This is a genomic window from Rhodonellum psychrophilum GCM71 = DSM 17998 (assembly GCF_000381545.1).
In the GTDB taxonomy this organism is placed as follows: domain Bacteria; phylum Bacteroidota; class Bacteroidia; order Cytophagales; family Cyclobacteriaceae; genus Rhodonellum; species Rhodonellum psychrophilum.
The window spans coordinates 1-57,671 of sequence record NZ_KB906674.1 but is presented as its reverse complement, the minus strand read 5'-3'; the positions used below and the strand labels follow the sequence as shown (position 1 = coordinate 57,671).

Genomic DNA, 57,671 nt, shown 5'->3' with positions numbered 1-57,671 from the left:
GAACTCCTTGTCGCAAGGGATCCATCAGGACAAAAACCTCTCTATAGTTACCATTCAGGGAGTTTTTGGGCTTTTTCCTCAGAAAGCAAGGGGATTTTGGCGGCTTTGGACAAAACCTCTTCCATAGACGAAAATCAATTTCTTCCGTATTTTCATGCACGCCATTCCTTTCCCGACAAAACTTTTTATCGGGGAATCCACCAGGTCTTGCCCGGCCATGGCATGGTGTGGAACTGGAAAACCTCCACATCCAGCCCTTTTCAATGGGACTACCCGATTGAAAAACAAACGGATTTTCATCAAGCCAAATTCGAAACACTATTAAAGAACGCTGTCCGGACTCATTTTCATACCGATCGACCGGTTGGCATGGTACTCAGTGGCGGTACTGACAGTAGTTTGTTGTATGCGCTTTGGCATGAGCAATCGGGGATTGCACTGCCCACTTACACGGCCACATTTGATCAGGCGCTCCAACACAAATACGAGGACCCCATTTTTGCCAACAAGCTTGTCCAGAAATATCCGGCAGACCACCATGAAGTAAAAATCGACGTGGCGACCGTGATGGAAAATTGGCCGGCATACATCGAAAGTCTCGACCAACCCATCGGAGACAGTGCAGGTTTTCTGACTTGGATGATTGCAAATAAAGCGAAAGAAAAGGTCAACATTTTGATATCCGGAGCGGGTGCCGACGAATTGTTTGGGGGCTACAACCGCCACAAAGCTTTTAAAAATTACCTCAAAAACCCAAAGGCATTTCTTTGGTTGAAGAAATTTTACCAATGGATTCCAATGCCATTGGCTTTGGAAAAAATGCTCAAGTCCATCGCAGAAACACCTGAACAGACTTTTGTCAATTTTTCCACGCTTTTCCCGCTTCCCAAAGATTCACTAAGCCTTTTCAAGCCTTGGTATCCCCAGTTCAATGCTCCTTTCAAAAACGCATTGGAATTTGACCGGACCTTCTACCTCGTCAATGATGTAATCAAAGTCCATGACAATTCCTGCATGGCCCATGGGATTGAGGGTAGATCGCCCTATTTGGACCATGATCTGGTCGTCTTCAGCAAAAGTATGCCCGAAAATCTCCATCTTGAATTGGAGGGAAAAGCTTGGATAAAAGGAGCTTTGGAAGATCGGGGATTGGGTTTTATTGCCAACAGGAAAAAACTCGGTTTCGGTTTGCCGCTGCAGGAATGGTTTCAAAAAGAGCCGGATTTCCGAGAATGGGTTTTCGGGCCGATTCGGGAGATGGTCGTAACATGGGGGGAAATTCTTCCACCTGAAATGCTTAAATTGGCACGTTGTCCAGAAAAAGCAAAAACAGCGCATTTCCTGTTGATATGGAATCTTTTCCTTTTGGCATCCTGGTTAAATCCAAAAGATGCAATAGATTTCCCAATTGGTGTTGAAACTGAAAGAAAATCAGACTATTGGGAGGATCAGGTCTAGCACCGATTTGGCAAAATCAAAAACAGCAAGCAATTGACTGATTATCAAACAATTTCAGGTTGGAGTAGAATCGGTAAAGCACAACACGGGCTAAAGCAGCAAAACGAATGAGAATCATCTATGTCCACCAGTATTTTTTGACCCCGCAACAAGGAGGAGCCATCCGCTCCTATCACTTGGCCAAGGGGATGGTGGATGCCGGTATAGAGGTGGAAATGATCACTTCACACAACCAAGACTACTATGATTTCAAAATGATCCAGGGCATCAAGGTGCATTACCTTCCAGTGGCATATACCCAAGGATTTGGGACAATCAGAAGGATCTGGTCATTTCTCAAGTTCGTAAGCTTGGCCAAACAATGGATCAAAAAACTCCCCAGAGCAGATTTGCTTTACATCAGCTCCACTCCCCTCACTACGGGATGGATCGGAATGTGGGCAAAAAAGAAATTTGCCCTGCCGTATATTTTTGAGGTGCGGGATCTTTGGCCCGAGGCGCCGATACAAGTCGGTGTGATCCGGAATCCCTTGCTCCAAAAATGGCTCTATCGCTTGGAGTCCAACATCTACAAACATGCCCTGAAAATCGTAGCCCTTTCCCCGGGTATCGCCAATCATATTCGCGAAAAATCACCCGAAGCCCACATTTCCATTATTCCAAATTTCTCAGATTTGGAGTTTTTTCAAGCCACCTCAAAAGACCCAAAAATTCTGAGAGAATACGGGTTAAAAGCGGTATTCACCATTTGTTACACAGGCGCGATCGGCAAGGTCAATGCGGTGGATACTTTGTTGGATATTGCCAAAATAGCCCAGGAAAGAAAGAAAACCTATCAGTTTGTGGTGATGGGCGAAGGCTCCCACCTGAAAGCATTGGCCCAAAAAGCAGCTGATTTGGGCTTGTCAAATTTTTATCCTATCCCCTTCGGCAACAAAGAAAAAGTCAGGGATTTGCTATCGATCTCGGACATGGCTTTTATTTCCTTTGGCCAGCAGCCTGTGTTGAGGACCAACAGCCCCAATAAGTTTTTTGATGCTTTGGCTGCCGGAAAATCAATTCTGGTCAACCATAAAGGTTGGGTCCATGATTTGGTAAAAGCCAATGCGCTCGGATTATATGCATCGCCATCCAAACCTTTGGAAGCATTCCAAAAACTCGATGAACTGGCCCAAAACCCTGAACGACTATTGAGTTTCCAAGCCAATGCACGAAAATTGGCCGTCAATCATTTTTCAAAGGAATTGGCTGTGAGAAAAATGCTGGTGGTTCTGGATCCGGAAAAATTCGGGGGAGAATTTAGGGACGGGGCTTATATCCTGATTGCCTGAAAATCCGGTCCGTATCCGTATCCGACATCAACTCATCCAGAGACACAGAATTGTTGAATCGATAATCATCCACAATATTCCAACCCAACCAGCGTCCGATTCTTCCGGGCGCATCCGGACTGATTTCGTCTGTGGCAGGTGCTTCTCCGGTGTATTTTCTGATGACAAAGGGATTGGTTTCGAAGAGCAATTCATTCTCGACAAAGTGTGCCCAAATCAACTCTTCATTGTCAAAACAAGCACTCACTTCCTTTTGGCTGTAGCCAATGATATAATCGTCGGCAGTACAAGGCAGCATCATCTTGGTGAAATGAAAGGCTTTTCCGTAGTAAATCATTTCCGATAAGAGCGTGTTTTGCTTTAAATCGGTTTTGTTGAAACGGGAAGAAATTGCTGTGACAATCATGGGGATTAAATAGTCCCTTTCATACCGCTTGGTGATATAATTGGGCAAATCCGGCGGTTGAAAACGATGCGCGGCCGGTAAAAAGTAATCCAATCCAATGACAATGATGTCCTCGTGAACCAATAAGTCCAAGCTGAATCCGCTGACGAAAGTGTACACCTTCGGCACCTTGAACTCGGGGAAATAATACCGAATGTACTTGAAGGCATTGAGCAACTCAGTTTCCAAATCGGAGATGTCTTCATAATTCTTTTTGACCTCTGTGTAAAGTTCTATCATCAAGGTGTCTTGATGTATTGCAAAGAGTTCGGTGGCCAAAACCTCCTTAGATTCATAAAGTTTTGCCTGCAAATAAAGATCGGTGAATTCCGGATATTCCTCCAACAGAAAAAGCAAATCCTCCGGTTTTTCGGCTAGGAAAAATTGATCTTCCAATCTTTCGATTTTCAGTTCAATATTTTCCTTCAATATTTCAGGGTCCAAACTACATGCTTCCTCCTGTTTCTTACAGGAAAAAAGGAGTATTCCCACAATAAGACAAATAACCGCTGAACGTAATTTCTGCATCTTCACTATTTTATTACCTCGTTTCCAAAACCAAATCTACAAGAAAACAGCCAAATTGATGTTGTTTTTTCCCTTTCGAGATGCTGTCAAATTTTCCATTACGCCAAACAATCAAATTTATTTGATAAATCGATCCATTTTAACCCCATTCCATCACACTTGAACTGCCCCCCAAGCTGTGTTGATCCCAGAATTCCTGGGACAGCTTCCAAGTCGATCCTCTTTGGACTTTTCAAAACTGAAACTTTCCCTTACCCTGATTTTTTGGGTATAAACTGAGCAACAAAATGTAAATCAAAAGGGTAAATCCGACCACAAAATGCCATAAATAAAGGCCTAAAAATTATAAACCATTGATGGTCAGGTGTTATCCCCCAAAAAACAAACGATTTTTTTATTTCCAAAAGGGCGTTTTTCAGTTACATTTAAAGGCAGTTCATTTACATTTTTTGCTTTTTTCAACACAAGCAATAACCAATCACCCTCGGATCTGGTTTAGCTAATGTTCCACAATTAAACTAAACCAATATATACTATGAAAAAATTCATGATTTCAAACTTCAGTAGAATAATTCCGATGACGGCGTTGGCCGCCACCTTTGGTTTCTATTCCTGTGGAGATGATGATCCGACACCTCCGATCCCCGAGCCAAATATTGTGGAAGTAGCCGCAGCAAATGCCAGCTTTACAACATTGGTTACTGCAGTACAAACTGCAGGATTGGTCCCAACATTATCCGGAACAGGTCCTTTTACTGTCTTTGCCCCAACCAACGAAGCCTTCGGTAGATTTTTGACTGACAATAATCTCACTGCAAATCAGCTGTTGGCCGCAGACAATTTAGATGACATCCTAACTTACCACGTAGTGGCAGGTGAGGTACCCGCTTCAGCTGTAACCGCTGGAAAAGTAACCACTGTAGCAACAACTCCATTTTACGTGAGCGTGGCGCCAAACAATGATATTTGGATCAATGGAAATTCCAAAATCATCCAAACGGATGTCAATGCTTCCAATGGAGTGATACACGTTTTGGATTATGTCATCACTGCACCCACTCAAAATATTGCTGAGATCGCAGTTGCTGCTTCTACTGCTGCCGCGCCACAATTTACGCAACTGGTGGCTGCATTGACTCGTGCCAATTTGGTGAGTGCTTTCACTGGTGGATTTGACGATAACTTTACTGTTTTCGCACCCACTGATGCTGCTTTTGCAGATTTATACGTTGCCTTGGGTGTTTCTGGGATCAATGAAGTTGATTTGGAAACCTTAACAGCGGTATTGCAATATCACGTGGTTCCTGCAAGGGCTTTTTCTCAGGACCTAAGAGAGGGCGCTTCCTTGCCGACATTGCTTACTGGATCTAACCTAACCGTAAACCTTGCCAATCTTAAAATCAATGATTCAGGTCTTGTACCGACTGCATTGAACATTCATGGCACAAATGGTGTCATCCATGCCATAGATAAAGTTTTGTTGCCAGGTTGATTTTTAAAAAATCAATGATTTCCAAAAGGGGTAGACGGTTAAGTTTACCCCTTTTTTTATGCTTTTTTCCAAAGAATTTTTTAGTGAGGCATTGATTCCCAGCCTTAATTTTCTCTAATCTCTTCGAAGCACTAAGTCCTTGCTAGGACCACAAAGGGGCAACGCACTGATATCTTCGTTTCAGAAGATTTTACAATAAGGGCGAAGAGTTTTTCGCAAAGGGATGATTGTAGATTGACCAGGATTGCAAATATCGAACAACAACACAGCAGCCCCATAGCTTATTTAGGCCTTTTCAATACTATTTCCTTTAGATTATTGTTGTGTCATTGGTGGTTAAATGGATAATCAACTCGGTCATCAAAGGATAAACTGCGTAGAAAACCAGTTCGGAAAGACAAGCATTACTAAAAAAACATTATTTTGTATCAAAATAAATATGGACAAGCGATTTACCCACATTATTCAACTTATTAAGCAATCTCGGACGATTGCTCTTAAAGCCGTAAATTCTGAATTGATTAACCTTTATTGGAACATCGGAGAATATTTAACCAATAAGATTGAACTAGCCGAATGGGGCGACGCTGTGGTGACTGAATTAGCAAAACACATTCAACAAAACGAACCCGAAATAAAAGGCTTTTCCGACAAGAATATTTGGAGAATGAAGCAGTTTTACGAGACATACAAGGACTTTCCAAAACTCTCAACACTGTTGAGAGAAATAAGTTGGTCTCATAATTTGGCGATATTTTCAAGATGCAAAACCGTTGAAGAACGAGAGTTTTATTTGAAACTAGCTAAACAAGAAAGTTACAGTTTCCGAGAACTCGAACGACAAATATCTGCTAGCCTTTTCGAGCGCACTTTGATAGGAAACTCAAAACTCTCAGCAGTGCTGAAAGAAAGTAACTTCGACATCACAAACACATTCAAAGACGGCTATGTGTTAGAATTTCTAAACCTGACGGAGCCACATAGTGAAAGTGAGTTACAAAGTGGACTTGTAGGACAAATGAAAAACTTCATACTTGAACTTGGCAAGGACTTTTTGTTCATAGATAAAGAATACAAGCTACAAGTTGGTAATAGCGACTTTTTTATTGACTTGCTTTTTTATCATCGTGGACTGCAATGCTTGGTGGCATTTGAACTCAAAGCCGACAAGTTTAAGCCTGACCACTTAGGACAACTGAATTTTTATTTAGAAGCATTAGACCGAGATGTTAAGAAAACGAATGAAAATCCAAGTATTGGAATTTTGTTGTGTAAGGACAAAGACAGTGAAGTTGTTGAATATGCTTTAAGCAGAAGCCTATCCCCCACTATGGTTTCAGAGTACAAAACCCAACTACCTGACAAGAAACTTTTACAACAAAAACTACACGAACTGTTTGACAATGAAACAAACGAGAATTAGAATTACTGTTGCTTATCAAGGCGCTGTAAAATAATTTAAAGATGTTTCTTTAATTTTCATTAGCGAAAAGAGGGGTCGAAGGGTCCTCAGAGAAAAGACAGGAAAAGTAACTGGAGTTTCCTGGTTGGTTGGGTTGAATTTTTTCTTTGACCAGGATTACAAATCCTGATTATCTGAAGTACGGGATTGCAAATCTCGAACAGCGGGATAATTTCCGAAGATTAAAATACACGCTTAAGATTTTCACCTTCGTTACGCGATTGAAAAAACCACCTCTCAACAAAAGCTATAGGCTTGGTTCAAATCTTAACACCGCAATTCATTGTTAAGCGGCAGGACGAAAATCGACCCCTATCACAAAGCTTCTCAATTATCCCTCCCCAAAACTGGGATTGGGAAATAAATCATACTTTTGCCTTAAGCCAACAGGGAACGAGCAAAAACCATCAGTGATTTGAAATCTTATGGGCTCCAATCACGTTCCATTTTGGAAGACCAAATTTCGAAAAATGAAAAACAGACGACGCTTCTTCCTTCAATCTCTCCTTTGGGCTTCCCTCGCAGTAATGGTAGTCGGTTCCTGCAATGGCGGATTTGACCTTCCCCCCACGACTGAGCAAAACATGATCGCCACGGCGGCAGAAAATCCGGAACTCAGCACCTTCCTCTTCGCCATCAACAAAGCCGGATTGACCAATGCATTGTCCACCCAAGGGCCATTCACCGTTTTTGCACCATCTAACCAGGCTTTTTTAGAGTCCCAATTGAACCTCAATTTGATGACCGCTGATTCCCTCCAGGACATTCTGGTCTATCATGTATTATCCGGAAGATATTTGACATCCCTGTTAGAAAGAGACTCCATTCCAACATTTTCACCGGACAACTACCTGTTTTTTCGGGGGCAAAATAACAGGATAAGCATCAATGAAAACACAAAGATCACCACCGCCAACATCGAAGCGACTAATGGAGTAATCCACATTGTGGATCGGGTATTGATTGCTGAACAAAATTGATTAAGACCAGACCTTTGGTTTCTTTTTTATCCAAAATTTTATTTCTTTCTTGAACGAGTGAAAAACAAATTGATCAACGGTTGGGCATTTTTCAGGTACCTGAACAAAAAAAAACTATCCAATTACATTCTTTTATTCGCCTCTTTTCACCTTAGCCGATGGACCAAAAAACCCATCATTTGGGGGTATCCAAGCACACTTTCGATAGAGCCGACTACGAGCTGCAATCTTCGCTGTCCAGAATGTCCAAGTGGACTGCGCAGTTTTACCAGACCGACCGGCATGCTGAGCAACACCTTATTCAGGTCCATCATTGACCAATCGGGAGATTACCTCAGCTACCTCCACCTCTACTTTCAGGGAGAACCGTACCTGCATCCGGAATTTTTGGATATGGTCAAATACGCAGACCAGAAAGGGATTTTTACCGCCACCTCCACCAATGCCCATTACCTCAATGCCGAAAATGTCCACAAAACCCTTGATTCTGGACTTCGACAGTTGATCGTCTCCATGGATGGCATCACTCAGGAAGTGTATCAGGATTATCGAATCGGAGGAAAACTCCAAAAAGTCAAAGATGGACTGGCGCTTTTGGTCCAAACCCGGAAGGAAAGGGACTTGAAATTTCCAAGAATCATCCTCCAGTTTTTGGTCACGGGAAAAAATGAACACCAAATCCCGGAACTACATGGTTTTGCAGCGGCACTTGGGGTAGATGAGGTCCAATTGAAAACCACCCAAATCTATGGTTTCGAAATGGGATCTGAATTGATTCCCAAAAACCCGGAATATTCCCGTTATCTCCCTTCCGGAAACGGGAACTGGAAACTCAAGAAAGAAATCGAAAACAAATGTTGGCGGATGTGGCAAGGTGCCGTGGTCACTTGGGATGGCAAGATCGTCCCCTGCTGCTTTGACAAAGATGGCAGCCATGTCATGGGCAAAATCGGGGAGGCAACACTTCAGGAAGTCTGGAAATCTCCCCAATACAATGCCTTCCGGCGGCAACTTCTGGAAGATCGTCAGCAAATCGAAATGTGCAAAAACTGCTCGGAGTAGTCTCGAAATGCCCAAGTTAGAAATTCATGCTATTTCATTACAGCTTGGAATAGTTATCTTTACGCTAGTTTACTGATATTTTACAGCGAATACTCCCCTTTTGAGCCCTTCTTTTTTTTCGGCTATACCGAAAAAGAAAAGGCTGAAAACGGCAAAACACAGAGAATTACCCATGAATTTTCAAATAAAAATGACTTTAAAAACATGCTGGTCGGTGCTATTGCTGTCCCTTGTTTTGTTTTTTGCAGTTCCGCCGACGGCTCACTCCCAGTCAATGGCGGATATCGCCAATATCAAGGTGGATGAGCTCTCGGATGAACAAATCAAGGAATTGGTCCGACGGGCAAATGAAGCCGGTTTGTCCGAATCAGAGTTGCTACAAATGGCCCAGGTAAGGGGGGTTCCCGCCACGGAAGTCGAAAAACTTAGAATCCGTCTCGAAAAGTTATCCTTGACTGGATCTGGGACCAGATCCACTGCAACCGCTTCCAAAAGGGAGCCAAGAAGTCAGGCAGACCTCAACTTCATCGCCCAAGACATTCTTAAATTCCAACCTGATTTTAGTGGAGTGAAAGATGAGATCTCCGCAGTTTTCGGCTCCAATCTTTTTTACAACAAAAACAGGAGATTGTCATTTGAACCCAACCTGAACATGGCCACGCCAAAAAATTATGTGGTCGGACCGGGTGACATGCTGTACATCGATGTCTATGGACAATCCGAGCAATATTATGAAGCCACGGTAAATCCAGACGGATTTCTTTTATTGGACAATATCGGTCCGGTGAGTGTTTCAGGAAAGACCATAGAAGAATCCACGGGAATCATCAGAAACAGGCTTTCCACGTATTACTCGGGCCTTCGTGGCGCCAACCCCAATACTTTTCTTCAGGTGACTCTGGGAAATGTCCGGACGATAAAAGTGCATTTGGTGGGTGAACTGAGACTTCCAGGCACTTTTACGCTGAGCGCTTTCAGCTCGGTGTTCAATGCACTTTATGCAGCAGGCGGCCCAAATGACAATGGCACCATGCGAAACATCAAAGTCATCCGGGATGGCAAAACGGTTTCGACAATCGATATCTACACTTTCTTGGTAGAAGGAATCGCCAGCCTGGACTTCCAACTTCGGGATCAGGACGTGATTTTGGTGGAACCCTTTATTTCCAGGGTTTCCGTGATCGGGGAAGTCAAAAGGCCGAAGATTTTTGAGGTGAAGGAAAACGAAAACTTCGATCAACTGCTGAAATATGCAGGTGGATTCACGGATGAGGCCTTTCGAGACCGAATCAATGTCACGCGGATCACAGGAAAAGAGCGGGCGGTTTCAGACATTTACCAAAATCAATTTGCCATCTTCTCCGTAAAAGGCGGTGACCAATATACCGTAGGAAAAGTGCTCAACCGCTTCGCCAATCGGGTTCAGATCAAAGGCGCTGTATTTAGGGAAGGCAATTACGCCTTGACCGAAGGCCTCACCTTGGTCCAATTGATCCGAAATGCCGATGGGGTCCGTGGAGAAGCCAATCTGGAACGCGCGAGTATCCTCCGGACAAATGAAGACCTCAGCACGGAAGTACTTTCCGTCAATCTTAGAAACATCCTCAATGGCAGCCAATCAGACATTTCCCTTCAGCGGGAAGATGTGGTTCGGGTGTCAAGCATCTACGACCTCAAGGAGGAAATTTATGTGCAGGTAACGGGTGAAGTAAGGAATCCCGGAACCTATCCCTACTCCAGCGAAATGACCGTAGAGGACCTGATTGTCCTTGCCGGAGGCTTAAGGGAAGCTGCCAATATCAATGACATTGAAATCGCCAGAAGATTGGTAAATCCAGAAGTAGGCGCTTTCTCAGAACTGGTGCCTGTGCAAATCAATGCAGATCTTTCCCTACGCGCAAACCCCATTGCAATGGCGCCTTTTGACAATTTGATCATCCGGAGAAAACCGAATTTCACCTTGGAGAAATTGATTCAAGTGGAAGGACAAATCAATTCCCCGGGGGTGTTTGCCGTGAAGTCTGCCCAGGAAAGGATTTCAGATGTTATTCGAAGAGCGGGAGGTTTGACAGCTTTCGCCTATCCCAAAGGGGCAACCTTGATCCGGAGAACGGAATTTTACGAAACAGAATCCGAACAAATCCGGAGACAGAGAAACCTTTCAGACCTCCAGCAAAAAATGCTTCTGGACCCCAACAATACCGAAGCCCAGGAATTGCTGCTCGCACGTTTGTTTCAAGACCTCGGAAAAACCCCAGCGCTTGATGCCATGGAAACTGCTTCCGCCTCTCAATCCAAGAGAGACGCCATCACGGGAATATCCGAAACCAAAAGCAATCTTTCTCCCATTAAAATCAAACAAACGGAAGCCGTCGCCATCGATTTGGAGTCCATACTCAAAAATCCGGGATCTGAATACGATCTTATCTTGGAAGAAGGCGATATTATTTCCATTCCTAGACAACTCCAAACCGTGAGAATGCGGGGAGATGTCGTGTATCCAACCACCGTGCGGCATGAATCTGCCAGGGGAATGAAGTATTATATCAACCAATCGGGCGGTTTTGACAACCGTGCCAATCGCAAGCGGACTTATGTCGTCTATGCAAACGGGGAAGTTGCCCGGACAAAAAGTTTTCTTGGCTTGCGGGTTTTCCCCGGTGTCGAGCCTGGCGCTGAAGTGATCGTGCCGACCAAAGGACCCAGAATCCCGCTTCGACCGGGGGAATTGGTGGGAATTTCCACTGGATTGGCAACCCTGCTCCTGATCTCTTCCCAAATCAACTGGTAATCAGCATGGCAAATCAAGAACATATATTGGACGATAAAATCACGTTTAGGGAGGTCATCCTGCGCATTCGGAATTGGGTCAGGTTTTTTGTAGGTCAGTGGAAATTGATATTCTTGGCTGGAGTGATCGGAGTGGGATTGGGATATTTGGTTTCAAAGTTCAAAAAGCCCGTCTACATTGCCGAGACCTCTTTTGTATTGGAGGAATCAGATGCCTCAGGACTTGGGCAAATGTCAGGTTTGGCCTCTTTGGTGGGTGTCAATCTCGGCTCTTTGGGCAGTTCCAGCGGTTTGTTTCAAGGGGACAACATCATGGAGCTCTACCGCTCGGACAACATGATGGGCAAAACCCTGTTGAGCCCTTTCGATTCAAGTCAATTGCTCATCGACCGATTCATCACCTTCAACAAGCTGGATCAAAAATGGAAAAACAAGGTGGATTTCAGTGCGATCGATTTTTCAATTGATCGCGAAAAATTCAGCATCACCCAGGATTCAGTCGTCAAAGAAGTCTCTAAACTTATCCGCAAAAGCCAACTTGCCGTTGACAAACCAAACCGTAAGCTCACCATCATCCAGGTAAACATTTCTTCAAAGGATGAGGCTTTCGCAAAGGTCTTCAATGAGGCCTTGGTGGAGAATGTCAACAGTTTTTATCTGGAAACCAAAACCAAGAAAACCGCTGAGAATCTAAGGATTTTGCAGTCGCAGGCCGACAGTGTTAGGGTCATCCTGGACGGAAGCCTTACTGCTTACGCGAGCAGCACGGATCGAATCCCAAATCCAAACCCCTTGCTCCAAGCGGGCATCGTGGATGCCAAGAAAAAACAGGTGGATGTGCAGGCATCTTCTGCCATCTATTCCGAAATCGTCAAAAATCTGGAAATCGCCAAGGTCAACCATAGAAACAATTCGCCATTGATCCAGCTCATCGACTCCCCGAGATATCCATTGACCCGTTCGGAAATCCGACCACTCAAAGGGATGGTTTTGGGAGGACTATTTGCGGGGATCTTGATGGTGATTTTTCTGTATGTTACCGCGCTCTATCGCATTCACATCAAAGCATCTTGATGGGCCTGACATTTTTTAATCATGTTTGAAAAAATAACCTCATTTCCATTCAGCCACCTTATTCGGAACAAATCCATTCAGAATTTCGCTTTTTTGGTGACCATTCAAGCGTCGAATATATTGATTTCCCTGATTTCCATGCCCTTGTTGATTCAGTCAATCGGCGTGGATCAGTTTGGCTTGGTCAACCTTGCTCTATCTGTGATCATATTGGCCAATATTGTGGTAGATTATGGATATAGTCTAAGTGCTCCACGAGCGGTCGCCCTCCAAAGCAATGACAAAGAGGCGCTGTCTCATATTTTCTCCAATATTATTTCGAGTAAGATGTTGCTGGCTTCCTTGACTTCGGTGGTTATTCTGATCAGTGTTTTTGTTTTTAATCTTTTTCAAGGCTACCAGACGATTCTCATTTTATCGATGTTGATCCTGTTTTCGGAAGCAGCCCTTCCTCTCTGGTTTTTTCAGGGTCTCGAAAAAATGAAATTGGTTTCCATCACCAATATTTTCAGCAAGCTACTGTTTCTGATGGGGATAGTACTTTTTATACAGTCTCCCGAACAATCAAAATGGGTGAATTTCATTTTTGGAGGATCCGCCCTGGTCATCAATCTTTGCCTGTTGCTTTACATTCATTATGAACTGGAAATTAAACTTTTTAAACCTCGACTTAAGGCATTGGTTATTTCTTTTAAAGAAAACATTTTTCTTTTCTTGTCCAATCTAACATCCCACTTTTCAGTGAATGGGGGATTGATCATCCTGAGTTTTTTTTCCAATGCGGAGACTTTGGGAATGTTTAGTTTGGCGGAAAAAATCTCCTTTGTCCTCAGAATGTTTCCCGCATTGGTGATTCAATCCATTTATCCAAATGCTTCCAAGCTTTATCAAAATGACAGACCGGGGTTTTATCGATATCTGAGAAAGATATATTATACCGCCATTATCCTCAGCGTGATTATATCAATGATGACCTTCCTGCTTGCACCCTTTATCGTCAAGGTCATGACCAAGCAGTATTTGGAAGAATCCATCTTATACCTTAAAATTTTGTCTTTTATCCCTTTTGTAGCCTGCTTGAATATTTTGAACATCACTATTCTTTTGGTCACAGATAGAAAAAACCTCCTTTTCAGATTGTCTTGGACGATGTGTATCTTTATGTTGGTGGTTTCAATTGTTCTGGGATTAAATTTTGGCGGCACCGGGTTATGTTTTGGTTTGTTGGCCAAAGAATTATTTGTGTTTTTCGTGGGTCTAGTACTCATCTATAAAAATGAAAAAGCGATCTTCAATGGAATCACTTCAAGTCTCTTCGGTAGCCATCATCATCATTAATTGGAATGGCTTTCCTTTTACACTCCAATGTATTCGGTCATTGGAAAACACATTGTATCCTTCTTTCAAAATAATTGTCATAGACAATGGTTCCACGGATAACTCTCTCCAAAAACTCCGGGAGGCTTATCCCGCCCACCATTACATCGGTCTTGCTGAGAACATCGGCTTTACAGGTGGCAACAATGTGGGAATGGCCTATGCTTTGGAAAATGGATTTGACAATATTTTATTGCTAAATAACGACACGGAAGTTTCCCCTGATTTTCTCGATCAATTGATCTTATTCCAAAAACTTCAGCCCAATGCAGGTCTGATCCAACCTTTGATATTTTTCAATCAACAACGAAAAATCATCTGGAGTGCCGGAGGAAAATACAATTCCCTTTTGGCAATCCCCACCACTCTTCACGACCGAAAAACAATCGACCCACAGCTCATTCCTGATCGGGAACTCGACTGGGCAACCGGTTGCTGTTTGCTGATTTCCAAGGAGGTATTACAGGATGTGGGTTTTATGGTGCCGGGATATTTTGCTTATTTCGAAGACGTGGATTGGTCTTTGCGAATGAAAAAAAAGGGATATCAAATATTCTTGGCGAGTAAGGCTATAATTTTTCATGAAGCGGGTGCTTCCTCTAAAAAAACCCATAGTGAAGGCACATTGAGCGCAACCGTGTTTTACCTCCATGCCAGAAACCAAATCTTTTTGATTCGCAACCATGGCCTTTTTCCTTTTGCTCTTTTGGCCTTTGGCTATCAGTTATTGAAATATATGGTTTGGATCTCTTATTTTTGCCTGAGAAAAAGATTCAAGAAAGCAAAAGCTGTTTTGCGCGGAATCAAAGATGGCTTTCAATTGAACCCTGAATCTAATACACCATTATGTCCATAATTTTTTTCTTAATTCTAGGAGGAAGTTTTGTTGTCTTGACGCTTATCGTCTTGCAGCAAATCTTCCTAAAGGCAAAATGGGAATACAGCATTTATTTCCTTTTGCTTTATCTGCCTATTTATATCACGATTTTAAGCCTTACCCTTCAAGCGACAAATTCAATTTTATTAGTCAAATTTTTTCAGATTTTAAAGGAGTTGGTGGTGGTTTGTAGTGTCCTTGGCTTTTTGGTCTACCAAAAGAATGTCTTGGAATACCCTTTTAGACTCCATCTCGTGGACAAATTATTTTTAGCCTTTGTCGGGCTTGCAATGCTTTATCTTTTTTTGCCCATCGGGGCTCCCTTCTTGAATAAGGCACTGTATATGAAAAGTATTCTGATTCCTGGGTTCGTCTACTTTATTGGGCGCAACACAAATTTTTCGGATTTGGAAGTAAATAGAGTTTTTCAATTGATTTTCTTTGTCACCATCGCGGCCTTTGTGGTCAATATTTTTGAAAAATCCATCGATACCCATCTTCAATCTTTGACGGGTTATGCAAATTACAATGCGGTAATCAGCGACATTGAACCTGCGGGACATTTCGGCTTAACATGGACCTTTGAAACTCAGGCGGTAACCAAACGCTTGGCTTCTTTCTATGCGGATCCATTGGAATTGGCCAGCTCCGTGTTGATGGGCTTTTCGGCAGGACTGATCTGGTTTTTGACTTCCAAACGAGAAAAATGGTTTCTTTACACCGTTGTGATGTTTTGTGCAATGATGGGCTTGTTTTTTTCAGCTTCCAGAGCAGCTTTTGCGGCCTTCTTTCTGATGGTTTTCTTCATTGCCTTGATTTTCAAACTAAATAAGCTCATCGTTTCTGGAGTGTTACTGGCTGTATGTTTTTCGGCCTATATCCTCTTCTTTGCCACAGATGATCTTTACTATTATGTATTGGATACTTTGACGTTTGAAAACACTTCCAGCATGGGCCATGTCATCGAATGGCTTCTGGCCCTGGACTCTATGGTCGCCAATCCTTTGGGAATAGGTTTGGCCATGAGCGGAAATTTCGGCAGCGTGGAGGATGAACTTCGCATAGGTGGCGAAAACCAATTTCTAATCTTTGGCGTGCAATTGGGTTGGATAGGCATGCTTCTTTACATCTTGCTATTGGCTTACAGCATCCGATACTCACTTAAGGTATTCAATCAAACGCCCAATACAATGACTGCGCGAATCGCATTTGTGGCGGCAACTGTCAAATTCGGATTATTATTGCCGCTTTTCACTGCAAATGTAGAAATCTACACGTATGTTTCCTGGGTGACATGGTGGATGGTCGGCTACAGTATTCGGGAATACCAAGCCCTCAACACTCATCAACCGACCTTGGCAATATGAAAAGAAAAGTATTGGTCGACTTATTTTACCTCAATACCGCACTTACGGGAATCAAAACCTATATGGTGGAGTTTTGTCAGGCGGTCCTTGAAAATGAAGAGAAAGAAATCCAATATATCTTCACCCATGATTTTCAAAAACAAGCCAACAAATCTACTTTTAGGGGAAATGTTGCCTATTGGAAAAAGTTATATTATCACCTCTATTATTTTTTTTGGAAGCAGGTTTTGCTCCCGTTCAGGGTCTGGAAAGAAAAACCGGATGTACTCATTTGTTTTGATTTTCTTGCACCCGTCATTCCACTCCCCACCAAAAAATTGGTTGTGGTTCATGATGCTTTTTTCTGGCAAATGCCACAGAATTACAATGCTATCTGGAGGAAGTATTTCCTGAAAATGTTTTTTTGGGGAATCAAGGGAAATACCACACTGATCACCACCTCCAATTATTCCAAGAATTCCCTTCAACGAATAGCAGGGATCACAAATCCCATAAATGTAATTTACCAATGTCCCAAATTATTGCCAGAAACACCAGAAACAGACGTTATCGCTTTGCATGACCTGCATCGTCAATCATTTTTTCTCCATGTCGGCAGTTTTGACAGAAGAAAATTGCTTCCAGTTTTGGTTCAGGCATTCGGTATTTTTGACCAAAAATATCCTGAAAAATTGAAATTGGTGTTGGCTGGGGAAAAAGGACTTAGCACCAATTTGGATGATTATCAAAAAGTGGTGGATAAAATAAAAGAATTAAATTTGGAGGGAAAAGTAATAATGACCGGATTCCTTTCGGATGAGAGTGTCAAAACACTCTATAAAAATGCTTTGGCTTACGTATTCCCTTCTTCAAATGAAGGGTTTGGAATTCCCATCATTGAAGCCATGTGCAATGGATTGCCGGTCATCCTCTCTGACCAAGAAGCCTTGGTGGAAGTAGCCGGAGGAGCGGGATTGATTACGGGAATGGGTGATTTTCAGGATTTGGCCATGGCAATGGAAACCGTATATATTCGGCCTGAATTCTGCATCCAAATGATCGAAAAAGGATACTTGAGGAAAAATGAATTTACCCGAAAAGCTTTTTATAAGGAGTTTCGCAAACACTTATGAAAACCAGCACTTTTCTTAAAAAAAATTAGTCCAAAAACTTTATGATTTTATATCGGGAATGCCCCATTTGTAATTCTTCAGACCTGAAAGGTTATGCAATCGACTGCCACAGACCGGGACCGCATATTTCCAGAGTTGAGTGTCAAAAATGCAAATTGGTATTTGCCAATCCCATGGCAGATGCTTCAGAATTGTCGACATATTACTCCAATTATTATGAGAAACCCCAATATGAAAAAACGCATTATAAAAACCTGATTTTAGATCACTTTCAGAGAATCAAATCCTTGAATCCCCAAGAAATTTTTAAAGAAGCCGCTTATATGGCGCATTATCCCGACAATGAACGTTTTTTGGATGTGGGCTGTGGATTGGGATTGGGCCTGGCATATGCAAACCGATTGGGGTTTGATTTGTACGCCACAGAATTTGATTCCGGTGCGCTGGAATTTGTCCAGGAACAATTTAAAGTCGAAGTCTTTCAGGGTGAATTGTTTGACGCAAATTATCCAGACAATCATTTTAGTTTTGTCTATATATCCCATGTGATCGAACATGTACTTGACCCCATCCAATATATCCGGGAAATCCACAGGATATTAAAACCAGGTGGTACCATGGCAATCGGAACCCCAAATATGTCAAGCAACCTCTACAAAGGATACCGAATGATAAAACTGCTCTCCTTGCAGGTTCCTTTAATCATCGATGGAGTGGAGCACACCTTTATTTTCCCCAAAAAACTACTTGCACAAATCTGCAAAAACGAGGATTTTGAGGTGGTTCAACACTTTACTCACGGCATGGGGGAGAAGCTTCAAAACTTACTCACCTATAAAATTTCATTCCAAAAAAGAATGGCAAAGCTTATCCAAAATTATTTCCAAGTCAACCAATGGATTATTTGTAAAAAACCTGAATTGTAAAAATTCATCTTCATCCCATGATAAAAAGAATCATTTGGGAAGCTGAATTTAAAACAGAACGAACCTCATCAAAAATCTGAATTTCGCGTCTGACCATTATTTTCCTGAAAAATTCAATAGTTTTGTCCCATCATTCTTTTCGATTCACGCCGTTTTTTTGAAACAAAAGAGGATGAAAAAATTAAATCAAAACCCATATTATTTTGAACGAAGCCAAAATAGACAAATCCAACACCTGTGTGGCTTGCGGAAATTCTCAGGACAATAGGATTTTCCAATCCACCGAAAGAATGTTCGGTCTCGGAGGTTCCTTTGATTTTTTGGAATGCAGTTCCTGTCAATCGGTCCAGCTGATTGCCGTTCCGAAAAAGATGGATGCGTATTACCCCAATAATTACTACGCCTTTGGCAATCTGGTCAAAAGCGATCGTCTCAAAAATCTGATCAAGAAAATTCGCTGGTCCCTCGCTTCAGCGAACCTGCTTGCTTCTGGAAATCCGGCGTATCTCACTTGGCTGAAAACCCTGCGCGCAAAAACAAATGAGCATATTGCCGATATCGGCTGTGGAAACGGTCAATTGGTATACGAAATGAAGAGCTCGGGTTTCAAAAACCTTTGGGGCTTTGACCCTTATCTTTCCCAAGAAACCAAAACCAATGGTTTTCAACTGCTGAGAAAAAGCATTGATGAGGTGTCCGGAAAATTTGACGTCGTCATGATGCACCATTCCTTTGAGCACATGGAATTTCCAAGGAAGGTTTTCGAAAAATTATCCCAGATTGTAAAAAAAGGCGGGAGGCTACTCATCCGGGTACCCGTCACGGATGGGGAAGTTTGGAAACAAGAAGGAATTTATTGGTTTCAACTGGATTCTCCCAGACACTTTTATATCCCCAGCGTAAAAGCCATGAAAATGATTTCATCCGATTTCGGGTTTTCGATGAAGCCGGTTGTGTTCGACAGTGGTGCCAACCAATTTTGGGGACCCATTCTCTACAAAAAAGGGATGAAATTTGCGGGCACAGACCTTTCGCTGGAGTTTACCGCAGAAGAACTCTTGGACTATGAAAACAAGGCCATCGCCCTCAATCAGGAAAACAAAGGAGATCAGGCATGCTTTTATTTTGAGAAAATTTAAGGCTGGATTGGGAATTTGAGGTGCTTGTAAGGCTCGGGAATTTGTCCCATCCCTATGGGATTTTAATAAAGAGTAACACGTATTTCAGGGGATTGAAATCCCCTGTTAAGATTTCTGGCATCGCTACGCGATTGAAAATACGATCCCCCCAACAAAAGCCGTAGGCTTGGTTCAAATCTTAACCCCAGAATTCATTGTGGGGATAGCAGAAAACAATCTCCCGATCAAAGTGCCAGCGACACGAAGGAAAATTTCGCCCCATATGATCAATGCCCGAAAGAACTTCCGAAATCCCCTGTTAAGATTTCTGGCATCGCTACGCGATTGAGAATACGATCCCCCAACAAAAGCCGTAGGCTTGATTCAAATCTTAACCCCACAATTCATTGTGGGGATAGCAAAAAACCATCTCCCGATCAAAGTGCCAGCGGCACGAAGGAAAATTTCGCCCCATATGATCAATGCCCGAAAGAACTTCCGAAATCCCCTGTTAAGATTTCTAGCATCGCTACGCGATTGAGAATACGATCCCCCCAACAAAAGCCGTAGGCTTGATTCAAATCTTAACCCTACAATTCATTGTGGGGATAGCAAAAAACCATCTCCCGATCAAAGTGCCAGCGGCACGACAGGAATTTTACCTAAAAAGAAATCAATACCTGGGCAATTCCTTTTTCCAACCCTGGTTCTTTTTGACCCGAACGATTATTTCCAATTCCTCGGATAGGAAGCCAGTGAGATTTCCGATTTTTGAGAGGATCTTGAACATCAAAAAAGGCCCTTTCATTTCAAATTCCTTGTAATGGTATTTGTGGATCTCCACCTCAAAATCGTCGCTGAGCAATTGAAAATATCTTTGGACCTCTTTGGCAGAGTATTCTTTCCAATGATGGCCATAGGTCACCTTGTCCAAAATGTCCTCGGCTGAAATCCCTATTGAATTGAAAGTGACCATGTTTTTCACACTTCTCACAATATTGGGCAGATTGAAACTGTTAGGCGTGGAGATATAGATCATCCCACCATCCGCGGTTTTATGATGGATTTTTTTCCAGAAATTCACCGGGTTAAAGGTGATATGTTCCATGATTTCGGTGAATAAAATCAGATCATATTCTCCCTCAATGGCATCCAATGCATGAAAATTGGCAAGGTCATTTTCGGAAATTTCTTTAATACCCAATTTTTTTGACCGCTCTTTCACAAAATCCAGTTCCCAAAATTCAGAAACATCCACGCCATGGAGTTCATGCCCCAATGCATTGATGATGTAGGAAGTATGCAAATAATGACTCCCCAGTTCAAGAACCCTTAATTTTTTCCCTGTCGGATTTTTACTCACCACAAAATCATAAAGCCTTTCGAATCGCCTTTTATGAAAATTAAAATATTCAGTATCCTGGGGCTTATTCGTGTTCAACACCTCCACTTCGAGGCTTTTAAAAATATTTTCTTTTGTGTTCATTTTGAATTTTTGGAATTAAAAATGATAAAGCCGGGGCTAAAGATGAATCTGTTTCTGGGTGAATGAACAACAAAAATATAAATTACCGTCCAGCTTATCACCTTTTCAGATTTATTTCAATAAATTTTAATGCCTACCTTTGCCTTCTGAAGTTCGAATTCGGTTTAATCTTCCCCAATTTCTTTCCCTTTTCATGAGGCAAATCAAGTGCCCTGTCTGTAATGCTCCCGCAAAAAATTCCCCGCCGGAATTGGCTTTGGTTCCTTGCCATCAGTGTGGTCTTACCTGGACCTTTATTGAAAAAGCCATCGATGCGGAAGCCCTTTATGAGGACGAGGTGTATGCAGTGGTGGACAACAGGAAATCCATTTTTGAAAAAATCATCTTTGGGGAAGCGAAGAAAGTAATCGCAACGGTCTCCACTTTGCTTGGCCACGAAAAAAAGACCAAGGTCCTGGATTTTGGCTCCGGTAAGGGGCAGTTTTTAGTACAGGCAAAGCTTTCGGGATGGGAGACTTTGGGAATCGAGACATCCCCTTCCCGAGCGGCTTTTGCCCAGGAAAAATACGGTTTGGAAATCCAAACGGGCTTTTACCAAGGAGGAAAAATAAATACCGGAGAATTTGACCTGATCACGCTTTTTCACGTCTTGGAACATCTTCCTGAACCGGTAGCACTCCTGCATGAATTGACCAATAAAAACCTGTCAAAGTCTGGAGTTTTGGTGATCGAGGTACCGAACTACGGCAGCTGGCAATCCCGGATCGCGGCCAAGGACTGGATGCACTTGGATATTCCGAGGCACTTGAGTCATTGGACAGCTGATCAGCTGAAAAACCAAATGAAGACCATCGGGTTCATCCCCGTAAAACAACAGGGATTTTCGATTCACTTGGGCGTTCTGGGCATGTTGCGGGCAATTTTGGGAAAATTCGGGTACCGAGGCAACATCATCTTTGACCTAAAAAACAGACGAAAACCGCTGCTTTTGGCAAGCATTCTTGTGACTTTGCCCTTGGCTTTTGTTCTGGAAAGTCTTTCCACGCTTTTCCAAAAAGGGGGTGTTTTGCGAATCTATTTCAGGAAAGACTAAGGATGTATTGCCCTGGGATCCTGATCGACCGGATCTCCTTAAAATCGATTATCTGTGAAAAAAAGCCGGTTTTTATACCAAAAAGATCAATCAGATAATGACTTATTCACATATTCTCTGCTTTTTTATTTTATTCCTCCTATTTTTGCAAACCCAAAGAATTTAATAGGCAATTGCTAAATGCAACAGAGAGGTAAAGTCATTTTTTTACATAGTTCATCCGAACTTTATGGAGCATCCAAAATCCTGCTTTATGTGCTTGAGATTTTTAGGAAATCGGGCTTTGACGTTTTGGTGATCCTTCCGGGAGAAGGCCCTTTGAAAACCGAAATTGAACAGCTGGGCTTCAGCGTACAAATCACCAATCTCGGCATTCTCCGGCGGAAACATTTCCATCCCATGGGGATTTTGAACAGATTCAAAAGGCTTTTTATTTCATACAGATTTCTCAAAAAAATACAAAAGCAAGGGGAAATAAGTCTGATCTATTCCAACACCCTTGCAGTGCTCGTCGGGGCCATTTTTGCAAGAAGAAAAGGAATTCCGCACATCTGGCATATCCATGAGATCATCAAATCCCCAAAAATCATGATCAAGTTTTTGGCCAGATCTATCGATGCCAGCACCTTGTATCCAGTGGTGGTTTCTGATGCCGTGGCCAAACATTGGGAGGGTTATCTAAAAAAAGCCAAACCGCAAGTCATCTACAACGGACTGGACTATGGTCCTTTTTTGGAACCTGAAATCGACGCAAAATATTACCTTCAAGTCCCCATCAACAAGACCGTTATCACGATGGTAGGCAGGATCAATCCCGGAAAAGGCCAACTGTTTTTTTTGGAAATGGCCAAAGAATTGATTCAAAAACACAAAAATGTACACTTTTTGCTAGTGGGGGATCCATATCCCGGATACGAGGGAATACATGATGCCATAAAATCCTTTATCGAAGAGAATGGATTGGCGGCAAGTGTCCAAGATTTGGGTTTCCGATTGGATATCCCGGAGATTCTAAAAGCAACAGATATATTTGTCCTGCCCTCCATCCTGCCGGACTCTTTCCCCACTGTGGTCCTGGAAGCCATGGCTACGGGATTGCCCATCGTGGCCACCAAATCCGGTGGCGCCGAAGAAATGATCAACGAGGGAGAGACAGGATTCCTTATCGAAATCGGTGACCGTAGCGCAGGAGTAGAAATGCTTGACCGGTTGATAACCAATCCTGAATTGGCAAGACAAATGGGTAGAAAAGGGCAAATTAAGGTCCAGGAAGAATATAGTTTTGAAAAATTCAACCAAAACATACAGCAATTGATATGTCAGATATCTCCAAAGAAAAGAAACTAAAGGTAGCCATGCTCGGTGCCAAAGGCTATCCTTATGTATATGGGGGATATGATACCTTGATGAAGGAAATGGGAGAAAGACTGAACCGAAAAGGAGTTGAAGTAAGGATTTACTGTCACAGTTCCCTTTTTCCGGTAAAGCCTCCGGTAGTAAACGGCATCAAACTGGTTTATATACCCGGGATCGAAACCAAAAGTCTGAGCCAATTGTCCCACTCGTTTTTTTCCATCCTTCATGCCTGCTTATCGGATGTGGATGTGATTTTCGTGGTCAACAGTGCCAATGGCCCCTTTGGCTTTCTCACCAAGTTTTTTGGCAAACCAACCGCCATCAATGTGGACGGTTTGGAATGGTTAAGACCAAAATGGAAAGGTTTTGGTGCCAAATACTTCTTGTGGGCATCCAAATTGGCAACAAAACTTTACGATCGGGTCATCACGGATTCTGTAGAAATGCAGAAAACCTATCTCGAACTTTTTGATGCGCCTTCCACCATCATCGCCTACGGTGCCAATCCCGCACATGATTCCAATCCCGAAAGAATCAGAAATTGGGGTTTGGAACCTCAGGGCTATTACCTTATCGTGGGCCGTTTGGTTCCGGACAACAATGCCGATCTGATCATCGAAGGATTTGTCCAATCCAAAACCAAAAGGAAATTGGTGATCGTCGGAGACATTCCCTATACAGATGCCTATGTGGAAGAATTGAAGGCAATTGAGGATGATCGCTTGTTGTTTACAGGTTATATCACCGATCCCGAAGAATTAACGGCCTTGTATCACCAATCTTTTGCCTATTTTCACGGTCATGAATACGGCGGCACCAATCCGGCAATGCTCAAAGCATTGGGATATGGTTGCGCCATTTTAGCCCTGAACACCCGATTCAACCAGGAAATGCTCCAAAATGGAAAACATGGCTGGTATTTCGAAAAAAGCCATACCGCGGTTTTGGAAATCATCGACAGGGCGGAGCAGTCCCCAATGGAATTGGATACGTTGAGATCCACCTCAAGGGATGGCCTCACCCAAAAGTACAACTGGGACTATGTGACGGATCAATATTTGGAAGTCTTCAAATCCCTAAAAAAATAAGCTATGGAAAAGGAAATCATCTATTCACAAGAAGCACCAGCACCGATAGGACCCTACAGCCAAGCGGTAAAAGCAGGAAATACCCTGTATGTTTCTGGTCAAATCGCATTGGATCCGGAAACGGGCGAGTTGATCAATGAAAACATCACCGAAGAAACCCATGCTGTCATGAAAAATATGGAAGCAGTCCTTAGGGCCGCAGGCTTTAGTTTTGGCGATGTGGTCAAATGCACCATCTTCATCAAAAACATGGATGAATTTTCAACCATCAATGAAGCCTACGGACAGTATTTCAAAAACAATCCCCCAGCCCGGGAGACCGTAGAGGTCAGCAGGCTTCCCAAAAATGTAAATGTGGAAATTTCCTGCATTGCAGTGAAGGGCTAACGAAATATTCAGCTCCCGGGAGAATTCAGAAATATATGCTTCCGGGAGCTGATTTTTTTATCCTCAATTCACAGATTGAAAAAGATCATTTTCCAAGCCCGAATCAAGGCAAGGTCGTGCCACAGTATTTGCAGTACAAAGCGTCAAAATCATGATTGCCCGCATGGCATTTTGGACAGCCAACTTCTTTTTCTTTATTCCGTTTTCTTTTGGCTTCCGTCAGTTCTGAGGAGACTATTCCCGTCGGAACTGCGATGATCGCATAACCCAACAACATGATCAAAGAGGCCGCAAACTGACCCAAGGGCGTATTCGGGGTGATGTCGCCAAAGCCGACAGTCGTCAAAGTAACAATGGCCCAATACATGGAAACCGGAATGCTGGTGAAGCCATTGGCCGGACCTTCGATCAGGAACATCAACGTTCCCATCACCAAAACAATGGTGAGTACAGAGCCCACAAAAATCTGGATCTTAAGCCGACTGCTGTGCAATGCAGCAACCAAAATCTGGGCCTCTTGCATGTGTTTGCCCAATTTTAGCACCCGAAGTACCCTCAAAAACCGCAATGCCCTGACCACAGCAAATAGCTGCGTATTGGCCACCAAAAGACTTAAAAAAGAAGGCAGAATCGCAAACAAATCCACCATTCCATAGAAGCTGAAAATATAACCTTTTGGCTTTCTGCTCAACCATATCCGCAATCCATATTCAATGGAAAAGAGAATGGTGAAGCCCCACTCCAGTTGATACAAAAATTCTCCGTAATCCAGATGGATCTGCCGAACAGAATCCAAAATAGCGACGCCCACACTCAAAAATATCAAGACCAAAAGAACCACATCAAAAGTTTTGGAGGCCCAATCATCCGATTCGAAAACGATATGGGCAAGTCTGGCTTTACTGGGAAATTTTAGCATGGATTCCTGGGATTGTTCCAGATTGATGATTTTTTAAATTGGTTGAAGGATTTTTATCCCGCAAATTTAGACTCAAATTAGAAAATAGAACGGATATTGGGAAAAGATTTGAATCTACCTACTTTATTTTACAAGTAAAAAGGGGAATCCCCATAACTTTTGGAAATGATGCCATCCCAAGCACAGTTTGAAAACCTCTTCCATTATTTCAAGAAATTCAATTCGATTTCAAAGGCCGCAGAAGAAGCCCTCGTGAAACTATGTTCCCACATTAAAGTACCGAAAAACAAAGATCTCCAACCGATTGGCTACACCTGCAAGACCATTTATTTTATCGATAAAGGAATTGCCCGTATCTATTATTACAGAGAAGGTATAGATGTGACCGAATTTTTCGCCTCCGAAAACAGCATCATTGTGCGCGCGGAAAGCCTATTTACGGGGAAACCCAGCCGAAAAGCCATCCAGGTATTGGAGGATTCGGAAATAATCGGGGTGGATGCTGTGGCACTTTTCAAATTGTATGACCAGTTTCCAGAGATCGAAAGGCTCTTCCGGAAAATCTTCGAAACTGCCTATGTGGAAACCGTAAACCGAATAGAAAGCATTCAGTTTCATTCCGCAAAAGAACGATACGAAGCCTTGCTTTTGGATTCCCCAGACATCCTTCAAAGGGTCCCCTTGAAACACATCGCTTCTTACCTTGGCATTACGCAGGTAAGCCTGAGTCGCATCAGGGCACAGCGGTGATTATTTAACATATGTAAAAGGAATCGGCTGCCCATAACCCGAATTTTGCAGGACAATAAACTGCAAGAATGGAAAAGATACAGCTGGGACTGAAGGAAAACTGGAAACAATTTGCGCTATTGGTCATCATCAATGCCTTTGTGGGCGGTATGGTCGGATTGGAGAGAAGCATTCTCCCTCAAATCGCCGAGATAGAATTCAACCTTACAGCCAAGACAGCCATTCTTTCCTTCATCATTGTCTTCGGGATCACAAAGGCCATCACCAATTATTTTGCAGGGGTTTTTGCCAATAAAATCGGACGAAAAAACCTGCTGACCATCGGCTGGATGTTTGCCATTCCCGTGCCTTTTATCCTGATGTTTGCGCAGGACTGGAATTGGGTCATTGCGGCCAATGTGTTTTTGGGTATCAATCAGGGACTCGCCTGGAGCAGTACCGTGGTCATGAAAATCGATTTGGTCGGTGAAAAACAACGGGGTTTTGCCATGGGTCTCAATGAATCGTCTGGGTATATTGCCGTGGCTTTGGTCGCTTTTTTAACGGGCTATATCGCATCTGAATTTGGCCTAAGGCCTTATCCCTTTTACCTCGGCGTGGTCATGTCTTTTTTGGGGCTTTTTGGAAGTATTTTCTTAATCAAGGACACAAAACACCATGTTCAGGCAGAAAAAAACACCAGCACCACACCAAAGCTCAAAAACATATTTTGGGAAACCACCTGGAAAAACAAAAATCTTGGTTCCGTCACCCAGGCCGGACTTGTCAACAATCTGAATGATGGCATGGCATGGGGAATCTTTCCGGTACTTCTGGCCACCAAGGGTTTCAATTTGGAACAAATCGGAATCGTCACCGCCATCTACCCCGCTGTCTGGGGGATAGGGCAGTTGTTTACCGGAAAGATGGCGGATATTTTCTGTAAGAAAAATCTTCTTTTCGTTGGAATGCTCCTTCAGGGACTGGTCTTGATGGTTTTTCTTTATGCAGAAACAATGACCCATTTCATCGTGCTCTCCGCCCTTCTCGGCTGGGGAACGGCCATCGTTTACCCCACTTTTTTGGCGAGTGTCGCGGACAACACCAATCCGATAGATCGGGCAGGCAGTATTGGTGTATTTAGACTTTGGAGAGATTTGGGCTATGCGATCGGAGCGATCCTAACCGGTATTATTGCAGACTTTTATGGAATCAATTCCGCCATCCTTTTGATCGGGGTCTTGACGCTGATTTCCGCGGGGATCATCCTCGTCCGGATGAAGTGCACAATTCAATTAGGGACAAAGGGTATTGCTTGCGCGAACCTACCTGGTTGATCAGGCGTGTTGGCCTTTGGGGACCAGGCCATGGTCGGAGATTGATATTTGTGGGGTGATGGTCTGTGAGGACACAGACCATGGTAGTAAAAACTAGAATCCAGACCATGGTTCAGATGGAAATAGAATGATGGTCTGTGGGGACACATACCATGGATTCGGATCTTTTCGAGACTGATAGAAAGGGGTTTCAATCCAGGTAATACACACGCTTCACCCTGCTGCTGATATTGGTCAGCAATTCGTAGGGGATGGTTCCGATGCGCTGGGCAAGTTCCTTTAATGAAATTCCGGGACCATAAATCGTCACCTCATCCCCTTCCTTTGCTTCAACACCCGTGATGTCAATCATACACATGTCCATGCAGACATTCCCGATTACCGGGACGGGATGTCCATTGAGTAGGACGATCCCTTTTCCATTGCTGAACCTCCGGTCATATCCATCTGCATAGCCAATGGCAATGGTGGCTATTTTTCCGTTTTCGTGCATTTCTCCCTTTCGACTGTAGCCCACAGTTTCCCCTTTTTTCAGTTCTTTGATCTGGGAGATGGTTGTTTTCAGCGTGCTGATGGGCTTGAGCGCTTGGTCAAATTTTCCGTTAACCTCAACGCCATACAAGCCGATTCCCAAGCGGACCATTTCCATCTGGTACTCAGGATATCGGATGATTCCAGCCGAGTTTAGGGCATGGCGAAGCGGTTGATAAGCAAGATTTTCGGTGATTTGCGCACTCATGCGGATGAACAATTCCAATTGCTCCAGGCTATAGTCCTGATGGGCGCCCTCATCTGCTCCCACCAAGTGGGTATAAAGACTTGCAATGGTCAATTCTGGATAATCTTTGATCAATTGAAGCAAATCCTCCACCTGATTTTCCTCAAAACCCAATCGGTGCATTCCCGTATCAAGATCCAAATGAATTTTCATGGACAAACGGTTGTTTCGGCAAAACTTCCCCAGCTGAAGAAAAAACAAGGGGCTGTACACCACCGGTTCAAGGTCAAATTTCTGTAAATTCACAAAGGATTCCTGCATGGGATTCAGGACCATTATCGGCAAAGTGATCCCTTGTTCCCGCAATGCCACACCTTCATCGGTGTAGGCGACTGCCAAATAATCCGCTTTGAGTTGTTGAAGATGGTTGGCAATCTCTGTCGCTCCGCCTCCGTAGGCAAAAGCCTTCACCATCACCATCACTTTGGTATCAGGCAAAAGCTTGGTTTTATAAAAATTATAATTGTGGGTCAATGCGTTCAGGTTGATTTCCAAAACAGTTCCATGGATCCTTTGCTGAAGGCTGTTGACTATTTTTTCAAATCCGAAATTCCTTGCCCCTGTGACCAAAATCAGGTCATTGTCAAACTGGTTTTGATCCAAATTTGCCAAAAGGCTTTCCGTGTCTGGGTAAAAAACCGATCCCTCCGAAAGTTTGTCCTTCAGCACAGGGATTTCCTTTCCTACCCCAAAGACATAGTCAATCTGATGGTGATTGATCAATTCTGCAACTTCTTCATACACTGTCTTGGCATCTCCAACCTGTAGCATGTCGGAAAGAAAAAGAACCTTGCGTTTTTTGGACCGCTGGGCAGCCATAAAATCCAATGCCAAGCGGAGTCCTGCAAGATCATTGTTGTAGGTGTCGTCAATGACGAGGCTATCATTTGGTCCGGTTTTCAGGGTCAGCCGCATGTCTACCGCCTTGAGGTGGTCCAGTCCTTCTTGGATCTCGACCGCTTCCATGCCCAAGGTCAATGCCGCAACAATCGCATGCCTGACATTCTCGAGGGAGGCCGCATCGGTAAAAGGAACCCAAAAAGTGAAAAGACTCAGGTCCGGTTTCAAGAGGAGTATCTTTGACTTGTCGATTTCTTTTTTGACCGATAGGGTGTAGGTTGCCCCCGGTTCTTGGGACCAGCTGACCAACCTTTCGGCTTCAAAATTGGCTTCCAGATACCGGGCGGATTTTACCTGGTCCTTTCGGTAAACGATAAACTTTGACTTTTCAAAAAGCTTTGTTTTCTCTTCGAGTTTTTCGTCTTGGGAGGAAAAACCCTCCTCGTGGGCGGTTCCGATATTGGTGAAAATCCCAAGACTTGCTTGGATCATATTGGCCAATTTGACCATTTCGGCAGGCTTGGAAATCCCCGCCTCCATGACCGCTACTTGATGGTATTGCGCTATTCCGAAAATGGAAAGTGGCACGCCCACCTGGCTGTTGTAGCTTTTTGGGCTTTTGGCCACGGCAAACCGCTGACCAAGAATCTGACCCAGCCATTCCTTGACGATGGTTTTGCCATTGCTGCCGGTGATGCCGACGACTGGATTTTTGTAGAGCTGACGTTGGTAGGCAGCCAAAAGCTGTAACCCGGAAAGGGGATCCTCACAGGCGATAAATGTTCCTTCCTCTTTTCCGGCAATATTGATTCCCGAGCCTTTTCTGATCAAAAAATGACGAACACCTTTTTTATAGAGTTCCTCTATAAAGTCATGTCCATCCGATTTTGCCCCCTTCAGGGCCACAAATAAGGTGGTTTCGGGATAGACCACATTTCTGGAATCCACGATGATCTGGTTGATGATTTGTTCCTGGGATCCATGTAAAAGAAAACCTTGGACTATTTCGCAAACCTGTGAAGGGAGAAGGGATTGGATCATACGCCTAATTTAACCTTTTGAAATCAATCGGCTTTCTTTTTGAAAAAAACCTGTCGAATCCACCTTGGTAGAAATATCGCTCCCAATATCAAATACGGATAGTAAGAAAGAAGCCTCCACAATATACTGGTGACAAAGGTATATCCGGTCAGGAATTCGCTGAAGAATTGCCCAAAGAAAAACTCCGCCGTACCACTACTTCCTGGCGTGGGCGAAATCATCATCACAATCCACATGATCACCTGACGGGCAAAAATGATGACGTGCTCGATGGAGGAAAGGCTTTCATAAGCCCCAATCAGGGCATTGAGCATCAAGTAGCGGGAGCACCACACAAAGATGGTCGCTAAAATAATAGGCAACCAATACCTAAAATTCTTCCCTCTCAATTCTTTGGAAGCCTCCATGATCTGATTGCCATATTCATTGGCAGCATGTTTCCACTTTCTCAGCCACTTGATGGAATACAATTTTAGGAGGAGCCATTTGAAAACCCTCGGCCTGAAAAAAAGTGCCCCAGCCATGATCAGGGTATAAGAAGCATAAAGTCCATAGCTTGACCAAAACAATATTTCCAGGCTTTTGCCGAATTTCATCTCCATCACTTTGCTTGCGGGAAAAATATTCCCCTGAGCAAAGTACATGATGATCGGCGCGCCAATGACAAAGAACAAATTGTCAAGTATGGCGGTAACCATCACAAAAGCAATGGCCTTGCCCAACTTAATTCCTTCTTTGTTCAGGATAAAAACCGCGACCGCTGTCCCCCCAACCACAGAGGGCGTCACTGCGGAGGCAAATTCCCAAAGAATAATGACATAAATGGCCCTCGTCCAACTGAGATGTCGGTCCGTGATTTCCCTAATTCTGTACACATAGCCTGCATCCCTAAACAAAATCACCACGACAGCCAATAAAATCCACGCTGGGGAAGCGTCAAATACAACCTTTAGGGTTTTTGCATTGACGGTTGGATCCAAATAAAACAAGAGAAAAACAATCCCAAGGCCGATCAGGACGGGTACCCAAACGCGGTTTGGGTTGAGTGTCTCAAAAATCTTTTTATTGTCTATCTTCATATTTACACTATTGGCAAAGCTTGGGTTTTTTCAACCCAAAAATTATTAAATCCCTCCCCGATCCTGATCGTGATCAACGATAACTGAAGGAGTTCCAAGATGGCCAAAAATGTATAAATGACAAATATTTTATCGGCGTTATACCCGATAAAATCTGTGAAAGGAAGCGTGCTATTTAAACCGATTTTTTCCAAGACAAAGTCTTTTTGTTGTTCGATGGTATAAGGATACTGGATGACCGTATGTGTCGTTTCATCTGACCGCACCGCAAACTTGGCCATTACTTTTTGATAAACCTTGAGAAGCTTATACAAATCTATGTCTTGCATTTCGGATTCCACGTCATCGTATTTGGAAAGTTGCCTGATTTCTTCGAGGATATTGCCCCTTTTTTCTTTCCCAATGCGGTCCGCTTCCAAATCGGCAAGATCACCGATGATGGATTTGTATTTCTTGTATTCCAATAAATGCCTGATCAACTCTTCCCGGGGATCTATCTCAGTACCCTGATCATCCAATTCCGGTCTTGGAAGCAACATCCTTGACTTGATTTTCATCAGTGTCGACGCAAACAGGATAAATTCACTTGCCATTTCGATATCCAATTTTTCCAAATGATGGATATAATCCAAGAAGTCGTTGGTTATCTTCGAGATGGGAATGTCATAGATGTCCAGTTCGTCTCTCTCGATAAAGAACAACAATAAATCGAAGGGTCCTTCGAAAAGAGGTAATTTGATCCCGAAACTCACTGGATACAATTAAATTTATCTTATTTTTGCATTCAAATATATCCAATTAATACTATATTAACCTTTTGGATAGAAAGAAAGCTTGACACAAACTTTGAGGATATGAAAACAAACAAATCCAATCATGGTTTATATTTTTATTAAAGACAACATTCGCTGATGATTATAAAACCCGGTAAGTTACTCTCCCAGATCGATTCCCCAGCCGACTTAAAAAAGCTTCCAAAAGAACAGCTTGTTCAGGTATGTGACGAACTTCGTCAATTTATCATTGACAATGTATCTGTATATGGGGGACATTTTGGCGCAAGTCTTGGCGTGGTAGAATTGACAGTGGCACTGCATTATATCCTGGAAACACCCGAGGACCAGTTGGTCTGGGATGTGGGACATCAGGCCTACGGACACAAAATACTGACCGGAAGAAAAGAAGCTTTCCATACCAACAGGATTTACGGGGGCATTTCGGGATTCCCAAAAAGAAAAGAAAGCGAATATGACACCTTTGGTGTCGGTCACTCCAGCACCTCCATTTCGGCGGCTTTGGGAATGGCCTATGCTTCCAAATACAAAGGAGACAAGAAAAAGCAACATGTTGCCGTCATCGGAGATGGTTCCATGACTGGCGGAATGGCATTTGAAGCCATGAACCATGCTGGCGTTTTGGACACCAATCTGTTGATCATCCTCAATGACAACTGCATGGCCATCGACCCCAACGTCGGTGCGCTTAAAGATTATCTCACAGACATTACCACTTCCCGAACCTATAACAAGGTCAAAGACGACGTTTGGCACATTTTAGGCAAATTCAGCAAATTTGGAAGCTCCGCGCAGGAAATCCTTTCCAAAGTGGAAGGTGCCGTCAAATCCGCGGTACTCAAACAAAGCAATCTTTTTGAATCCCTCAACCTCAGGTATTTCGGACCGGTGGATGGCCATGATGTCAATCACCTTGCTGAAGTCTTGGCTGACCTAAAAAATATTCCCGGCCCAAAAATCCTTCATTGCGTCACGATGAAAGGAAAAGGCTACGGCCCAGCCGAAAATGGAGATCAAACCACTTGGCATGCACCGGGGCTTTTTGACAAAGTCACAGGAGAAATTTATAAAAAAACCGTTACCAGCCCACAGCCGCCAAAATACCAAGATGTATTTGGCCACACCCTTGTGGAATTGGCAAAAGCGGATCCCAGAATCATGGGTATCACTCCGGCCATGCCTTCCGGCTCCTCACTCAATATCATGATGGCAGAAATGCCGGACAGGGCCATTGATGTGGGGATTGCGGAGCAGCATGCCGTTACTTTCTCCGCAGGCTTGGCAACACAAGGCTTGAAGCCTTTCTGTAATATCTACAGTACCTTTATGCAGCGGGCCTATGATCAAGTGATCCATGACGTTTGCCTCCAAAATCTTCCCGTAGTCTTTTGTCTGGATCGGGCTGGATTTGCCGGCGCAGATGGTCCAACACACCATGGGGCCTATGACATTCCCTTTTTCAGGTGTATCCCAAATATGGTTGTGAGTGCCCCGATGGATGAGGAAGAACTGCGAAACTTGATGTTTACAGCATCAAAATTTGAAGGACCTTTCTCGATACGGTATCCAAGAGGTCAAGGCGTGATGCCGGACTGGAAGAGACCGATGCGGGAAATTCCAATCGGACAAGGAAGAATTATCCGGGAGGGAGAAGATGTTGCGATTCTGACCATAGGACATATCGGAAACTATGCCACCGAAGCGACGGATGCACTTGCCAAGGAAGGTTTCAATCCTGCGCATTATGACATGCGTTTTGTCAAGCCGCTGGATGAATCGCTACTCCATGAGATTTTTAGCAAATTCAAAAAAGTGGTCACCGTAGAGGATGGCGCTGTAATGGGTGGATTTGGAACAGCCGTTTTGGAATGGATGATGGACCATGGCTATTCCGCTCAGGTGAAACGCCTTGGCATTCCCGATGCCGTGATCGAGCATGGGGAACAATTGCAACTGCACCACGAATGTGGTTTTGATCCAGAAGGAATCGCCAATGCTGTAAAAGAATTGGCAGAAGTCAAAGTTGGAAGCTTTCATTGATGGCTTGCTTTTAATTCCCCTAACTTAAAGAAAACTTCAAATCCCAGCATTCCTGCTGGGATTTTCTTATTTTTCAGGGATGATAAAATTTAGCCAAAAAGGGAAAGGGCCAGCACTGATATTACTTCATGGATTCTGTGAGTCCAAAGAAATGTGGAACACTTTTGCAGAACGATTTTCAGAAGATTTTGAGGTTTTTTGTCCGGATTTGCCCGGATTTGGGGAGACCCGTTTGGAACAAGATCACATTTCCCTTGAAGAGGTCGCTGTGATGCTGCAGGAATGGATGGCTGAACAGCAGATCGAAAAACCCATCCTCATCGGTCATTCCTTGGGTGGCTATGTCGCATTGGCCATGGCGGAACTGATGGGTGGGGAACTCAAAGGAATTGGCCTTTTTCATTCGACTGCTTTTCCTGATGAGGATGAAAAAAAACAGACCAGAAACAAAACCATCACCTTTGTCAAAAAATACGGTGTGGATAAGTTTATGGATGCCTTTGTTCCCCCATTATTCTCGGAAGCGCATCGGCTCAGCCAAGAAGACCAAATAGCACAACTAGTCTCTTCAGGAAAAAGGAGTTCAAAAAAAGGCATCCTCGCCTTCATCGTCGCCATGCGGGACAGAAAGGATCGGATAGACATTTGGCAACATTTTTCAGGAAAAAAGCTTTTTATCGCAGGGGAAATTGATGGCGCCATCAAAATAGAAGCCAGCCGCAGACACCAAGCATTTGCCACACATTACCACGAATTGGAAGGAGTTGGCCACATGGGTATGTTCGAAGCGGAATCTGAATGCTTGGAAATCGTCGGGAAGTTTTTGGGAAACTAAGTTTAAAATTATATTTTGATGCGTAATTTTTTTATTAAATACAATCTTAAAGATAACGGGATGTCGAAGGAAAAATCCGAGAAATGGTTAAATCTGTACCCAAACTACAAGGCTTATTTTTTCAAAAAAAGTCTGCCTCTGAACGTGCTTGGTGGTGTTTTATTCTATCTTTTGATCATCAGGTTTGATTTCAACAATCTGATCCAAATTCAAAAGATAAACACGGCACTTCTGTATTTGGTGTTCATGTTGATCATCCATTATTTTCTCCTATACAAGCCCAATAAAAAGATTCACGAATACAATTCCTGATACACAGCCCCCTCCTTAGACCACAGGAATCTTGACCACGGGATGTGGATAAGTATGACCAGGATTGATCCCCAATTGCTTTAATGCTTTGGTCGACAGCTCAAAGGGCTGGTGAATATCAAATCCCTCGATCTTTTCCAATTCAGGGATCCAATGTCTGACGTAACGCCCTTTTGGATCATAATTGGTTGCTTGTCTGAGGATGTTGAAATATCGGTTTTCCCTGGGATCATTGCCCACACCGGCCACATACATCCAATTCCCCCAATTGCTGCACACATCGTAATCGATCAGCATGCGCTCGAAGTAAGCTGCTCCCCAGGTCCAGTTAATGCCTAGATCGTTTACCAGAAAGCTAGCCACAATCTGACGGCCACGGTTGGACATAAAACCCGTTTGATTCAATTCCCGCATATTGGCATCCACGAAGGGGATACCCGTTTTGCCCGCTGTCCAGGAAGCAAAGATTTGTTCGTCTTGACTCCAGCTATCCACATGGTTTTTGATTCCAGACAGCTTGAAGACCTTGCTTCCATGCTTTTTGCAGATAAACCTGAAGTAATCCCTCCAAATCAATTCGAAGACAAGCCAATACGTGGATTGATTTTTTTTCACTTCCCGCTCATAGCGCAGCACTTCCTCAAAAATATACCTTGGAGAAATGCAGCCCAGTGCCAGCCAGGGAGAAAATTTGCTGCTATAATCAGCCCCTAACAAACCGTTCCGGGTTTCCTTGTACACTTTTAGACAATCATTGTCCCAGAAGTAGGCCTGAAGTCTTTTTTTGGCTTCGTCCTCCCCCCCTTTGAATTCCAAAACCGCTCTTTTGTCCTTGGGCATTTCCCTTAATCCAAATGTGGATAAGTCCGGAAGTGCTCCTTTTTGGATCTCCAATTCAGGATAGGGAATATTGGTGGGGGTTGGAAAAGTCTTTCTGATTTGAGAAAGTTTTTCACAGTCTTTTCTGAAATGGGTAAATACTTCAGGAGTTTGTGTAACGGGAAAAGGTAGGTCTTGGACATTGTAGAGCGTACTTTGCCAGAAGGATTCCGTGGCGATCCCGTTTTTCCATGCGTATTGCTCCAAATCTTCCTCAACCTGTTTTTCCTCAAGGGTCACTTCTTCCGAGAAAAAAATGGCATTGGCCTGGATCGAGATGGCTAAATCTACCACTTCCTTCTCGGGAAGCCCTTGTAAGACAACAAGATCAGCGCCTAGGATTCGGAGATTTTCCCTGAGGTTATCCACAGCTTCCAACAGGAATTTTGCCCTGAATTCCCCGGTTTTGGAGAGCCCTAATTTACTTTCCCTAAACATCCGGGGATCGAAACAAAAAACAGGAAAAATCTCCAGCCCCTTTTCTATTGCAGTGGACAACACTGCATGATCATGAACCCTAAGATCATTTCTAAACCAAACCAATATTCTATCGTGCTTCATTTGACATTTTAACAGCTTGTGGAGGAAAAGTGTTTATGAAGCCCATGGGTTTAATCCATAATTTGGTTATGTTTGAAATCCATGACTACCCAATCCGATTCCATGTACAACAAAGCCTCCCTATTTCTTCTTTTTTCCCTATTCGTAGGGTCAAGCGCTTTTGCCCAAAGTCAAAAATTAGACATCAAAAAACTTACCTACCAAGGTCTAAAGTACCAAAGCTCCCAGAAGCAAATCGAAAAGACTTTGGGAGAAGCCTTTCGGGTTTATGTACCTGAAGAGGAATGTGGTGTACTTGCCAACAAAAATCCAGAAGCTCAAATCTCTACCCTGGATTATGGCTTTATTTCTTTTACGGGAAATGAAAAAACAAAATTTATGCTCAGCGAGCTCAACTTCCTGTTGAATCCAAAGGCGGTTGTCGTCTATGAAAACTCCCCCATTTCCAATCAAACCAATAAACAAGAATTGATTGACCTGTTTGGCTTGGATCCAGAAGTGGTCAAGGAAAAAGGATTGTTTTTTTGGTTGGAAAACAAAGACGCTTATGTTTTTCAATTTGAAGATGAAAAATTGGCAAGAATCTCCTATTGGTCCTCTTGTTGATAAGCCTATTTATATTGCCCAAAATTAAATTTTACACACTTATAATAGTCCTATGAAAAATTACATTTTCCTTTTTTTTGCAATCCTTACACTACCTGCTTTTGCACAGGAAAAAATAGGTTCCCAGATGTTTATGGAAACACTCAAACAGCATTGTGGAAAGGCTTATGAAGGGACTGTCGTAACACCACTAGCGGACAATGATCCTTTTGCTGGAAAAAAATTGGTCATGCATGTGCGAAACTGTGACGACAACGTGATCAGGATTCCGTTTTTCGTTGGCGAAGACAAATCCAGAACTTGGGTTTTGACGCTGGAAGACGGCTTGATCCTACTCAAGCATGACCACAGACACGAAGACGGGACCGATGACAAGGTGACCATGTACGGCGGTAGAACGGCCAATACAGGAATGGCTGGGATCCAGTTTTTTCCAGCGGATCAAGAAACCGCGGATTTGATTCCCTATGCAGCCAACAATGTCTGGTGGATCACGGTGGATGAAACCTCCTTTACCTATAATTTAAGAAGAATCGGAAGTGATCGTTTCTTTTCCGTAAAATTTGATTTGACCAAGGAAATAGAAACTCCGGATGCCCCTTGGGGATGGAATGATTGAGATTGAATTGGGCTGTCCGCAATTGGAATTCTGAATTGCGGACAGCCCTTTTGACATGAAATTCTCTCGGTTTCGATATATTTCGACCGTCAATTCGAATGGCTCCTTTAAACCCAATCTACCCGATGAAGAAAATCCTCCCCGCTCTCTTTCTGATTTTTTTGACCTTACCGATCCACGGCCAAGAAAAAACATTGGCTGAAAAGTTAGGCTATTCGAAAACCGACAAATTGCTGATCATCCATGCAGATGACATCGGCTTGGCCCATTCCGAGAATGTGGCCACCTTGGCCTCTATGACCGAGGGAATGGTCAATTCCACCAGCATCATGATGCCCTGCGCCTGGTCAACGGAGGTCGGGGAGTTGATTCAAAATTTTCCCCATTTGGATGTCGGGGTGCACATTACCCTGACCAATGAATGGTTCAATTACAAGTGGCGGCCAGTGGCATCTGCCGAAAAAGTACCGGGATTGATTTCAGAGAGCGGCTTCATGCATTTTGACTGTGCCACGGTTTCTCAAAATGCAACACCAGAGGAAGTGGAAACGGAAATGAGGGCTCAAATAGAAGCTGCGCTGAAAATCGGCATCAAACCCACCCATTTGGATTCCCATATGGGCTGTGTTTTTTATGGAAGACCGGAATATGTGGCTTCCTACCTGAAATTGGGCCAAGAATATGGGATTCCAGCGATGATCACACCAGAAATAGTGGAATCCATCATCAAGGCCAATCCTTCCCTTTTCACTGAATTTGATGTGGATAACTTGCCTATCATTACCCAAATTGCAAGCGCATCCCCTCAGGAATACGATGAGAAAGGAATGGAAGGGTATTACACAAGCTTGTTGAACAACCTTCAACCCGGAATCACTGCCCTTTTGATCCATTTAGCTTTTGACGATGCAGAAATGCAGGCCCTTACCCTTCGCCATCCTTACTGGAATTCGCCCTGGCGGCAGGCTGACTATGATTTTTTCACAAGCGAAAAAGCCAAAAATCTTATTGAAGAAAACAACATCAAATTGGTCACTTGGCGCGAAATTGGGGCTTTATAAAAAAATGATCGCTTGCGAATTTGTCGACCGCAGCGAGTCCTTCGAAGGAAGCGTTAAAACCAAAAAATGCATTAGGCTTCCCAAGGAGGTTGGAAACCATAAGGAAAATCAGATTATTTGAAATATAAGGCGTGGCGCCAAGATGGGGAAGTCAAAAACAGCAAAAAACCGACTGCTTATTAGGCAATTTTAGTCTGAATAGAATTGATACTGTATAAAACGGGTTAAATAAGCTGAAATTCATAAATGGGGTGGTCCGAAACGCCTACCTTTATTCAATAACCATTCATAACAATCTCCCAATGAAAAGCCTTTCCAAAATCCTAACGACTGTCACTTTGCTGTTGGCAGTCTTTGCTTGCGAAAAAAAACCAGCAGAAATCGTCCTTTTCAGCATGATGGATGGGGTCGAAGGACTTTCAGGAAAGACTGAATACCTTGCATCCCCCTATGTCACGGCAGGAGACCGGGTGTATATGGTCGGTCATCAGGATGGAAGTTTCCCTGATTTGGGTTGGCACGTGGAAGGTGAAATGGGAGGGATCTGGAACCATCCCATCAAACTCATGGATGGATTCACCAACGCCATAGAAATCGAGGGCAATCGCTTTTGTTTGGACAATGCCAGTGCATTCATCAACTATCCCTTTGCCAACAAGCATGAATTCAAGAATTCCGTCCCTGGCTTGGAGGTAGAACGGTTCCAATTTGTCCCAGATGGAAAGCAAGGATTGGTCATCGAATACCTTTTTAAAAATGTGGATAAGTCCAAAAAAAGCTTTGTATTTGAATTTGACGGTCATACTGACCTGATGCCAGTCTGGCTCGGCGATCGGGCAGGCATGATTGACCATGTGGATAACTTGGTTTTCGATGACCAAAGACAAGCCTGGAGAGGCAAGGACGAGGGAAATGAATGGTATGTATTGTTTGGTGCCAACCAGACGGCCAGCCATTCTCAGGGGGATTCTTCCCTTTGCAATTATTTCCCACAGGGAAAGGGAAAGTCCGCCAAGCTCAGCTATGAAATGGAGCTTTCGGCAAACGGGGAAGGAAGCCTTAAATTTTTTATTGCAGGATCTTACTCCGGTTTGGATGACGTGCAAAAAACCTTTGACCTGATCAAGACACATCCCGAAACCTTTTTGAAGGACAAAAGAACAAACTACGACAGAATAGCCTCTTTGTCGAAAATCACCATTCCGGACAAGGAACTTGAAAAAACCTTTGAATGGGTCAAATACAATACAGAATGGCTGGTGAGGGATATACCGGAAGTTGGCCGGGGACTCGGCGCCGGGATGCCCGATTACCCTTGGTGGTTTGGCGTGGACAATGAATACACGCTCAAAGGCGCCATTGCCACAGGGAGGAAAGACTTGGTGTACGCCACGGTTGATCTTATCCACAAACTGTCCGTACAGGAAAATGACAACGGCAAAATCGTACATGAAGTGAGCACCAATGGAGTGGTCTTCAATCCCGGAAACATCAATGAAACCCCTCAATTTGCCTCCTTGATCTGGTATGTTTACCAATGGACAGGAGACAAAGCATTTTTGGAAAAATATTATCCAACAATAAAAAAAGGTCTGGTTTGGCTGATGGAAGAAAACGACAAGGATGGCAATCTTTTTCCAGATGGCTATGGCATGATGGAAATCCACGGATTGGAATCGGAAATGATCGACGTGGCTGTCTATACCCAAAAAGCTTTTGCAGATGCCGCCCAAATGGCCCTCCTGATGGCGGAACCAGAGGTCGCCAGAAGTTATCAACAGACCGCTGACCTGATGAAAGCAAAGATCAACACCGATTTTTGGGTGGAGTCTGCCAACTCCTACGCTGATTTTATCGGGACTGCAGCGGAAACATTCCCCTTGGTAGATGCCGCGATCATCCGTGCAGATACCTTGGGCAAACCTTGGGCAGTGGAGGAATTAAAACTCTTGCGAAAAAAGTTATCCACATACCCAAGAAACAAAAAACAGGGATTTGTGCTCTTTCACAACTGGGTGGTCAATACACCGATGGAGATGGGAATCGCCGATCCCGAAAAAGCCATCAAGGCACTTGACAAGGGCAGTAAGTTCGTCAATCCTTTTGGGGTTTTTGTGACCGGAATAGACCGGGACGAGGCCTCCCAATCCGAGGACGGCTCCTTTACGGGGAGCAAAGTGTTCTCTTATACGGGTGCTGTCATGACCTTGCCCACGGGCGTTCAGGCCATTTCGGAAAACAATTATGGGAGACCTGACCAAGCACTTGCCTACCTACAAATGATGGTGAAATCATTTGGATTTGCACTTCCGGGATCGATTTATGAGGTTTCTCCAGATTATGGAATGATGGCTCAGGCTTGGAATCTCTACAGCTTTGGGGTCCCCATAGTGACTCAGTTTTTTGGAATCCAGCCGGATGCAGGCAATAAAGTTATCCACATTTCAACCCAAATGCCTTCGGATTGGGACTCCGCAAAAATTGAAAAAGTATTGATCGGAGACAATGTTCTGACCTTGTCATTCCTGAGAGTGGAAGGGGAAATCCAGTTGCAAATCAACCAAACGAAAGGGGATTGGCAAATCGATTTTGTTTTCCCGACGGGGAAATACAACGTTTGGAAAGTCGGCGGAAAAGAAGTGGAAAAAACAAGGGTTGGCAATCAGGAAGTCTTCCGAACGTCTGGTACCAGCATTTCTGCAAGCTTCAAATAAGGAAATCTTGTGATTCTCTAGCCAAAAAAACAGGATTCAAACCATGTGCGCTGAAACATCCCCAAAAAAAGAATTTTGCTGAAAAATGGCTGGCAAAACACTGTCGACCAATCCGATTGACAAATAGAGGCAAGGGGTTCACTGAAACGCGTTTCGGTGAACCCTTTTTTGTAAGGTAAACCACTGAATAAGAGGTAGCGCCGATGGTGGGATTGGGGCGATTCGACGGAGCCAAACCAGCTCAAATATTCAACCAATAGTTGAGCTTCATCACAAAAGCCCGTTGCTTGGAGGCAAAGGTATTGGGAAAATAATTGTCCGTGTAGACGATAAAGAGATCCGACACCGGGGCATACCGCCACTGAAGTCGGGTATTGATATTGATGTTGTCAATCTGATTGTTGTACTGGAGGAAAGTGGTCCAAAAGAGATTTTTTGTCATGGTGAGATCTATCCTTGGACCGACCAGCAGCAAATCAGCATTGTTTTGCGGTGCAGGCAACCGGATTTGATTGAAGCTGAAATTCATGGAAATATTTGCGAGATACCCCATTCGGTAGTTCATTGTACCTCCCAATCTTTTTATAGAGCCGGTAAAATAATCCCCAAAATCCCCATTGGCTGTGACAAAAAATGTGTTTCTGGGATTACCCAGGTATCGGAAACTGAAAAACGTATTCCTGTAATCGGTACCAGACTCCAACTCCGTCCCATTGGTTCTCGTCGGATCAAAGGGGGAAAAAAGATAGGTGTAGCGATTGTTCAGCGCAACCGTCAGTGTGGATAAGGATTGAAACTGTACCATATAGAAAGCGGTATGCAATTCGTCAGTCACCCCGAGGTTTTCATTCCATAGGGTTTCGGATTCAAAGCCCGGACCGTGCCTGTTGATCAAATCGGATTTTGGAAAAAATCGAAAAGCCAATTGCGGCGCGATTCTTTGGTAATCTTTTCTAGGAGTGAAGCCAACCGCAGGGTTGTAATTTTCCCCGATATTGGAATAGGCCAAGCTTGCTGAAAAATTGAGGTTATTGTAGTTCAACTGGGCATGCCCGGTTCCGGAATTACTCGGATTTTGGTATTCGAAGGTCTTGTGGTAAAAGAATTTTCCCGACCACCTGTTGTTTTTGGAGGCCAGATTGTAATCAATACCAGCCAAGCGGTTAAAATCAAAAGGTTTGAAACTCGCCCCGCCCTTTTCGGAATCGAGGCTCTCTCTGCTGACCAAAATGATACCCAAATTAGATCTGCCAAAAACCTTTTTCTGAAGGGCGGCGACCGTGTAGTTTTTTCCCTCAATATTCCTTTCTGGATCATTGCCCGTCTGCATGTTCATCAGACCAATTCTCCAATCATCGGTGAGTTTTCCACTGAGCCTCGCACCATAGACGATTTGGTTTTGAACGTTTTGGCCCGTGTTTTCGTCCCGATCCACACCGATCCTTCGGGAGAAGAATGGCCGGATTTTTTCGGTCCCGAAATCGGAAAACAGATCGGCATTCTCCAGAAAAAACTGCCTTCTCTCCGGAAAGAATATCTCAAAACGGTCCAGATTGGTGACCTGTTCGTCCACTTCCACTTGGGAAAAATCAGGATTGAAGGTCAGATCCAGGTTAAGCGCCGGGCCAACACCGATTTTGGCATCACCACCAAAGGAGGGCTTGAGCGGATCAGATGTGCCCTCCAGCGAATTTCTGGCTGTCCCCATAGCAGCATAGGGAATCAAGGAAATATTGGCCCCGGATTTTTCCAGAGGTTCCTCAAAAAGTAATTTCCTCGAGAAGGCCAAGGCAATGACGGAGAAATTTCTGGGAATAGGTGTCCAGGTACTCCTTTCGTTGTATTCGCTGTCAATTCGATAGAAATTTACGTTCCAACTTGTAGCCCGCTCCTTGAAGCGCAGCGTGGAAAAAGGGATCGCTGCCTCCACCACCCAGTAGTCCTCGTAGATTTTGGCTGTGGAAAACCATTTGTTGTCCCAAGCCAGGTTCAGGTCCGCAGAGACACTACCACCGTTGGCAATCAGGGATTCCCGCTGGACTCAGTAGGGATTGACTCCGAATTGGAAGGCATTCGTTTTGTCATTGAAGGTATCGAACACAAAGCTGATTCCATCATTTTGTTCCCCCCGGAAATCCCTTCGCAGGGAGGTGCTGACATATTTATCCCGTGGCCCGAGGTTGTACATGACTGCGGCGATATAGATGAATTTGTCATCATAGGCGATTTTGACCCTGGATTGGGCCTTGGCCAAAGAGGTGTCAGAGGGGAAGAATTGATAAAAATTGGTTGCCCAGCCTTCCTCCAGCCAAACGGATTCATCCAAAACACCGTCCAAGGTGATGGGGAAATCGATTTTTACAGCTTGCAAGCCGGGCAGTATTTCGGTCTCTCCCTGCGCAAACAAGAAGGAACTGGAAAAGAACAGAAATACAAAAAACAAAGGCTTCATGGCAGCAGGTTGAGTTTTTAAAATTGCACATTGGAAGCGTTAATTGATTTGGCTTTTTTACCAGTGGTAAAAATCATTTTTGGGCTAGGAAACACCAGTGTAATTCCAGCAATCCTTCCTTCCATAAAAACATAAATCCTAAAAGGAATTGTATCAATATCAACAGATTATCTTCCAATATTTTTTATTCCAATAGGAAAAATTTAAGTAAACCGAAGGCCAAAGTTGTCCACCGAAATCTTAGGTTTTTTGTCTATTTTCGTAAAATGTGCATTTTAAGCGTGCAATGCGCCTATTTTGATCGACTAAAATGTGGATAACTAGTGGATAACAACACTGAACCGTTCATCTACAAATGTTTAGAGGCATGGATTTTTTACTTAATCTGATTTCCAGGAAAAAGCAACCAACTTCATATTGCCGGATGCGTAAAACAAGACATGTCTGGGAAGCGCTATACCGAAGCCAAAATCACAGTTCCCAAGTTCTGTGAGGAGGAGGGTTTTTATACAACCAAACAGCGCTCTTACAACATGTCCCAAATTCGGGGAAAAAACACCAAACCGGAAATCCTGCTTAAAAAAGCCCTTTGGCATGCTGGACTGCGGCACCGGAGCAATAAGCAAAAATTGCCCGGAAAACCCGATATCGCCTTTCTCAAATACAAACTTCTCATCTTTATCGATGGCGCTTTTTGGCATGGTTACGATTGGGAAAACAGAAAGGAAAGCATCAAGTCCAACCGTGCCTTTTGGCTGCCTAAAATCGAACGCAATAGGCAGCGCGACAGGGAAATCAACCAACACTATGTCCAGAAAGGCTGGACCGTCCTCCGGATATGGGATTTTGAGGTGAAAAGGGAAAATATTGATGCCTTGATCGACCGCATCCGAAAAGAAAAGGAAAAAGTCCAAAAGAGAAAAATCTAAGCGAATGTTAATTGAAAGGGCTAAACCGATCTGTTTTCACAAGTTTTGTTAAAGCTCACGGTTAATGAAAGTTAATCGTTTTTAATATATCGTGAAAACCTGGAATTTAATTGGAAATCAATTTCCAGGTTTGCGATGGTCCTTTTTTCTATTCTTTTACTTATGCTCCAAACCCTCCCAAACGAAAAAGTCTGGAAGGCAAAATTAGTGGATTCCGTGACCGGAGAACCCATTGCTTTTGCCCATATCCTCCACCAAAAAGATCAGGCGATCTCAGACCTTGAGGGCAATTTTATCCTTCGCTTTGAGGATGCATATCCTGTCACCATCAGGCATGTGGGAAACGAAACCTTGATTTTGGATCTGAACCTGGATTCATTACCCAACACAATTCAATTGCAAGCAATCGTGTTTCAGTTGGATGAGATAGAAATAAGGCCTTATCCAAGCGAGGAGGATTTCAAACGCCTGTTGCTGGACAACAGCTTTATTCCCTCCCAAATGCACCAAAACCTCCAAAACAATGTCACCTATATGAAGTCCATTCGGAATTTGGCCAAACATTACGACATGAGCAGTTACAATTCCTTCCTTTCCCGGGTCCGTCAAGAGGGTGGTGCCACTTTTTTTACCAGCACAGGAGGGGGCCTGATCCAGGCCTTTCGGGACTTGAAAAAGCCAAAGGTCCCTACATTTCCTAGTAGTCCACAACCCGCGTACCGCTTGGATCCGAGTGGACTTAAAAATTTGAATCTGCCGGATTCCCTAAGGTCTATGCGGCGGTATTTCTAGAGCAAGATGAAAAGTGATGGGTCAGAAATAAACAAATGAAAAAACCCTTAGCCGAAAAAACAGCCATAAGGGTCATCACTGATTTCCTTCAGGATCTCTTCGAGCGTGCTTATTTTTTTATCGGGCTTGTACAATTCCCATTTTCCACTTGCCCGCATCCAATAGATCTTCCACTCATTCTTGGCGTTGACAAAGGTGATTTTGGCAAGAGGGATTGTCAATTTTATTGTTGGTGACCTAAAACTTGGACTTATTTCTTCCAGGACAATATTTTGATCCTTGATGGTGCACTGGAGATCCATCTCCTCCCTTAATTCCACTGGCGGTCTTTTCTCTTCCAGCCAAGGGTTGAGGATGGATTGGATTTCTCGGAGGTGAAAGGGGTTAAATTCCATAAAAGCTTATGTTCATTTTTGATTTTCAAAAATACTGGATATTTCTGTTTTTTTAAGAGGAATAGGATGTTTTGATCCTTTTAAAATTTCAATGGAAAGCATTCCGATCCGATTTCTTCCTGACTCTAAAATAGGAAAGGCACAATTTTCAATCGCCAATTTTCATGCTTTTCGGGAAATGTTTGGAGAGGGATAAGGATTAATAACGGATAAATGAGGTCTGTCAATCATTCCATTCTTACCCCATGACTATGCCTTCTAAAAACTCACCTAAACTCCTGCTATCACTTTGCACAGCATTGGTTTCCTCAAAATCCTCAAACGTATGCCAATCATGGTCAATTTCAGGATCATAGGGATAAATCCTTAAACTTGGAAAACCCCAATCCTCAGACACAAAAAACATCTCCTGAATCAGTTTTTCTTTTATCTTATGCGTTGCCGCAGCGATGCTGATTTCTTCTGGATTTTCGAATACAATCTCCCCAAACTGCTTGTAATTCGCACCATCTCTGTACATGTAATTGAGTTTGATGTTTTTCATAATTGTTGATTATCTTTAGTTTTAATAAGGGTCAAATCAACTTAATTCTATGAATCGCCAAGATTAAAAATAAATGAAGGAAGGACAAAAACTTTGGAATAGGGAAGAATTAATTTTGGCAATAAATTTATACTGGAAACTTCCCTTTGGTAAAATTCATCAAAGAAATCAAGAAGTAATCAAACTTGCACAATTAATTGGAAGGTCACCAAGTTCCGTTGTGTATAAACTGGGAAATTTTGGAAGTTTTGACCCCACACTCAAAAACCGTGGAGTTGGGGGTTTAAAAAACGCTAGCAAACTGGATAAGACAATTTGGATAGAGTTTTATAATGACTTAGAGAATTCTAGTTATGAAAGTGAAGTCCTCCGTGCTAAATTGGAAAAGACGACGGTTGAGCAAATGAATAATTTATCCGAAGATGAACTCCCAAAAGCAGGAATTGTCAGAGATAGAATTGTTAAAGTAAGAGTTAATCAAGCATTTTTTAGAAAAAGTATTTTAGCTTCTTACGGTAATACCTGCTGTATTTCAGGACTAAATCATCCTGACTTTTTGGTAGCAGGACATATTGTTCCTTGGAGTGTTGATGAAAAAAATAGGTTAAACCCAAGAAATGGCATCTGCATTAATCCTCTTCATGATAGGGCTTTTGAGCTAGGGTACATTACAATAGATCTTGACTATAGAATCAGAATCTCTCCCAAAATCAATGATTTAATAAAAAATGATGATCAATTAGGGTTTTTCAAAAAACATGACAGAACTCCAATGATCCTTCCTGGTAGATATTCTCCTGACCCTGAGTTTTTAAAATACCATATGGAGGAAAGGTTCAAAGGCTGAACTGTTTTAAAATTAAACACTTCTTGAAATAGGATATCTGGGATATAATTTTTTTCTATAAAAATTCTATCCCAGATATCAAATACCCTTTTCCTTATTCCCCAAACAATCCCTGGTACAATTCCTCCAGCTTGCTGACGGGAATTACCTTGATGTTGTATTTGTCCAAATCCACACCCTTCACCGAATACTTGGACACCATGATCCTTTTGAATCCAAGTTTCTCCGCTTCCGTGATCCGGTTTTCGATCCTGTGCACTGCCCTGATCTCTCCCCCAAGCCCCACTTCTCCCGCAAAACAAATGTCTTCCGGCACGGGACTGTCCTCGTAGGAGGAAATCAAGGAAGCACACACCGCCAGATCCAATGCTGGGTCGTCCACGCGCATCCCTCCGGCCACGTTCAGGAAAACATCCTGCTGTCCCAATCGCATCCCTCCCCTTTTCTCCAAGACTGCCAAAAGCATATTCAGCCTCTTGGCATCGTGCCCGGTACTGCTTCGCTGTGGCGTGCCATAAGTCGCCGGGCTGACCAAAGATTGGATTTCGATCAGCAAAGGCCGATTTCCCTCCATCATGGCGCCGATGGCCACCCCATTGAGTGCCTCATCCCGCTGGGTGAGTAGGATTTCGGAAGGATTGGCCACCTGTCTCAGGCCATCTGACCGCATCTCGTAGATCCCCAACTCATGGGTGGATCCGAATCGGTTTTTGGTGGTCCTCAAAATCCGGTAAGCAAGGTGTCGGTCCCCCTCAAATTGAAGGACAGTATCGACCATATGTTCCAGGACCTTGGGTCCTGCGATGGCGCCATCCTTGGTGATGTGCCCTACCAGAAAGACCGGCGTGCCGGTTTCCTTGGCAAACTTCATCAACTCGGCAGCACATTCCCGAACCTGGCTGACAGATCCGGCGGCGGATTCCACATAGTTGCTGTGCAGCGTCTGGATGGAATCGATCACCAAGAGCTCGGGTTGCAAGGCCTCGATTTGTTGAAAAATACTCTGGGTATTCGTTTCGGAAAGGATGTAACAGTTCTCGGACTTGTGCGGCATCCGTTCGGCCCGCATCTTGATCTGGGATTCGCTTTCTTCCCCGGAGACATACAGGACCTTGGTATTATTTAGGATCAAAGCGATCTGGAGCATGAGGGTAGATTTCCCAATGCCCGGTTCTCCCCCGATCAAAATCAGGGATCCCGGGACGATTCCTCCGCCCAACACCCGGTCCAATTCTGCATCTTGGGTGACCAACCTGGATTGCTCCTCGAAATTGATCTCCTGCAATCTTTTGGGAACAACGGCCCTTTTTTGCTTGCCCGATCCTTGTTTCCAAGTGCCGACTGTGCTTTCCTCCTTTTGGATCACTTCCTCCACGAAGGTATTCCACTCCCCACAGGAAGGACATTTCCCGATCCATTTGGGACTCTGCGTCCCACAATTTTGACAAAAAAATGAGCTTTTTACTTTGGCCATGCGGAATGCTTCAATGATGGTATAATTTGAATAGAGTTGTAAAGTTGGAAGTACTTAGTACCAAGTACAAAGTCCGAAGTATAAACTCCGGAGTCCATAGTTCGAGGTTTAATGGGCTTCCAGCCAATCTTTTCCGACGCCCACCTGCACTTCCAAAGGAACGGCAATGGTGACGGCATTGGCCATCAATTTGGGGATTTCGATTTTCAAGAGTTCGACTTCATCCTTGTGCGCATCAAAAACGAGTTCATCATGTACCTGAAGGATCATTTTGGACTTCAGGTTCTCTTTTTTCATCCATTCATGGACGTTGATCATGGCCACTTTGATCATGTCGGCTGCCGAACCTTGGATGGGGGCATTGATGGCGTTTCGTTCTGCAAATCCCCTCATGGTTTGGTTGCGGCTGTTGATGTCCCTGAGGTAGCGTCTTCTTCCCAAAATGGTTTCCACATACTCGTTTTTCTGGGCCTTTTCGATGCAATCGTCCATGTATTGCTTCACGGCAGAGAATTCCTTGAAGTATGCATCGATGATTTCCTTCGCCTCTCCCCTGGAGATGTTGAGGCGCTGGGCAAGCCCAAAGGCGGAAATGCCGTAAATAATCCCAAAGTTGGCCGTCTTGGCCTTTCTTCTCATGTCGGTGGTGACTTCTTCCAAGGGGACTTGGAAGATCTTTGCCGCAGTGGTGGCATGGATATCACGGCCGTTTTTGAAAGCTTCAATCATGGATTCATCCTGCGAAAATGCAGCCATGATCCGCAGTTCGATCTGTGAATAATCCGCTGCCAGGATCACGAAATTTTCGTCACGCGGGACAAAAGCCTTTCGGATTTCCCTGCCTCTTTCGGTCCTGATCGGGATGTTCTGGAGATTGGGATTGATGGAAGATAGCCTTCCAGTGGCTGCCACGAACTGGTTGTAGGTCGTATGGATCCTTCCGGTTTTGGGATTGATCATGGTGGGCAATGCGTCCACATAGGTGGACTTGAGCTTGACCATCTGTCGGTATTCCAAGATGGCAGAGGCGATTTCATGCTCTCCGGCCATCCTGCTGAGCACTTCCTCGCCGGTGGCAAATTGGCCGGTTTTGGTCTTTTTGGCCTTCGGGTCAAGGTCCATCTTGACAAAAAGGATTTCGCCCAATTGTTTTGGGGACGATAGATTAAAAGTCTGTCCTGCGAGTTCGTACACCCTTTTTTCGATTTCCTTGCTGTCGTCCTCCAGAATTGTGGATAACTCTGCCAGGCTGGCGGTATCGATCTTGACACCTTCAAATTCCATTGCGGCCAAAACTTTGATCAAGGGGTTTTCCACATTGTGAAAAAGATTGTTTAATCCATTGGACTTGATGATGGGATCAAAAACCAGCTTCAGTTTAAGGGTGATGTCCGCATCCTCGGCGGCGTAGGCGACGACCTCGTCCACGTCCACGTCGCGCATATTGCCTTGATTCTTTCCTTTTTTCCCGATCAGAGATTCTATCGATACGGGTTTGTAATTCAGGTATTGCTGGGCGAGCCAATCCATGGAATGCTTCCCTTCGGGTTCGATCAGGTAATGGGCCAACATGGTATCGTAATATTCGCCTTTGACTTCCATCCCATAATTTTTCAGCACCAGCACATCGTACTTGATGTTCTGTCCGATTTTCCGGATGCTTTCATTTTCAAAAATCCCTCTGAACAATTCCAATTTGTCCTTGGCTTTTTCCTGATCATCTGGGAATGGAATATAAAAAGCTTCTCCTATTTGGTAAGAAAATGAAATCCCAACCAATTCCGCCACATTGGGATTGAGGGAGGTCGTCTCGGTATCAAAGCAAAATTCTTCCTGGATTTCGAGATAGGAGATCAATTCTTTGATGTCCTCCTCACCCTCGACTTTGTGATAGTCATGTGCACTGCTCAAGATGCTGTCTTGCAGGGACGCTTCCGGGAGAGGATTTTCTTCCACTGCCACTTCCACCTCGGCTTCTTTTTTCACACTGCCTCCGGCAAAAAGATCCATTTGGTCGCTGACCTTCATTGTCGGCTTTTTGAGACTTTCTCCAAAAACCCTCTGGGTAAGCGTTCTGAATTCAAGTTCCGCAAAAAGCGCCTTCAGCTTCTCTTCATTGGGCCCACTGTACCGCAGGGCAACTTCATCAAAGTCAATGGGAACATCCTGGTTGATGGTCGCCAGTTCCTTGGAAAGTAAACCTTGTTCGCCAAAGTTTTCCACATTTTCCTTTTGCTTGCCTTTGAGTTTGTCCGTGTTCTTGAGAAGCTCTTCTACGCTCCCGAATTCCTTCAGAAATTTGACGGCTGTTTTTTCGCCGATTCCGGGAATCCCCGGAATGTTATCCACAGCATCTCCCATCAACCCCAAGATGTCACGCACCTGGTCCACATGTTCGATATCCCATTTGGCGCAGATTTCCTTGGGACCCATGATGTCCACCGCATTGCCCATGAAGGCCGGCTTGTACAAATAGATATGGTCTTCGACCAACTGCCCGAAATCCTTGTCCGGTGTCATCATGTACACGACAAAACTCGTGTTTTCAGCCTTTTTGGCGATGGTGCCGATGATGTCATCCGCTTCAAAACCATCCAGCTCAAGAATCGGGATGTCAAATCCCTCCACGATTTGCTTGACCCAAGGTATACCAACCTCAATGTCTTCGGGTTGGGACAGCCTGTTTGCCTTGTAGGGTTCATAGCGCACATGCCTAAAAGTCGGGGCTTTGGTGTCAAAAGCAACGGCAATATGGGTCGGTTTTTCTTTTTCAAGGACCTCCAAAAGCGTATTGGTAAATCCAAGCATGACGCCTGTATTCAATCCTTTTGAATTGATCCTGGGATTTTTACTGAATGCAAAATGGGCTCTGTAGATCAAAGCCATTGCATCCAGGAGAAACAGTTTTTTATCTCCTTTTGGGGGCATGGGGTGGGTTTTTACAAGTAAAGAAATGAACCTTCGGTTTTATTATGCTTAAGGTGATCCTGATCGCACTGAGAAAAGGCCAGGGCTGCAAGATTTCTCCCCTGTTTCAGGATCAGAATCGGAAAACACATTGGCAATGGTAAAATTAAGGATTCTTCAGGGAAAGAAAACTGGTTTCCGAAGATTGGCTAAATTACAAAGAATAATGAAATTAGTTTTAGCTGCTATTTGTCGAATATTGAATTATTATCTTATTTTTGAATGCTTGCCCCTCTATTCGGCCTGACTTTTGTATTTGATAGCAATGCAGGAGTATAGATCCCTGGTGGTACATTTATTTTATTTTCAACCAATTAAATACATTATTATGAAGAAGATCGCTTACCTATTATCGTTCATGCTTTTATTCAGTGCTTTTGCACCCGCAGCAATGGCTAAAGGCGTGAAAAAAGAAAAAACAGAACTCACTGCCGAACAATTGGTTCGTGTTGGGGAAATCGAGTCAAGAGTAGCCGAAATCAAATCCATGGACTTTTCCAAAATGTCCAAATCAGAAATAAGCAGTGTCAAAACTGAGCTGAAGGAAATGAATAAGGAAGCTAGAGCAGCCAACAATGGCATTTACCTTTCAGTTGGTGCCATTATCATCATCCTTTTGATTGTGATCTTGCTTACCTAATCGCATAAAACAACTGGAAAACCCGAAACAAATGTATCGGGTTTTTTTATGCCCTTTGCGCCAACTTTTGTTGACTGTCTTGTTCTTTGGCCTGTATGTGAAGGCTTGAAAAGTTATTTAATTAGTTTAGGTAGAATTTTGTCACTGTTTGAATGCTCAACCATCCATTCGAGCTGACATTTACATTCCTCAATACTGCTTAATCACCGTTACTTGGTGGCACATTTCGTTTATTTTCAACCAATCAAACACACAACTATGAAGAAGATCGCTTACCTATTATCAGTAATGTTTTTATTCAGTGCTTTTGCACCCGCAGCAATGGCTAAAGGCGTGAAAAAAGAAAAAACAGAACTCACTGCCGAACAATTGGTTCGTGTTGGGGAGATCGAGTCAAGAGTAGCCGAAATCAAATCCATGGACTTTTCTGAAATGTCCAAAGCTGAAAAAAACAGTGTCAAAACTGAGTTGAAGGAAATGAACAAAGAAGCTAGAGCCTTGAACAACGGTGTTTATCTTTCAGTGGGAGCCATCATCGTCATTCTATTGATCGTGATTTTGCTTACCTAATCGCACAAAAACAAATAAAAAACCCCCCAAGACAAATGTCTTGGGGGGTTTTTTATTTGAGCTTAAGCCCAACTTTTGCTGAATATCGTGATCCTACTCCTATGTGTTCAGCATTCTAAGTTTAGGCCAATTCATTTGTCTGATGGCAAGGAAGTAGTATGCATAGATTTCCGGAAAAGAGATTTGCAGTTTCGGATCGGATTAGCTTTTTTTGCCATTCATGGCATCCACGAGCTCTCTTTTCAATTTCCGCTCACGCTCTAATGTGTTTTTTCGGTGTTGTTCGAATTCCTCCACCGTCTCGTTCAGGTTATTCTCTGCACGGGTGATTACTTTATGGCTTTGGCTATATTTGAATAAAAAGAAACCCAAGGCCACTGCCAATCCAGCAACAATGGTCCACATGAGGGAATTATAGGCCGATTTGTGGATCGCCATCCCCATAAAGGAGAAACTGTCTCTCGCCTCTTCTGCCGCCTTCAATTCCTCCAGGTTTGCATTCATCTCTGCCTCAATTGTCAGCATTTTTTCCCTTTTCTCTGCCAATTGTTGATTGACGGCTAGGAGTTGATCCTTGAATACTTTGAGAGAATCCAGTACATTTTTCTCGATTTTATCCAGATTAGTACGCTTTATGACCTTGTATTCCTGAAAATTGTTGGAAACACTCTTCAGATAATCAAATTGACTCGAGATGGTTCCGCTGTTGAGAGACCCTGTTGAAGGTTCTTCGACTGGTGTAGTGTCTTGTGCAAAGCTGGCAAATACGACTAGAAAAAAGGTGAAAAAAGTAATTGTATAGGATTTTTTCATGCTTATATGGATATAATTTGATCCGATTCCGGTAAAATTTATTGGTTTTAAATATTGGTGTAAAACCGTGCAAATATTATGCCCGTTAAGGTCAGAATTTTTTTAAAATCCCCTGAATGAATCTCCCCCCTTCCCGACTGAAAAATATTGTGTTTTGATTCATCCTTTTGAAGGATTGGCAATTTTGTTGATTTTGATTTGGGAATTCAACCCCATTTTATGCATTACCAACCCATTCCATCCCAAAAACGCTTCATTATCAGTCGCTTGTTTACTGTTTATGACTTCCCCATTTTGGCACACTGCCTAATTCTCCAAATGGTCAGATTTTCTTGCAGTTTCTACAGCTATTGGGAAGCCTATTGCATATTTCGAGTCAAATGCTCCATCCAAATTTTCGTGGAAATGAATGTCTTGAAATCCTGAATAGAACCAAATAACACAGCTGCATACACAACTGGAATCAAGGAAGACAAAGTATTCAGCCGAATTCCCCTAACTTTGACCAATCCTTTATTTTCAAATCAAAGACCATGAGGTACCAAATATTCCAAAAGCTCTTTATTCTGCTTCTTTTGCCCATTTCAGTTTGGGGACAGCAAAATGAGACCATTTCCCAATACCTCAATAGCTTAGACAAAGGCCTGGAAGTCTCGCTGCTCGTCCAACAGCCAACAGGGGAAATACTATTCAGCATGAATGCGGAAAAATCGGTCCCTTCTGCAAGCATTATCAAAATTCCGATCCTGATGGAATTTTTCAGACAAATCGAGTCAAAAACGCTCCACCTTGATCAAATGTATGCTCTGGAAGCGAAAGACAAAGTAGGCGGAGCGGGAGAGCTTCAAAACTTGGAAGAAAATTCCACACATAGCCTTGAGTTTCTCGCCCGGGAAATGATCCGCATTTCCGACAACACCGCCACCAATGTCCTGATTGGTCTTGTCGGGATGGAAAATGTCAATCTCCTGATGGAAGAATTGGGACTCAAAACCACCCGTCTCAACAGGTACATGATGGATTTTGAGGCGATTGAAGCGGGTAAGCAAAACATCACCAGCCCGGCAGAAATCAACAAACTCTTAAGTATCATCCTTTCGGGTGTTGAGTTATCCACATCCTCCAGAGAATCCATGCTCAATATGCTATTGGCTTGTGCAGACAAATCGACCATCCCCGGCAAGCTTCCAGAAGGAACCAGAGTGGCCCACAAAACCGGGACCTTGTCCTATGTACGTGGAGATGCAGGGATTATCCTCAACCAAAAGCCCATCATCCTCAGCATTTTTGTGGAAAACTTTGAAACCCTCGAGCAGGCGGATGAAATCATCGCCAATATTGCCAACTTGGCTTTTGAAGCATATGCAAACTGAGCCATTGACCATCAACTGCTTTCCGTTTCATTTCCTCAAAATAAGGTTCTTATAACCCGTACAGATTTTTTTCCAAAAACGCATTGCGGAATTTTCCTTGTGGATCATATTTGGCCACCAGATTTTTGAAATCCGCCAACCGCTCATATCGATTTTGCAAAACAGGGGGCGCCATGGCAAACAATTTTCCCCAATGGGGTTTCACATTAAAAGGCATCAATTCCTTTTCAATAATGGGCAATAACCGCATCACCTCGGGTATTTCCTGTTTCCACGTAAAATGAATCGCAACGGAATCCTGTGCATAGCAGGGGCTCATCCAAAGCTTGTCCGCTTTGATGCTGCGGATTTCCGAAATCAATAAATGAGGACCGACTTGCTTCGCCAATCTGGAAACCGATTGAATGGCTTCGACGGCATCCGCCTTCGGTACAAAATATTCGGATTGAAGTTCTTTGCCACTGCTTGGAGTGAAACCCATCCGGAAATGGGGCAGCCGCTCAAACCATGCTCCAGAAACACCCATTTGTTCGCTGCAGTTTTCGGCTGAGATTTCAGCAATGGGATGCAGATTTTTGGTGGCGGCTTTCCCACCAAAAAATTCGGGAATCTTGCCATAATCCACCGGGTCGTTTTCCAGGGCTTTTACCCAAACTTCATTGACAAATTCTCCTTGCCAATCGGTAAACAAGCTGACGCTATAAGCCGCTGACATGATCGCATCAAAATTGTCCAAGAGTTGGGACATGGGAAGGTTTTCATATACAAATTGTCTGATGTTGAAAGTTGGCTGAAGGTACAAGGTGATCTTGGTGACAATCCCCAAAGCGCCCAAACCCACCACTGCCCCATGAAATTCCCCACCGTCTTTTTCTCTGGACAACTGATGGATCTCCCCATCTGCTGCCACAAGTTCCAAAGCTGCGACTTGGGAGGAAAGATTCCCGTTGTTTACTCCGGAGCCATGCGTGGCTGTCATGCAACCTCCTACCACAGAAATGTGGGGCAAGGAAGCCAAGTTGTGCAAGGCAAATCCATTTTCCTGAAGGATCGGGGCAAGCGTCCCATAATTGATCCCTCCATCCACGGTCACCTGCTTGGCCTCCACATCGATGTCTATCGACTTCTCCATCTTTCCTGTAGCCAAAAGAAAATCCTTGCTGTCTGCGATGGTATTGAAACAATGCCTTGTCCCCAGGACTTTCAGTTTTTTCTGTTTTCGAACGAACTGTTGGATATCCCCAACAGCATTGGGGTAGGCGACTTTATCGGTACTGTAGGTAAGATTTCCAGCCCAATTTTTAAGATTTTCCGAGTTTGCCCAAATTTTCATAGGTGAGATCAAGGGGATTGCAACAAGCGTTGAAGATAACTTTAAAAAGGTTTTTCTCTTCATGGTTTATCGGGTTTTGTCAATGTGAAATATTGTGTCTGCTTTTCCGCAAGATGTCTGTTCTTTTTACGGATGAAGGATTTGAAGAAAGATGAAGCTAAACTGAATCAATCTCTTATTAGGGTAAGCCAATAATTTTATTGATTTAGACCTCTTCTGGAATCACAGCACATCAGAATCAATTTAACCCGAATTCTAAGACATTGGAAAAGTAACGTTAATGCGCTAACTTTTGGTTGCAGCATGAAAGCCTATGCATCGAATGGTGATTTTATCCCTTCCCGAATTCTGGTAGAAATGTTCAACCCCAATCTTTAAGGTCAGGGTTTTTGAAACGTTAATTGGTGACCATGTTTTGTTATGGATCCCGTATGGAATAATCAAATCAAATATACATTTCTCTTGCTGCTTTTAATCAAAACCAAAAATAAGATGAAGCAGAAAAAGTTTGAAAGTATGGCTGTTGTCAATCCTTTTGCCGCTGGAATTGATGTAGGCTCTAAAAGCCATTTTGTTGCGGTGGGGCAAG

48 protein-coding genes (1 of these 48 running past the window's edge) are annotated in these 57,671 nt (G+C 43.6%); 33 read left to right on the top strand and 15 right to left on the bottom strand.

Annotated features, from left to right (window positions below):
• Together asnB and F824_RS0103240 are read left to right on the top strand one after the other, a co-directional pair.
• Positions 1-1,458 carry the 3' portion of an asparagine synthase (glutamine-hydrolyzing) gene (gene asnB, locus F824_RS0103245; RefSeq protein ID WP_019596422.1) on the top strand. Its footprint begins 396 nt before the window's first position, so 1,458 of the gene's 1,854 nt are visible here — the last part of the coding sequence; its start codon lies off the left edge, out of view; its stop codon occupies positions 1,456-1,458.
• A gap of 107 nt (positions 1,459-1,565) precedes the next feature.
• Positions 1,566-2,789, top strand: coding sequence for a glycosyltransferase family 4 protein (locus F824_RS0103240; RefSeq protein WP_019596421.1), 1,224 nt, complete (start codon positions 1,566-1,568; stop codon positions 2,787-2,789).
• On the opposite strand, the gene gldB is transcribed toward F824_RS0103240, so the two are convergent.
• The gene (gene gldB, locus F824_RS0103235) at positions 2,758-3,762 is read right to left on the bottom strand and encodes a gliding motility lipoprotein GldB (protein WP_019596420.1); all 1,005 of its coding nucleotides are present in this window, start codon (positions 3,760-3,762) and stop codon (positions 2,758-2,760) included. The two genes, F824_RS0103240 and gldB, sit on opposite strands and share 32 nt — an antisense overlap.
• A gap of 535 nt (positions 3,763-4,297) precedes the next feature.
• Here gldB and F824_RS0103225 point away from each other — a divergent pair.
• The 12 genes from F824_RS0103225 (at position 4,298) to F824_RS0103170 (ending at position 19,420) form a co-directional block, all read left to right on the top strand.
• Complete coding sequence (locus F824_RS0103225; RefSeq protein ID WP_026333465.1) at positions 4,298-5,254, top strand: fasciclin domain-containing protein; 957 nt, start codon at positions 4,298-4,300, stop codon at positions 5,252-5,254.
• 340 nt (positions 5,255-5,594) lie between these two features.
• Complete coding sequence (locus F824_RS0103220) at positions 5,595-6,677, top strand: PDDEXK nuclease domain-containing protein (protein WP_019596417.1); 1,083 nt, start codon at positions 5,595-5,597, stop codon at positions 6,675-6,677.
• A 509-nt stretch (positions 6,678-7,186) separates the two neighbouring features.
• Positions 7,187-7,696: a fasciclin domain-containing protein gene (locus tag F824_RS25515; RefSeq protein ID WP_161629740.1), complete on the top strand. Its 510-nt coding sequence runs from the start codon at positions 7,187-7,189 to the stop codon at positions 7,694-7,696.
• A gap of 57 nt (positions 7,697-7,753) precedes the next feature.
• Positions 7,754-8,758 carry a radical SAM/SPASM domain-containing protein gene (locus F824_RS0103210; protein ID WP_019596415.1) on the top strand — a complete coding sequence of 335 codons (1,005 nt, stop codon included), beginning with the start codon at positions 7,754-7,756 and terminating at the stop codon, positions 8,756-8,758.
• 190 nt (positions 8,759-8,948) lie between these two features.
• Positions 8,949-11,549, top strand: a complete 2,601-nt coding sequence (locus F824_RS0103205; protein ID WP_026333463.1) for an SLBB domain-containing protein — start codon at positions 8,949-8,951, stop codon at positions 11,547-11,549.
• Between the two features lie 5 nt (positions 11,550-11,554).
• On the top strand, positions 11,555-12,622 hold the full coding sequence (locus F824_RS0103200; RefSeq protein ID WP_019596412.1) for a GumC domain-containing protein: 1,068 nt from the start codon (positions 11,555-11,557) through the stop codon (positions 12,620-12,622).
• 21 nt (positions 12,623-12,643) lie between these two features.
• Positions 12,644-13,960 carry an oligosaccharide flippase family protein gene (locus tag F824_RS0103195; RefSeq protein ID WP_019596411.1) on the top strand — a complete coding sequence of 439 codons (1,317 nt, stop codon included), beginning with the start codon at positions 12,644-12,646 and terminating at the stop codon, positions 13,958-13,960.
• Positions 13,917-14,855 carry a glycosyltransferase family 2 protein gene (locus tag F824_RS0103190; protein WP_033405098.1) on the top strand — a complete coding sequence of 313 codons (939 nt, stop codon included), beginning with the start codon at positions 13,917-13,919 and terminating at the stop codon, positions 14,853-14,855. The genes F824_RS0103195 and F824_RS0103190 overlap by 44 nt, the downstream gene beginning before the upstream one ends.
• A complete protein-coding gene (locus F824_RS0103185; RefSeq protein ID WP_019596409.1) occupies positions 14,846-16,243 on the top strand; it encodes an O-antigen ligase family protein in 1,398 nt (465 codons plus the stop codon). Before F824_RS0103190 ends, F824_RS0103185 begins: the two co-directional genes overlap by 10 nt.
• Positions 16,240-17,355, top strand: a complete 1,116-nt coding sequence (locus F824_RS0103180) for a glycosyltransferase family 4 protein (protein WP_019596408.1) — start codon at positions 16,240-16,242, stop codon at positions 17,353-17,355. Before F824_RS0103185 ends, F824_RS0103180 begins: the two co-directional genes overlap by 4 nt.
• A 41-nt stretch (positions 17,356-17,396) precedes the next feature.
• Positions 17,397-18,281 (top strand): class I SAM-dependent methyltransferase, encoded by an 885-nt coding sequence (locus F824_RS0103175; protein ID WP_019596407.1) that lies wholly within the window; start codon positions 17,397-17,399, stop codon positions 18,279-18,281.
• 203 nt (positions 18,282-18,484) lie between these two features.
• The gene (locus F824_RS0103170; protein ID WP_022582260.1) at positions 18,485-19,420 is read left to right on the top strand and encodes a class I SAM-dependent methyltransferase; all 936 of its coding nucleotides are present in this window, start codon (positions 18,485-18,487) and stop codon (positions 19,418-19,420) included.
• 652 nt (positions 19,421-20,072) lie between these two features.
• Here the strand turns inward: F824_RS0103170 and F824_RS0103165 are convergent.
• Positions 20,073-20,885 (bottom strand): class I SAM-dependent methyltransferase, encoded by an 813-nt coding sequence (locus tag F824_RS0103165; protein ID WP_019596404.1) that lies wholly within the window; start codon positions 20,883-20,885, stop codon positions 20,073-20,075.
• Between the two features lie 193 nt (positions 20,886-21,078).
• Between F824_RS0103165 and F824_RS0103160 the strand changes: the two genes are divergently transcribed.
• The 4 genes from F824_RS0103160 to F824_RS0103145 all read left to right on the top strand — a co-directional run bounded on the left by F824_RS0103160 (position 21,079) and on the right by F824_RS0103145 (position 24,809).
• Positions 21,079-21,978, top strand: a complete 900-nt coding sequence (locus tag F824_RS0103160) for a class I SAM-dependent methyltransferase (RefSeq protein ID WP_019596403.1) — start codon at positions 21,079-21,081, stop codon at positions 21,976-21,978.
• Positions 21,979-22,158: 180 nt separating this feature from the next.
• Positions 22,159-23,325 (top strand): glycosyltransferase family 4 protein, encoded by a 1,167-nt coding sequence (locus tag F824_RS0103155; RefSeq protein WP_019596402.1) that lies wholly within the window; start codon positions 22,159-22,161, stop codon positions 23,323-23,325.
• Positions 23,295-24,422: a glycosyltransferase gene (locus F824_RS0103150; protein WP_019596401.1), complete on the top strand. Its 1,128-nt coding sequence runs from the start codon at positions 23,295-23,297 to the stop codon at positions 24,420-24,422. Before F824_RS0103155 ends, F824_RS0103150 begins: the two co-directional genes overlap by 31 nt.
• 3 nt (positions 24,423-24,425) lie before the next feature.
• A complete protein-coding gene (locus F824_RS0103145; protein ID WP_019596400.1) occupies positions 24,426-24,809 on the top strand; it encodes a RidA family protein in 384 nt (127 codons plus the stop codon).
• Positions 24,810-24,912: 103 nt separating this feature from the next.
• On the opposite strand, the gene F824_RS0103140 is transcribed toward F824_RS0103145, so the two are convergent.
• Positions 24,913-25,728, bottom strand: a complete 816-nt coding sequence (locus tag F824_RS0103140) for an ion transporter (RefSeq protein ID WP_019596399.1) — start codon at positions 25,726-25,728, stop codon at positions 24,913-24,915.
• 165 nt (positions 25,729-25,893) lie between these two features.
• Between F824_RS0103140 and F824_RS0103135 the strand changes: the two genes are divergently transcribed.
• Entirely contained in the window at positions 25,894-26,478 is a 585-nt protein-coding gene (locus F824_RS0103135; protein ID WP_019596398.1) for a Crp/Fnr family transcriptional regulator, read from the top strand.
• Between the two features lie 68 nt (positions 26,479-26,546).
• A complete protein-coding gene (locus tag F824_RS0103130; protein ID WP_019596397.1) occupies positions 26,547-27,794 on the top strand; it encodes an MFS transporter in 1,248 nt (415 codons plus the stop codon).
• Positions 27,795-27,984: 190 nt separating this feature from the next.
• Here F824_RS0103130 and F824_RS0103125 read toward each other — a convergent pair whose 3' ends face one another.
• The 3 genes from F824_RS0103125 to F824_RS0103115 are packed head-to-tail and all read right to left on the bottom strand — an operon-like array spanning position 27,985 to position 32,284.
• Positions 27,985-30,453, bottom strand: a complete 2,469-nt coding sequence (locus F824_RS0103125; RefSeq protein WP_019596396.1) for a bifunctional UDP-N-acetylmuramoyl-tripeptide:D-alanyl-D-alanine ligase/alanine racemase — start codon at positions 30,451-30,453, stop codon at positions 27,985-27,987.
• A gap of 23 nt (positions 30,454-30,476) precedes the next feature.
• On the bottom strand, positions 30,477-31,532 hold the full coding sequence (locus F824_RS0103120) for a lysylphosphatidylglycerol synthase transmembrane domain-containing protein (protein WP_019596395.1): 1,056 nt from the start codon (positions 31,530-31,532) through the stop codon (positions 30,477-30,479).
• Positions 31,533-31,534: 2 nt separating this feature from the next.
• Positions 31,535-32,284, bottom strand: a complete 750-nt coding sequence (locus F824_RS0103115; protein ID WP_026333462.1) for a segregation and condensation protein A — start codon at positions 32,282-32,284, stop codon at positions 31,535-31,537.
• A 159-nt stretch (positions 32,285-32,443) separates the two neighbouring features.
• Between F824_RS0103115 and dxs the strand changes: the two genes are divergently transcribed.
• The 3 genes from dxs (at position 32,444) to F824_RS0103100 (ending at position 35,513) form a co-directional block, all read left to right on the top strand.
• Positions 32,444-34,366 carry a 1-deoxy-D-xylulose-5-phosphate synthase gene (gene dxs / locus F824_RS0103110; RefSeq protein ID WP_019596393.1) on the top strand — a complete coding sequence of 641 codons (1,923 nt, stop codon included), beginning with the start codon at positions 32,444-32,446 and terminating at the stop codon, positions 34,364-34,366.
• Positions 34,367-34,445: 79 nt separating this feature from the next.
• The gene (locus F824_RS0103105; protein WP_019596392.1) at positions 34,446-35,201 is read left to right on the top strand and encodes an alpha/beta fold hydrolase; all 756 of its coding nucleotides are present in this window, start codon (positions 34,446-34,448) and stop codon (positions 35,199-35,201) included.
• Between the two features lie 18 nt (positions 35,202-35,219).
• The gene (locus tag F824_RS0103100; protein ID WP_139189612.1) at positions 35,220-35,513 is read left to right on the top strand and encodes a hypothetical protein; all 294 of its coding nucleotides are present in this window, start codon (positions 35,220-35,222) and stop codon (positions 35,511-35,513) included.
• A gap of 15 nt (positions 35,514-35,528) precedes the next feature.
• On the opposite strand, the gene F824_RS0103095 is transcribed toward F824_RS0103100, so the two are convergent.
• On the bottom strand, positions 35,529-36,953 hold the full coding sequence (locus F824_RS0103095) for a DASH family cryptochrome (RefSeq protein WP_019596390.1): 1,425 nt from the start codon (positions 36,951-36,953) through the stop codon (positions 35,529-35,531).
• An 81-nt stretch (positions 36,954-37,034) separates the two neighbouring features.
• On the opposite strand from F824_RS0103095, the gene F824_RS0103090 reads away from it, so the two are divergent.
• The 4 genes from F824_RS0103090 to F824_RS0103070 all read left to right on the top strand — a co-directional run bounded on the left by F824_RS0103090 (position 37,035) and on the right by F824_RS0103070 (position 41,953).
• Positions 37,035-37,559 (top strand): hypothetical protein, encoded by a 525-nt coding sequence (locus tag F824_RS0103090; protein WP_019596389.1) that lies wholly within the window; start codon positions 37,035-37,037, stop codon positions 37,557-37,559.
• 52 nt (positions 37,560-37,611) lie between these two features.
• A complete protein-coding gene (locus F824_RS0103085; RefSeq protein ID WP_019596388.1) occupies positions 37,612-38,178 on the top strand; it encodes a hypothetical protein in 567 nt (188 codons plus the stop codon).
• Between the two features lie 125 nt (positions 38,179-38,303).
• Positions 38,304-39,239, top strand: coding sequence for a polysaccharide deacetylase family protein (locus F824_RS0103080; RefSeq protein WP_019596387.1), 936 nt, complete (start codon positions 38,304-38,306; stop codon positions 39,237-39,239).
• Positions 39,240-39,541: 302 nt separating this feature from the next.
• Positions 39,542-41,953, top strand: a complete 2,412-nt coding sequence (locus tag F824_RS0103070; protein WP_019596385.1) for an alpha-L-rhamnosidase-related protein — start codon at positions 39,542-39,544, stop codon at positions 41,951-41,953.
• A gap of 241 nt (positions 41,954-42,194) precedes the next feature.
• Here the strand turns inward: F824_RS0103070 and F824_RS26605 are convergent, their stop codons facing one another.
• Together F824_RS26605 and F824_RS27900 are read right to left on the bottom strand one after the other, a co-directional pair.
• Entirely contained in the window at positions 42,195-43,883 is a 1,689-nt protein-coding gene (locus F824_RS26605) for a DUF5916 domain-containing protein (RefSeq protein ID WP_236613241.1), read from the bottom strand.
• Positions 43,884-43,994: 111 nt separating this feature from the next.
• The gene (locus F824_RS27900; RefSeq protein ID WP_019596382.1) at positions 43,995-44,405 is read right to left on the bottom strand and encodes a carbohydrate binding family 9 domain-containing protein; all 411 of its coding nucleotides are present in this window, start codon (positions 44,403-44,405) and stop codon (positions 43,995-43,997) included.
• A 440-nt stretch (positions 44,406-44,845) separates the two neighbouring features.
• On the opposite strand from F824_RS27900, the gene F824_RS0103050 reads away from it, so the two are divergent.
• Positions 44,846-45,334, top strand: coding sequence for a very short patch repair endonuclease (locus F824_RS0103050; protein WP_019596380.1), 489 nt, complete (start codon positions 44,846-44,848; stop codon positions 45,332-45,334).
• A 162-nt stretch (positions 45,335-45,496) separates the two neighbouring features.
• On the top strand, positions 45,497-46,126 hold the full coding sequence (locus F824_RS0103045; RefSeq protein WP_022582316.1) for a peptidase associated/transthyretin-like domain-containing protein: 630 nt from the start codon (positions 45,497-45,499) through the stop codon (positions 46,124-46,126).
• A 47-nt stretch (positions 46,127-46,173) separates the two neighbouring features.
• Here the strand turns inward: F824_RS0103045 and F824_RS0103040 are convergent, their stop codons facing one another.
• Entirely contained in the window at positions 46,174-46,521 is a 348-nt protein-coding gene (locus F824_RS0103040; protein ID WP_019596378.1) for a DUF3024 domain-containing protein, read from the bottom strand.
• A gap of 238 nt (positions 46,522-46,759) precedes the next feature.
• On the bottom strand, positions 46,760-47,065 hold the full coding sequence (locus F824_RS0103025) for a hypothetical protein (RefSeq protein WP_019596375.1): 306 nt from the start codon (positions 47,063-47,065) through the stop codon (positions 46,760-46,762).
• A 73-nt stretch (positions 47,066-47,138) separates the two neighbouring features.
• Between F824_RS0103025 and F824_RS0103020 the strand changes: the two genes are divergently transcribed.
• The gene (locus tag F824_RS0103020) at positions 47,139-47,912 is read left to right on the top strand and encodes an HNH endonuclease (protein WP_019596374.1); all 774 of its coding nucleotides are present in this window, start codon (positions 47,139-47,141) and stop codon (positions 47,910-47,912) included.
• 94 nt (positions 47,913-48,006) lie between these two features.
• On the opposite strand, the gene radA is transcribed toward F824_RS0103020, so the two are convergent.
• Complete coding sequence (gene radA, locus F824_RS0103015; protein ID WP_019596373.1) at positions 48,007-49,386, bottom strand: DNA repair protein RadA; 1,380 nt, start codon at positions 49,384-49,386, stop codon at positions 48,007-48,009.
• A 108-nt stretch (positions 49,387-49,494) separates the two neighbouring features.
• Positions 49,495-52,314: a DNA polymerase I gene (polA, locus tag F824_RS0103010; RefSeq protein ID WP_019596372.1), complete on the bottom strand. Its 2,820-nt coding sequence runs from the start codon at positions 52,312-52,314 to the stop codon at positions 49,495-49,497.
• Between the two features lie 367 nt (positions 52,315-52,681).
• Here polA and F824_RS0103005 point away from each other — a divergent pair, with 367 nt between their 5' ends.
• Positions 52,682-52,993, top strand: a complete 312-nt coding sequence (locus F824_RS0103005; protein WP_019596371.1) for a hypothetical protein — start codon at positions 52,682-52,684, stop codon at positions 52,991-52,993.
• A gap of 258 nt (positions 52,994-53,251) precedes the next feature.
• Positions 53,252-53,563 carry a hypothetical protein gene (locus F824_RS0103000; protein WP_019596370.1) on the top strand — a complete coding sequence of 104 codons (312 nt, stop codon included), beginning with the start codon at positions 53,252-53,254 and terminating at the stop codon, positions 53,561-53,563.
• Between the two features lie 201 nt (positions 53,564-53,764).
• On the opposite strand, the gene F824_RS0102995 is transcribed toward F824_RS0103000, so the two are convergent.
• Entirely contained in the window at positions 53,765-54,376 is a 612-nt protein-coding gene (locus tag F824_RS0102995; RefSeq protein ID WP_019596369.1) for a hypothetical protein, read from the bottom strand.
• A 533-nt stretch (positions 54,377-54,909) separates the two neighbouring features.
• Here F824_RS0102995 and F824_RS25500 point away from each other — a divergent pair.
• The gene (locus F824_RS25500; RefSeq protein WP_019596366.1) at positions 54,910-55,749 is read left to right on the top strand and encodes a serine hydrolase; all 840 of its coding nucleotides are present in this window, start codon (positions 54,910-54,912) and stop codon (positions 55,747-55,749) included.
• Positions 55,750-55,798: 49 nt separating this feature from the next.
• Here F824_RS25500 and F824_RS0102975 read toward each other — a convergent pair whose 3' ends face one another.
• Complete coding sequence (locus tag F824_RS0102975; protein WP_019596365.1) at positions 55,799-57,145, bottom strand: D-arabinono-1,4-lactone oxidase; 1,347 nt, start codon at positions 57,143-57,145, stop codon at positions 55,799-55,801.
• Positions 57,146-57,671: the final 526 nt, after the last annotated feature.

What these genes read in the sequence shown, in the direction of transcription:
- F824_RS0103240 (WP_019596421.1), top strand. Translation starts at nt 1,566, where the DNA reads ATGAGAATCATCTATGTCCACCAGTATTTTTTGACCCCGCAACAAGGA.
- gldB (WP_019596420.1), bottom strand. Translation starts at nt 3,762, where the DNA reads ATGCAGAAATTACGTTCAGCGGTTATTTGTCTTATTGTGGGAATACTC.
- F824_RS0103225 (WP_026333465.1), top strand. Translation starts at nt 4,298, where the DNA reads ATGAAAAAATTCATGATTTCAAACTTCAGTAGAATAATTCCGATGACG.
- F824_RS0103220 (WP_019596417.1), top strand. Translation starts at nt 5,595, where the DNA reads ATGGATAATCAACTCGGTCATCAAAGGATAAACTGCGTAGAAAACCAG.
- F824_RS25515 (WP_161629740.1), top strand. Translation starts at nt 7,187, where the DNA reads ATGAAAAACAGACGACGCTTCTTCCTTCAATCTCTCCTTTGGGCTTCC.
- F824_RS0103205 (WP_026333463.1), top strand. Translation starts at nt 8,949, where the DNA reads ATGACTTTAAAAACATGCTGGTCGGTGCTATTGCTGTCCCTTGTTTTG.
- F824_RS0103200 (WP_019596412.1), top strand. Translation starts at nt 11,555, where the DNA reads ATGGCAAATCAAGAACATATATTGGACGATAAAATCACGTTTAGGGAG.
- F824_RS0103195 (WP_019596411.1), top strand. Translation starts at nt 12,644, where the DNA reads ATGTTTGAAAAAATAACCTCATTTCCATTCAGCCACCTTATTCGGAAC.
- F824_RS0103190 (WP_033405098.1), top strand. Translation starts at nt 13,917, where the DNA reads ATGGAATCACTTCAAGTCTCTTCGGTAGCCATCATCATCATTAATTGG.
- F824_RS0103185 (WP_019596409.1), top strand. Translation starts at nt 14,846, where the DNA reads ATGTCCATAATTTTTTTCTTAATTCTAGGAGGAAGTTTTGTTGTCTTG.
- F824_RS0103180 (WP_019596408.1), top strand. Translation starts at nt 16,240, where the DNA reads ATGAAAAGAAAAGTATTGGTCGACTTATTTTACCTCAATACCGCACTT.
- F824_RS0103175 (WP_019596407.1), top strand. Translation starts at nt 17,397, where the DNA reads ATGATTTTATATCGGGAATGCCCCATTTGTAATTCTTCAGACCTGAAA.
- F824_RS0103165 (WP_019596404.1), bottom strand. Translation starts at nt 20,885, where the DNA reads ATGAACACAAAAGAAAATATTTTTAAAAGCCTCGAAGTGGAGGTGTTG.
- F824_RS0103160 (WP_019596403.1), top strand. Translation starts at nt 21,079, where the DNA reads ATGAGGCAAATCAAGTGCCCTGTCTGTAATGCTCCCGCAAAAAATTCC.
- F824_RS0103155 (WP_019596402.1), top strand. Translation starts at nt 22,159, where the DNA reads ATGCAACAGAGAGGTAAAGTCATTTTTTTACATAGTTCATCCGAACTT.
- F824_RS0103150 (WP_019596401.1), top strand. Translation starts at nt 23,295, where the DNA reads ATGTCAGATATCTCCAAAGAAAAGAAACTAAAGGTAGCCATGCTCGGT.
- F824_RS0103145 (WP_019596400.1), top strand. Translation starts at nt 24,426, where the DNA reads ATGGAAAAGGAAATCATCTATTCACAAGAAGCACCAGCACCGATAGGA.
- F824_RS0103140 (WP_019596399.1), bottom strand. Translation starts at nt 25,728, where the DNA reads ATGCTAAAATTTCCCAGTAAAGCCAGACTTGCCCATATCGTTTTCGAA.
- F824_RS0103135 (WP_019596398.1), top strand. Translation starts at nt 25,894, where the DNA reads ATGATGCCATCCCAAGCACAGTTTGAAAACCTCTTCCATTATTTCAAG.
- F824_RS0103130 (WP_019596397.1), top strand. Translation starts at nt 26,547, where the DNA reads ATGGAAAAGATACAGCTGGGACTGAAGGAAAACTGGAAACAATTTGCG.
- F824_RS0103125 (WP_019596396.1), bottom strand. Translation starts at nt 30,453, where the DNA reads ATGATCCAATCCCTTCTCCCTTCACAGGTTTGCGAAATAGTCCAAGGT.
- F824_RS0103120 (WP_019596395.1), bottom strand. Translation starts at nt 31,532, where the DNA reads ATGAAGATAGACAATAAAAAGATTTTTGAGACACTCAACCCAAACCGC.
- dxs (WP_019596393.1), top strand. Translation starts at nt 32,444, where the DNA reads ATGATTATAAAACCCGGTAAGTTACTCTCCCAGATCGATTCCCCAGCC.
- F824_RS0103105 (WP_019596392.1), top strand. Translation starts at nt 34,446, where the DNA reads ATGATAAAATTTAGCCAAAAAGGGAAAGGGCCAGCACTGATATTACTT.
- F824_RS0103100 (WP_139189612.1), top strand. Translation starts at nt 35,220, where the DNA reads ATGCGTAATTTTTTTATTAAATACAATCTTAAAGATAACGGGATGTCG.
- F824_RS0103095 (WP_019596390.1), bottom strand. Translation starts at nt 36,953, where the DNA reads ATGAAGCACGATAGAATATTGGTTTGGTTTAGAAATGATCTTAGGGTT.
- F824_RS0103090 (WP_019596389.1), top strand. Translation starts at nt 37,035, where the DNA reads ATGACTACCCAATCCGATTCCATGTACAACAAAGCCTCCCTATTTCTT.
- F824_RS0103085 (WP_019596388.1), top strand. Translation starts at nt 37,612, where the DNA reads ATGAAAAATTACATTTTCCTTTTTTTTGCAATCCTTACACTACCTGCT.
- F824_RS0103080 (WP_019596387.1), top strand. Translation starts at nt 38,304, where the DNA reads ATGAAGAAAATCCTCCCCGCTCTCTTTCTGATTTTTTTGACCTTACCG.
- F824_RS0103070 (WP_019596385.1), top strand. Translation starts at nt 39,542, where the DNA reads ATGAAAAGCCTTTCCAAAATCCTAACGACTGTCACTTTGCTGTTGGCA.
- F824_RS27900 (WP_019596382.1), bottom strand. Translation starts at nt 44,405, where the DNA reads ATGAAGCCTTTGTTTTTTGTATTTCTGTTCTTTTCCAGTTCCTTCTTG.
- F824_RS0103050 (WP_019596380.1), top strand. Translation starts at nt 44,846, where the DNA reads ATGTCTGGGAAGCGCTATACCGAAGCCAAAATCACAGTTCCCAAGTTC.
- F824_RS0103045 (WP_022582316.1), top strand. Translation starts at nt 45,497, where the DNA reads ATGCTCCAAACCCTCCCAAACGAAAAAGTCTGGAAGGCAAAATTAGTG.
- F824_RS0103040 (WP_019596378.1), bottom strand. Translation starts at nt 46,521, where the DNA reads ATGGAATTTAACCCCTTTCACCTCCGAGAAATCCAATCCATCCTCAAC.
- F824_RS0103025 (WP_019596375.1), bottom strand. Translation starts at nt 47,065, where the DNA reads ATGAAAAACATCAAACTCAATTACATGTACAGAGATGGTGCGAATTAC.
- F824_RS0103020 (WP_019596374.1), top strand. Translation starts at nt 47,139, where the DNA reads ATGAAGGAAGGACAAAAACTTTGGAATAGGGAAGAATTAATTTTGGCA.
- radA (WP_019596373.1), bottom strand. Translation starts at nt 49,386, where the DNA reads ATGGCCAAAGTAAAAAGCTCATTTTTTTGTCAAAATTGTGGGACGCAG.
- polA (WP_019596372.1), bottom strand. Translation starts at nt 52,314, where the DNA reads ATGCCCCCAAAAGGAGATAAAAAACTGTTTCTCCTGGATGCAATGGCT.
- F824_RS0103005 (WP_019596371.1), top strand. Translation starts at nt 52,682, where the DNA reads ATGAAGAAGATCGCTTACCTATTATCGTTCATGCTTTTATTCAGTGCT.
- F824_RS0103000 (WP_019596370.1), top strand. Translation starts at nt 53,252, where the DNA reads ATGAAGAAGATCGCTTACCTATTATCAGTAATGTTTTTATTCAGTGCT.
- F824_RS0102995 (WP_019596369.1), bottom strand. Translation starts at nt 54,376, where the DNA reads ATGAAAAAATCCTATACAATTACTTTTTTCACCTTTTTTCTAGTCGTA.
- F824_RS25500 (WP_019596366.1), top strand. Translation starts at nt 54,910, where the DNA reads ATGAGGTACCAAATATTCCAAAAGCTCTTTATTCTGCTTCTTTTGCCC.
- F824_RS0102975 (WP_019596365.1), bottom strand. Translation starts at nt 57,145, where the DNA reads ATGAAGAGAAAAACCTTTTTAAAGTTATCTTCAACGCTTGTTGCAATC.